The following is a 57,671-nucleotide window of genomic DNA, read 5'->3' on the forward strand; positions in this document are numbered from 1 at the left end:
TAAAAGTAAATCCGCCGGCACCACCGATGCCCAGCGCATCATTCCAGGTAAACAAAACAGAAAGTAGAATAGAGATCACGATGGTTATCTTTCCAACCCACACCATTTTTGCTTCGCCCGCATCTTTATTGATGTATTTTTTAAAGATATCCAATGTAAAGATCGTTGCGATACTATTGGCCTTTCCGGCCAATCCGGCCACAATAGCCGCTGTAAGCGCCGCCAGCGCAAGCCCTTTCATTCCATTGGGCAGATAGCCCAATATCGCTGAATATGCATTATCGGCGTGAAACACTCCTCCAGGAGCCATTTCGTGTTGTAACGCACCATTTTTGTATAGCACATAAGCGGCTATCCCTGGAAGCATAACGATAATTGGCATAAACAATTTTAGAAATCCCGCAAAAAGAATCCCTGTGCGTGCAGTCTTTAGATCGGCTCCCAAAGCGCGTTGTGTGATGTATTGATTACAACCCCAGTAATTTAGGTTGACAATCCAGATTCCGGCAAGGTACATTCCTATTCCAGGCAGCATCAGATACTTATTGATATCTTCCTGACTAGCTCCTGGCCCTGGTTTATCGACAAATAGGTTAAAATGCTCCGGCGAATCTTCCATCAATTTATTGAATCCAGCCAAGGCGTCTTGTCCCAAACCAAAATGTTCACTGACCAAGGTCAATGCCACATAGGTGGTCGCTATACCACCAATAATTAATACAACAACCTGAATAACATCTGTAAAACCAATAACACGCATTCCCCCCAGCGTAATGATGACGGCAAATACGGCTAAAGCAACTGTAATGGTGTGGAAGCTGTCGCCACCTCCGGCCATACTCGAAATGGCAATTGCACCGAGATACAGGATAGATGTCAGATTGACAAAAACATACAAAAACAACCAGAAGATTGCCATGATGAGACTCGTCGTTTCATTGTATCGGTTGTTCAAAAACTGAGGCATCGTGAAAATCTTGTTTTTCAGATAGACCGGAATAAACCAAACCGCAACAATAATTAACGCTACCGCAGCAATGAGCTCGTAAGCAGCTACAGCAATACCAACCTCAAATCCATTGCCGCTCATGCCAATAAACTGTTCAGCAGAAATATTCGATGCGATCAATGAAGAGCCTATGGCCCACCAGGTCAGTGATCCTTCTGCCAGAAAGTAGTCCTTGCTGCTGCTTAAACTATTCGTCTTTTTACGATAAATCCAATAGCCATAGCCGGCTACAATAAAGAAGTAAATTACGAAGATGATGTAATCTACCGTTGCAAATTTTTCCATATTTCCCAAATTGGTTATTATCAATAAGCCATTTATACCGCGAAGAACAGGTATAAATGGCTTAGGTTATTATTTACCCAGTAAATAATAGAGTTCATTCCATTTCAATTGGTCTTCGAGTCTTGCTACCGTAGTGTCCTCGTCGATCAATACATATTCTAAACCCGCCATACGTGCAAAATCTTCCAGGTATTCGGGTGTTAAGCTCAAACTGTAGGCAGTATGGTGCGCACCCCCAGCCACAATCCAGGCACTGCAACCTGTTTTCATATCGGGCAGCGGTTTCCATAACACCCGTGCGACAGGAAGTTTAGGGAGTTCTTCTTCTACAGCAACACCTTGTACTTTGTTCACGATCAAACGGAAACGCGTTCCCATATCGACCAAAGAAGCATTCAATGCATCACCACTTTGGCCATTAAAAACCAAGCGAGCAGGATCTGCCTTGCCGCCAATGCCTAGTGGATGCACTTCTATTCGTGGTTTTCCAATTGCCAATGCGGGGTCCACTTCCAACATGTGTGAGCCAAGTACCATGGGATTCTGCGGATCAAAATGATAGGTGTAGTCTTCCATAAATGCCGTCGTACCCGGTAATCCTGCTCCCATTACTTTGCAAGCACGCACCAAAGCCGGCGTCTTCCAATCCCCTTCACCGGCAAAACCATACCCCTCAGCCATTAAACGCTGTACCGCCAGGCCCGGAAGTTGTACCATGCCATGCAGATCCTCAAAAGTATCCGTAAAACCTTTAAAGTCTCCTTGTTCCAAAAACTTCCGTAGGCCAATTTCTATCTTAGCAGCTTCGATGAGGTTAGCACGATATTCACCGCCAGCTTTCACATTTTCGGCTAGCTCATAAGTTGCTTCGTACTCTGCTAATAATGCCGCGATTTCCGCTTCAGTGCTCGCATTAATCACCTCCACTAGATCCCCAATGGCATAGGTGTTTACAGCGAAACCAAATTGCGACTCTGCCTCCACTTTATCGCCATCTGTAACAGCCACATAACGCATATTGTCACCGAAGCGTGCAAATTTGGCTCCTTGCCAGTCATGCCAGCCTGCGGCTGCACGCGCCCAAACATTAATCCGTTCCAATACTTCCGCATCTTGCCAATGGCCAGTGACGACTTTACGCGCTATTTTTAAGCGGCTAACGATATGTCCAAATTCACGATCCCCATGCGCACTTTGGTTAAGGTTCATAAAATCCATATCGATACTATGCCACGGGATATCCTGGTTGTACTGCGTATGCAGATGCAACAATGGCTTTTGCAACGCTTTTAATCCTCGGATCCACATCTTTGCAGGTGAAAAGGTATGCATCCAAGTAATGACCCCAATACAATTTTTTTCACTATTGGCGGCTGCCAATGTTGCATAAATCTCGTCTGTATTTTTTACGATCGGTTTATATTTTACCGCTACCGGAATCACCGCTTGGGTATCTAAATAATGGGCTATTTCTTCAGCATGTAGGGCCACTTGTCGCAAGGTCTCTTCACCATAAAGGTCTTGGCTTCCCACGACAAACCAGACTTCAAGCTCTTTTAAATTGATATTCATGTAAATTGTAGTTTTTGCTATAGATTTTTTATTAAAATTATTGACCATAATAGGCATTGGCCCCATGCTTCCGCTCGTAATGCTTTTTGACCAGCGCAGACTTTAATCGAGGTGCATTCGGGTTGATCTGTTCTGTCAACCAAGCCATTTTCGCCACCTGTTCCAACACCGCACTGTTATAGACAGACTTTATTCCGGTTTTACCCCAAGCAAACGGCGCGTGGTTGCCAACCAGAATCATTTCCACTTCTTTATAGTCCAGCTTATTTTCGACAAAGTGATTGATAATTTGAAACCCCGTTTCATGTTCGTAGTTTCCGGCGATCATCTCATCGTGCATTGGTGGGGCACAAGGAATATCGACGGTCAAATGATCGGCATGTGTCGTTCCAAAAATGGGAATATCCCGCTGTGCCTGTGCCCATGCTGTCGCATAGGTGGAGTGTGTATGTGTTATACCGCCAATCTCTTTCCACTGTTTATACAATAGGGCATGGGTTTTCGTATCTGATGATGGCCGAAGATTACCCTCAACCACATGACCATCAAAATCTACAATCACCATATGTTCCGGTGTAAGCTCCTCATAAGGGACCCCACTGGGTTTAATGGCAAAAACTTCATGGTGACGGTCAACAACACTCACATTTCCAAATGTAAAAAGCACCAATCCCAGCTGGGGCAATTGCATATTGCAATGGTAGGCTTCTTCTTTAATTGAATTATACATGATTAAAATTTGAATGGTTAAACAGTAATGGCGAGCGATTCCTTTCCTTCGACAAAAGCACCCAGCGCTTTGTAATGTTCATAACGCTCGGCATAAATGGACACCCATTTTTCCTCAGGGATATAAGTCCGTTCAAAACCTTGCCCCATTGCCTTCATGGCATCCTCGACCCGGTTATATAAACCAGCTGCTGTTGCGGCAAACATGGCTGCGCCAATGGCACAAGTCTGTTCACTTTTATGAATACGAATAGGCATATTCATCACATTGGCCATCATTTGCATAATAAAAGGTGATTTTTTTGCAACTCCGCCTAAACCGATTAAGCCTTTTACAGGAATACCCTGCTCCACGAAACGGTCAACAATAGCCTTTGCACCGAAACAGGTCGCTTCGACAATCGCTCTGAAGATCCGCGGCGCATCTGTTCCGAGGTGTAAGCCTGTGATCGCCCCTTTCAAGGATTGATCCGCATCCGGAGTTCGGCGGCCATTGAGCCAATCTAAAGCTAATTCGGATGTTTCTGTTACGGGAAGTAATGCCGCCTGCTCACTTAGACTGACCAATAGTTTCTCTTCCAACGCTGCGATCAATTGTTCGCGCGTTCGTTCATCGATCTCTTCAACATCTTGTATCAAATTTTTCGTTGGCCATAGCAACACCTGTTTCAGCCAGGCGTAAGCATCTCCAAATGCCGACTGACCAGCTTCCATACCTATCATTCCTGGTATAATGGAACCGTCTACCTGACCACAGATTCCCCTGACCAACGTATGCTGTACCTCCTCTTTTGGAGCAACTAACATATCACAGGTTGATGTCCCCATCACCTTACTCAGATAATAGGGCTCAATTTGTCCTCCAACTGCACCCATGTGGCAGTCAAATGCACCTACACCAACAACAACTGATGTTGTAAGACCTAATCGTTGCGCCCATTCTTCCGAAAGCTGACCTGCAGATTGATCAGCAGTGTAGGTTTCTGAAAACAGGCGATCAACCAAACCATCCAACAATGGGTCAAGTGTTGAAAAGAAAGAATTTGGAGGTAGGCCGTCAAATTCTTCAGCCCAAAGTGATTTATGACCCGCTGAACAAACCCCACGCTTCATAGCAGATACCTGTGTTCCTCCAGTCAATAGAAAAGGAATATAATCACAATGCTCCACCCAGCTATAGGTGGCGGCACGGACCTTTTCATCAGCCCGAAATACATGGAGTAATTTGGCCCAGAACCATTCCGAAGAGTATACACCGCCTACATACTTCAGATAATCCACCGAACTATTTTGATTGTGCAGGTTAATTTCTTTGGCCTCTCTAACGGCTGTATGATCTTTCCATAAAACAAACATGGCATTGGGGTTGTCTTTAAACTCGTCCAACAACGCCAATGGAACCCCGGCTGCGTTTACGGCAACTGGAGTGGATCCCGTCGTATCCACGGAAATTGCTTTTACAGCTGCGCCAATATTGTCGATTTCCGATTTGAGCAAACAATCTTTTATTGTTGCTTCTAAGCCTTCGATATAATCCAAGGGGTGTTGCCTAAACTGACTTAAAGCAGCATCACAATACGCCCCTCTTTTCCAACGCGGGTAGTAAAATACGGAAGAAGCTATCTCCTCGCCATTGTTAGCATCAACCAATACCGAACGGACCGAATCACTTCCATAGTCCACCCCAATGACATACGATTTATTCATTTTTGTTGAATTTGGTTTATAACTTATAATTGTCTCTAACGCCTTATTTTTCAATCTCCCCCTTTCTGAAGTTCGCCTTGAAAAAACAATTAGTGTCAAATAAACATTTATTTTTTTAAATATGAAAGAAAATTTTCATATTTAAAAAATAGAGCTAACTTCATAGCAGCAAATTATGGTTAACCCGAATTCCTGATATAGGGGTATAAATGCCTTTTAAAGGGATGTATCAGACAATTATTATACTTATTTTTAGCTATTTACTTTTTTACATAGTTTTGCTCGTGGAATAAATGGGGTGGTGTCAGATAAAAAGATAAAACGATAGACGATGGAATATTATAAAAAAGATTCAGGGATCCTTTTGGCAGTAGACTGCATCATATTTGGATTTAACGGCGAATCCCTTGAAGTACTTTTAATTAAACGTGATTTCGAACCAGAAAGAAATAAATGGAGTCTGATGGGTGGTTTCGTTCAATCCGACGAAAGTCCGGAAGAGGCCGCGAGCCGAGTACTCAAACAGCTAACAGGACTTGAAAATGTATACATGGAGCAATGTAGTGTATTCGGCGAACCTAATCGGGAACCTAGCGACCGGGTTGTCAGTATCTGTTATTTTGCATTGATTGACACACAGCAATATAAACATATCCTAAGCGACGATTACGAAGCCCAATGGTTTCCATTGCGGGAGCACCCAACACTGATCTTCGATCATGATCAAATGATCGCTTCGGCACAACACCGGCTACGCATGAAAGCGGCTTTGTATCCGATATTATTTGAACTGCTGCCCGAGAAATTCACGATTCCCCAAATTGCAGCACTTTATGAGGGTGTTTACAATATTGAGTTGGACAAGCGGAATTTCAGCCGAAAACTGCTTTCCTCAGACCTCATCATCAAACTGGAGGAAAAGGATAAGGAAAATTCAAAAAAAGGAGCCTACTATTTCAAACTAAACACGGCGATCTATAAGGAAAAGATCATGTCCTTTTTACGGTATTTGCCAAGTTGGTCGATCGAATCATAATAAAGTGACGGAAAATCAGGTATGTATTGGAATATATTTCACTTAACATTTTCGTTTTTTCAATAATTCCTTATATTTATCACAGGTATATCCTGGTTTTGCAATTTGGATAGGCTGGATTAACGCATTTTATAAAATAAACAACATGAGCAAATTGAGATTAGCATTTATATTCTTTACAATTTTATTTATTTCATCACATACATTACTGGAGGCACAAACTCCTACTGCGGCTCCCGCCACTACAGCAGCACAACAGGATAATGCTTTCAAGTACAGTCCGGATGGATTAAAAAAAGGAAGTTTGGCAAATCAATTTGACCACCTGAATTATATTTCGAAAAACAACTATGATTTCAAGATGGTGCGAAAAACCAATCTGGATATTGTGAAACGAAATGTCATAGATACCGTAGCAAAACTCCACAAGGAAATCAGCTCTTTAAAATCATCTTCAAGCAACTATACATCCAATACCAAAACTTTGCAAGATTCTATTCAGGTTTTAAAAGATCAGCTGGCGCAGGAGAAGGAAAAAACAGAAAGTTTTTCTTTCTTGGGCATCAATACCTCTAAAACTTTTTACAATACAGTTGTTTGGACGATCATTGCGGTATTGGCCGTAGCAGCATTTATCTTTTTATTTTCTTATCGGAAAGCGAAAGTGGACACGGTGGAATTCCAAAAGACAGCGGAGCAATCGCAAGAAGAATTCGCTACGTTCCGTAAAAAATCCATGGAAAAGGAACAGCTGCTCAAGCGCCAGTTGCAGGACGAACTAAATAAAAAAATATAGTCCTGCTTCTCATAAAATAGCATATTTATTTTGATCGACCTGTAACGACTCCTTGAGGTACTCCGTTACAGGTCGATTTTATTTCATCAGGTACCATTCCTCAAAACAAACAAAAGATTCAACGAAGTAATGCAGTAAACTTCAAAAATACCTAGCCGAATAAAAGAGAAAAACTATATTTGCAGGTATAGAAATCGAAACATACAGAATTACAATAGATAACATTTTGACCTACATTAATAAAATTGTAATTTAATTGCAAATTCTATTTGTTTTTAAAAACGAATAACCTTATTTTTGCTGACCAAAAAAGAGGCCTTTTATGTCTCTTATATAAAATTGATTAATAAATATTTAGTCCCTATAATATGCCCAAGATTGGTAAAATAGCGCAGATTATCGGCCCAGTTGTTGACGTCAACTTCGCCGACAGTGAAAATCTACCTAAAATTTACGATGCATTGTACATTCAAAAAGAAAATGGACAACGTGTTGTATTAGAAGTTCAACAACACTTAGGTCAGGATCGTGTACGTACAATTGCCATGGACGCAACTGAAGGTTTAGTTCGCGGAATGGAAGTTGTCGATACTGGTGCTCCTATCAAAATGCCTGTTGGTGAAGAAATCAAAGGTCGTGTATTCAATGTAGTTGGTGATGCCATAGACGGGATCCAAAATTTGAATAAAGAGAATGGTCGTCCTATCCACAACGTACCTCCTAAATTCGAAGATTTGTCAACTGAATCCGAAGTACTTTTTACTGGTATCAAAGTTATTGACCTTTTAGAGCCATATGCTAAAGGTGGTAAAATTGGTTTATTCGGTGGTGCCGGTGTAGGTAAAACTGTATTAATCCAAGAATTAATCAACAATATCGCAAAAGGTCACGGTGGTCTTTCTGTATTCGCCGGTGTAGGTGAACGTACACGTGAGGGTAATGACTTATTGCGCGAGATGTTGGAGTCTGGTATCATCAAATATGGTGAGCACTTTATGGAAGGCATGGAAAAAGGCGAATGGCCTTTGGAAACTGTTGACCACGAACTGATGAAAGATTCAAAATGTACTTTCGTATTCGGTCAAATGAACGAGCCTCCTGGGGCACGTGCACGTGTTGCTTTATCAGGTTTGACAGTAGCGGAATACTTCCGTGACGGTGATGGCCAAGGTCAAGGCCGTGACGTATTATTCTTCATTGATAACATCTTCCGTTTTACACAAGCAGGTTCTGAAGTATCTGCCCTATTGGGTCGTATGCCTTCAGCCGTAGGTTACCAACCAACATTGGCAACTGAGATGGGTTTAATGCAAGAGCGCATCACTTCAACTAAAAACGGTTCAATCACTTCGGTTCAAGCCGTATACGTACCTGCCGATGACTTAACTGACCCTGCTCCAGCGACAACTTTCGCTCACTTGGATGCAACGACAGTATTGTCTCGTAAAATTGCTGAGTTAGGTATCTACCCTGCTGTGGATCCTTTGGATTCTACATCACGTATCCTTTCTCCTGCCGTTTTAGGTAACGAACACTATAATACTGCACAACGTGTAAAAGAAATTCTTCAACGTTATAAAGAATTACAAGATATCATCGCCATTTTAGGTATGGACGAATTATCGGAAGAAGATAAATTAACAGTACACCGCGCACGTCGTGTACAACGTTTCTTATCTCAACCTTTCCACGTTGCAGAACAATTTACAGGTTTAAAAGGTGTATTGGTAGACATCAAAGATACCATCAAAGGTTTCAATATGATCATTGACGGTGAAGTAGATGAGTACCCTGAAGCTGCCTTCAACTTAGTCGGTAACATTGATGATGCTATCGAAAAAGGTAAAAAATTATTAGCAGAAGCAGTTTAATCTAGATTATATCTAAGAATAATGAAGTTAACAATTATCACTCCAGACAAATTAGCATTCGAAGGCGAAGTAACTTCAGTTACTGTACCGGGCTCTGCGGGTTCTTTTCAAATTTTAAAAGATCACGCTGCCATTGTTTCTACTTTGGAAGATGGAAAAGTAATTATTCAACAAGGTAAAGGTGAACAGGAAGTGTTCATTAAAGGTGGTGTTGTGGAAGCAAAAAACAATGTCATTACCGTTCTTGCTGAAGGAATTATCGGAGATTAAATCAAATCGATTTTATAAAATCTAAAAAGCTTCCGATAGAAATATCGGAAGCTTTTTTTTTAAAGTTTTTTTGACATTTTCTTCATTTTAGGAAGAAAATCAACCATTGTAACAAAAAATAATTTTTCAACCGTGTAGACCAATTTTAAATATGGTATGCGACTAACAAAATATAAAACCGAATAAAAGGCATTATTAAAAAATAAAATTTCATAAAAACACACTTAATGAAATTTTATTCTAAATACAAAATTAGCACTTTACCTATTGCCAATTATTGTAATTCCTGCTACCTTGAGGAAATGAAAATCGAAAGTTTTTATAGAAGCTCGAGATAGCATGATTTACCACCAATATTACAACAAAGGGAACTACTATCATCAGGTAAATTTTGGGTTATGAAATATTACGATAAAAACACATTGATCTATTTAGATGGAGCTTTTGTAAAAGCTTCCGAGGCTGCATTGGATCCCTTTGCACAGTCATTGCATTATGGGTATGCGGTGTTCGATGGTTTACGTGCGTATAACACCCACAATGGACCACGTATCTTTAAAGCTGACAAGCATTTCGATCGCTTAAAGAGATCATGTGAAGCCGTTAATATCCCCTATCGCTGGAGCAACCGAGAGCTGATCGACATCTGTTATGAGCTCTTGGCCAACAACAACCTAAGAGAAGCTTATATACGTCCTTTGGTATTGACTGGTTCAAATATGCATCTCACCTCATCAACCGAAGCAACCATCATGATGGCAGCATGGGAATGGGGTCCATATCTTGGTCAAAACCTATTAAAGGTATGTATCTCTGATATCAAAAGACCCAATCCAAAATCCTTTAAAATTGACTCGAAGATCTCTGGGCAGTATGTTAACTCCATTCTTGCGACAACAGAAGCCATCAGGAAAGGCTACGACGAAGCTTTAATGCTCGACCACGAAGGCTACGTTGCCCAAGCATCCAGTGAAAATATTTTCATCGAAAAGGATTTCAAAATCTATACGCCGCCAGCGAAGAATATCTTTCCGGGCATTACACGCCAGACGGTAAAAAACATTTGTAAAAAATTAAACTTCGAAGTCATTGAAAAGCAATTGACGGTAGAGGATATTTACACTGCTGACAGCGCTTTCTTATGTGGAACTGCGGCAGAAATTATCGGAATCAAACAAGTCGATGATGTCATCTACAAAGAAGCCTGGGAACACAGCATAGGTGCATCAATCCAAAGAAGATATAAAAATTTAGTATTAGAGAACGAAAATTATGAAGTCATCATCTAACGGCGAAAACACAATGAACAAATACAGCCGTACATTTACACAAGACGAAACGCAACCTGCTGCAAAAGCAATGCTTTATGGTATCGGTCTTACAGATGCCGACATGGACAAAGCACAGGTCGGTATTGCCAGCATGGGATATGATGGTAATACGTGTAATATGCACTTAAATGATTTGGCACAAATCGTCAAGAAGGGCGTTTGGAACAATGAGTTAGTGGGTTTGACCTTTGGAACTATTGGCGTCAGTGACGGTATGAGCAATGGTACCGATGGAATGCGTTATTCGTTGGTAAGCCGTGATGTGATCGCTGATAGTATCGAAACGATCTGTGGCGGACAATATTATGATGGCTTGATCTCTATTCCTGGCTGTGACAAAAACATGCCTGGTGCTATTATGGCCATGGCCCGTTTGGACCGTCCTTCTCTAATGGTATATGGCGGTACCATCGCTCCAGGACACTATAAAGGTGAAGAATTAAACATTGTGTCTGCATTTGAAGCATTGGGACAACGCATCTGCGGAAATCTTTCCGATGAAGACTATGAAGGCATTATCAAACATACCTGCCCTGGTGCTGGTGCTTGTGGCGGAATGTATACCGCAAATACCATGGCTTCGGCAATTGAAGCCTTGGGAATGAGTTTACCCTACTCATCTTCCAATCCGGCGATCTCGGAAGAAAAGAAAAATGAATGTTTAGAAGCAGGTCGACATATCCGCACGCTGCTTGAGAAAGATATTAAACCCTCTGATATCATGACACGTAAAGCATTTGAGAACGCGCTACGTACCATTGTTATCTTGGGTGGGAGTACCAATGCTGTACTTCACTTTATTGCAATAGGCAAAGCCGTAGGCGTAGACATCACGCAAGACGACTTCCAACGCATGAGTGATGAAACCCCTGTATTAGCTGACTTTAAACCGTCGGGTAAATACTTGATGCAAGATCTTCAGCAATTTGGCGGAACACCTGCTGTCATGAAATATCTTTTAAATGAAGGTTTATTGCATGGTGACTGTATCACGGTAACAGGAAAAACGGTCGCTGAGAACTTGGCGGATGTTAAATCAATCATGGAATATGATCAACCGATTATCAAACCCTTGAGCGATCCAATCAAAGCTACAGGACACTTACAAATTCTTTACGGGAACTTAGCAGAGAAAGGTTCTGTTGCTAAGATCTCCGGCAAAGAAGGTGAAAAATTCACTGGTCCTGCACGCGTATTCGATGGAGAGCATGATTTAGTAGCGGGCATCGCATCTGGTAGAATCAAACCAGGAGATGTAGTGGTGATCAAAAATGAAGGTCCTGTTGGAGCGCCAGGCATGCCTGAAATGCTTAAACCAACCTCCTTGATTATTGGTGCTGGCCTTGGTAAATCTGTTGCTTTAATCACCGATGGCCGTTTCTCGGGTGGTACACATGGTTTTGTCGTCGGACATATCACACCAGAATCTTACAAAGGCGGATTGATCGGTCTTGTAAATGATGATGACATTATCGAGATCGATGCGGTAAATAACAGCATCAATGTGCTGCTTTCCGATGAAGAGATTGCGCAACGCCGTGCCGCTTGGGTACAACCAGCGTTAAAAGTTAGCAAAGGAGTTTTATACAAATACGCTAAAACTGTTGCCGATGCATCAGAAGGCTGTGTAACGGATCAGTAGAAAATAAAAAACAGAGACATTAAGCAAATACAGACCTAAACAATCGACGCTTAATGTCTCAGATCTAATATCTAAATACTAAAAGACTGAATAATCAACAATAAAAAAATCAACGTAATGAGTACACTGGAAATAACAGAAAATAAGGCCGCTACAGCGCAGCAAACTCCGACACAAATTTCGGGATCGAAAGCTGTATTGGAGGCCTTATTGAGCGAAGGAGTTGATACCGTATTTGGTTATCCTGGAGGCGCAATTATGCCGATCTATGATGCCCTTTATGATTATACGGATCGTCTGAAGCATATTTTAGTGCGCCATGAACAAGGTGGAATCCACGCGGCGCAAGGTTATGCAAGAACTTCAGGTCGTACAGGCGTCGTCTTTGCGACAAGTGGCCCTGGAGCAACAAACCTAGTTACTGGACTGGCTGATGCCATGATCGATAGTAACCCTATCGTCTGTGTCACAGGCCAGGTCTTTGCTTCACTTTTGGGAACGGATGCTTTTCAGGAAACAGATGTCATCAATATCACGGCACCTGTCACCAAATGGAACTACCAAGTCACCGACGCAACTGAAATTCCAGCCGCACTCGCAAAAGCATTTTATATTGCCAGCACAGGTCGTCCAGGACCGGTATTGATCGATATTACCAAAAATGCACAGCTACAATTGTTCGATTACTTCGGTTACGAAAAATGCAGCCATGTACGCAGTTACAGACCTGCACCACAAGTTCGTAAAGAATATGTTGAGCAAGCTGCAGCGTTAATCAACGATGCAAAAAAACCATTTGTTCTTTTTGGACAAGGCATCATTCTTGGAAAAGCAGAGGAAGAATTCAAAGCTTTTATCGAGAAAACTGGCATTCCTTCGGCATCGACTGTCATGGGGTTAAGTGCACTTCCAACGGATCATAAACTTCACGTCGGGATGCTAGGTATGCATGGCAACTATGCGCCAAATGTCATGACCAATGAATGTGATGTTTTAATAGCCATCGGCATGCGTTTCGATGACCGTGTGACAGGTCGTTTGGACAAATATGCCAAACAGGCAAAAGTAATCCATTTGGATATAGATCCCGCAGAGATTGACAAAAACGTACAAACAACCGTACCTGTATGGGGCGATTGTAAGGAATCACTTCCCATGCTGACGAAATTGGTAAATGCCGCAGATCACTCCGCTTGGTTGGAACAATTCCGTGAACTTGAAAAAGAAGAAATCAAGGAAGTCATCCAAAACGAACTTCACCCACAAACCGATATTATGACCATGGGTGAGGTCATCCATGTGTTGAATGAATTGACAGGCGGTGATGCGATCATTACAACGGACGTCGGTCAACATCAAATGGTCACTTGTCGCTATGCTAAGTTCAACAACAGCAAATCGAATGTAACCTCCGGGGGTTTAGGAACGATGGGCTTTGGTCTTCCGGCAGCAATCGGTGCCTGGTATGGCGCGCCAGAGAAAACTGTCGTAGCAATCATCGGTGATGGTGGTATACAAATGACGATCCAGGAGCTGGGAACAATTATGCAATTTGGTGCAAAAGTCAAAATCATGATCCTCAACAATGAGTTCTTGGGCATGGTACGCCAGTGGCAGCAATTGTTTCATGACAAACGTTATTCGTTCGTGAATATCACGAGTCCTGACTTTGTTGCTGTTGCGAAAGGCTATTACATCGACGGTCAGAAGATTTCGGAACGTAAAGACTTACGTAATGCACTGAAAACCATGATTGATCACGACGGAGCATATCTATTGGAAGTGATGGTAGGTAAGGAAAACAATGTATTTCCAATGGTTGCACAAGGAACATCGGTATCTGAGATACGTTTAAAGTAGAATTTGACATGGAAAAACAAGAATATACCATCACCCTATATACAGAGAATTCAATCGGTCTTATCGGTCGAATCTCAACCATTTTTTCAAGAAGAAAAATCAATATTGAAAGCTTGAATACTTCCCCTTCTGAAGTAGAAGGGATACATCGTTTTACCATCGTCATCACGGAGGCTGAAGATGTTCTGCGTAAGCTTTGTCGTCAACTGGAAAAACAGATTGATATCCTCAAGGCCTATTACAATACCAATGATGAAGTGATCTGGCAAGAACAGGCGCTCTATAAAGTGCCTGCGGATGTTGTGAATGAAAAGGTATACGTAGAACGTTTATTGCGTCAATATGGTGCCAATGTTGTTGTGATCCGCAACGACTATATCGTCTTTGAAACTGCAGGTCACCGTGAGGAGATCGATAAGTTGACAGAAGAATTGACCAAATATGGTTTGATCGAATTTGTCCGTGGCGCACGTATCGCCATCATTAAAGATAGCGCAGGTTTCCACTCCAAATTGGTTCAGTTTGAAGCCAAGGAACCATCGATAGAAATTGTAGAGAACGAGTATCTCGACAAAAGAGATGATGTATTTACAATGTAAGCTTTAAAAGTATTATGCAAGAGACATTTAAATTTATCTTAAAGTCACGTCAAAAATTCATTGAATTACTTGACGGTCTTTCCATTGAACAGCTTAACAAAATTCCCACGGGATTTAACAACAATATCATCTGGAATTTTGCCCACATTGTCGTCAGTACACAGACCTTAGTCTATGTCCGTACAGGTATTAAAGCCGACACGACCTGGGTAAAATATAATGAAGACTATAAAAAAGACACCAAGCCAACCCGCTTTGTTGAACAAGCAGAGGTTGATGAATTGAAAGAAATTGCAATCCGCAGTATTGAGCAAATTGCTGCTGACTATGAACACGGTGTTTTCGGAGAAATCACCTCCTTCTCAACAGCAACCTATGGCTATCCAATGGATACCATCGAAGAAGTTATTGCCCTGACATCAGGTCACGATAACGTTCATTTCGGTTACGCCATGGCGCAACGCAGATTAGTACAATAATTAAAATAAATAATCAACAACCCATAACAGAAAGAAAGTAAAACAATGGCAAATTATTTCAACACCTTACCGCTTAGAGAGCAGTTAGAACAATTAAGTCACGCTGAATTCATGGACAACACTGAATTCACAGATGGTGTAAATGCTTTAAAAGGTAAAAAAATCGTAATCGTAGGATGTGGTGCGCAAGGCTTGAACCAAGGTTTAAACCTAAGAGATAGCGGACTGGACGTTTCTTATGCTTTGCGTAAAGAAGCTATTGAACAAAAAAGAGATTCTTGGAAAAACGCTACGGACAACAACTTTAACGTAGGCACTTACGAGGAATTGATCCCATCTGCGGATTTAGTTATCAACTTGACTCCAGATAAACAACATACGTCAGTAATCAACGCTGTCATGCCGTTGATGAAAGAAGGCGCTACATTATCGTATTCACACGGTTTCAACATCGTTGAAGAAGGTATGCAAATCCGTAAAGATATTACTGTCATCATGGTTGCTCCAAAATGTCCAGGTTCTGAGGTTCGTGCAGAGTACCTTCGTGGTTTTGGTGTTCCTACCTTAATCGCTGTTCACCCAGAGAATGATCCGCAAGGAAAAGGCTGGGCTGAAGCAAAAGCATACTGCGTAGGAACAGGTGGACATAAAGCCGGTGTATTGAAATCTTCATTCGTAGCCGAGGTAAAATCAGATTTAATGGGTGAGCAAACGATTCTTTGTGGATTGTTGCAAACAGGTTCGATCTTATCTTTCGACAAAATGATCGAGAAAGGTATCGAAGCTGGTTACGCATCAAAATTGGTACAGTACGGTGTAGAAGTAATCACGGAAGCCTTGAAACATGGTGGTGTGAGCGGAATGATGGACCGTTTGAGCAATCCAGCAAAAGTAAAAGCCTTTGAGATCTCTGAAGAATTGAAGGATATTATGCGTCCTTTATTCCAAAAACACCAAGATGATATCATGTCAGGTCACTTTAGCAAGACCATGATGGAAGACTGGGCAAATGGTGATGCGAATTTATTGAAATGGAGAGCTGAAACAGGTGAAACTGCGTTCGAAAAAACACCTGCTGGTGATGTTAAAATCAACGAACAAGAATACTTCGACAACTATACACTGATGGTTGCTTTCATCCGTGCAGGTGTTGAATTGGCATTTGAAACAATGGTTGAAGCAGGTATCAAACCAGAATCAGCATATTATGAATCATTGCACGAAACACCATTGATCGCTAACACAATCGCTCGCAAGAAATTGTTCGAAATGAACCGTGTTATCTCTGATACAGCAGAATACGGTTGTTACCTATTCGACCAAGCTTGTAAACCTTTGTTGGCCGACTTCATGAAAACTGTTGATACTGATCTCGTAGGTAAAAACTTCAATGAAGGTAGAGATGCTGCAGTTGATAACGCACAATTAGTTGTCATCAATGAAATTCTACGCGATCACCCTGTAGAAATCGTCGGTCGCAAATTGCGCAAAGCGATGACTGCAATGAAAGCAATCAAAACTGTTTAAAAGTCCATACGAAATTATACATGCTCCAAAAATCATGAATATTTCGTAATTTAGTATATCGAAATCAAGGTGATATTGAGACATTTGCAATATCACCTTGGTTCATATAAAAATAACATAAGAGAGATTAAAAAATGTCAAAAACATTAGTAGAAAAGATTTGGGATGCGCACGTCGTCAAGCGTGAAGAAGGGTTTCCGGATATTATATATATCGACACCCACTTGATTCATGAAGTTACTTCACCTCAAGCTTTCGATGGCTTGCGTAAAAGAGGAATCCCAGTTTTTCGTCCAAAGCAAACGGTAGCTACTGCCGACCACAACGTACCGACACTCAATCAACATTTACCGATCAAAGAAGAGCTATCCCGTTATCAAGTTGATATGCTCACCAAAAATTGTGCTGAATTTGGTATTGAATTATATGGTTTAGGTCATCCATACCAAGGGATTGTACACGTTATTGGTCCGGAGCTGGGTATCACCCTACCAGGTAAAACGATGGTCTGTGGCGATAGTCATACCTCAACACATGGTGCTTTTGGAGCTATTGCTTTTGGTATTGGAACCTCTCAGGTTGAACAGGTCTTCGCAACACAATGTTTGTTGCAGTCGAAGCCAAAAACAATGAAAATTGAAGTCAACGGTACCCTTCAAAAAGGTGTTGGAGCAAAAGATATCATCCTATATATCATCTCTAAAATCTCTGCTGCGGGCGGTACAGGTTACTTTATTGAATATGCTGGTTCAGCAATCCGTTCTTTAAGCATGGAAGCACGTATGACCATTTGTAATATGAGTATAGAAATGGGTGCACGTGGAGGCTTAATTGCTCCAGATCAGATCACTTTCGACTACGTAGAAGGCCGTGAATTCGCACCGAAAGGTGAGGAATGGGATCAAGCCCTAGCATACTGGAAAACATTATATTCTGACGAAGATTCCATCTTTGATAAAGTGTTGACTTTTGATGCTGCAGATATTGCACCAATGATTACTTATGGCACCAACCCAGGCATGGGTATGGGTATCGCGGAACATATTCCAGCAACTAACGCACAACTAGAATCAGAACGGCCATCGTACCAAAAAGCATTGGATTACATGGGTTTTAAAGATGATTCAACAGTCTTAGGCAACCGTGTTGATTATGTGTTTATCGGAAGTTGTACCAATTCCCGTATTGAAGATTTACGTGAAGTAGCTTCATTCGTTAAAGGCAAGCAAAAAGCACAAGACGTTGAAGTATGGATTGTACCGGGCTCAAAACAAGTAGAAAAACAAGCGAAAGAAGAAGGCTTGGATAAAATATTTGAAGCGGCAGGATTCCAGCTACGTGAACCAGGATGTTCGGCATGTTTAGGGATGAACGAAGATAAAATCCCTGCTGGTAAATATTGTGTTTCGACTTCAAATAGAAATTTCGAAGGCCGTCAGGGACCGAATGCCCGCACCATGCTGGTATCTCCTTTGACAGCAGCAGCTGCGGCAGTAACAGGTAAAGTAACAGATGTAAGAGAGTTGATCTAAGCAGAAAAAAATGAAAAAATTTGAAACTTTAACGTCACAGGTAGTCCCACTACCTATCGAAAATATTGATACTGATCAAATTATTCCCGCACGCTTTCTAAAAGCGACCACGCGTGAAGGTTTTGGTGATAATTTATTCCGCGACTGGCGTTTTGACACAGACAATCAGCCTAAAACTGATTTTGTGTTGAACAACCCGACCTATACGGGAAAAATATTGGTTGCCGGTAAAAACTTTGGTTGTGGTTCAAGCCGCGAGCATGCCGCTTGGGCTATTCAAGACTATGGTTTTGATGTGGTCATCAGCTCATTCTTTGCCGATATATTCAAAGGAAATGCCCTTAACAACGGTGTATTACCGATTCAGGTACCTGAAGAGTTTTTGGCGAAAATTTTCGAATTGGTGCACCAAAATCCGTCAACGGCGATTATTGTTGATCTTGAAAAACAGACAGTCATGTTGACAGAGACAGGTGATCAATTTGAGTTTGAAATCAATCCATACAAAAAATCATGTTTGATCAATGGCTATGATGACATTGATTTTATCCTTAACCAAAAAGATTCAATCGAAGCATTTGAAGCAAACAGACAATGGTAGATCCTGTCGTCCATATTGCCAATTTAACCATTCAGTACGGTAAAGATACCGTACTGCAAGACTTAAATTGGCAAATTTTTCCTGGCGAGCAATGGATCTTAGGCGGTCCGAGCGGTACAGGAAAAACCACGCTGGCAAAAGCGATTGCCGGGCAATTGAAGTATGAAGGCCAGATTACATTCCATCTTGACCCAACGAGCCTATTGCCGGCAAAAATTCATTACGTTTCCAATTGGTTTCAGTTTACCAATCTTGAAGGCGATCGCAATTTCTATTACCAACAGCGCTACAATAAATTTGCAAAAAACGATACATTAACGGTTTTTGCCGAGTTGAAACATTTTGCAAAAGAAGAACAGCTTTCTTTTGAAAACGTACGTTCTTACCTGAACATTTTTGGATTCGAGAATTTCAAAGATCAGCAGTTGATTGAACTTTCGAGTGGCGAACACAAAAGACTGCAATTGATCAAGGCCTTGTGGCTTCAACCTCAGGTGCTCATTATCGACCAGCCTTATACAGGACTGGATGCACAGTCCAGAAAAGATCTCAATCAGATTTTCGATCAGCTTGCGGATAAAGGGGTCACCTTGTTGTTGATCAGTAATGATGACGAACAACCGGATTGTATCAATCGTTTTGCGGAAATTCAGGAAGGTAAAATCAGGATTCGCCAACGGAGTGAAGAGCTATCCAAAGGCTTGCCCCGAATAAGAAAGGCGCTGCCTTATTTTCTACAACAGGCACCTCAGGTATCTGCCCAGGTCATGGTAAAAATGAACAAAATCAATATTTCATACGGCGAAAAACAAGTCTTAAAGAATATTGACTGGGAAGTAAAAGCCGGTGAAAAATGGTTGCTACAAGGGCATAATGGTTCAGGAAAATCAACTTTGCTTAGTCTCATCAACGGCGATCATCCACAGGCTTACGCCAATGACATCCATCTTTTTGGCAAAAAAAGAGGATCTGGAGAAAGTATTTGGGATATCAAAGAACATTTGGGTATTATATCTCCGGAATTACATTGGTACTATGATATGAATGCCAACGTTGGGCAGACGATTGCTTCTGGATTTTTTGACTCCATGAGCCTATACCAACGCTTAGGATTTGAACAACAGCAAAAGCTCGAGCAAATTCTCTATTTTTTTGACCTCAAAGAGGTTAAACACAAAACATTGGGATCATTGCCTTTAGGTCAACAACGTTTGGTCCTATTGGCCCGCACGATCGTGAAACATCCAGAATTGCTGATTTTGGACGAACCTTGTCAGGGCTTAGATAAAGAGCAGACCCAGTATTTCAACGACGTCATCGATGACCTCAGTAAAAGTGGCCAGACGCTCATTTATGTAGGTCACTTCCAAACCCAGCTACCAACGTGCATTGACAATAAAATCGTGTTGGAAAAGGGAGAAGTAAAGGCTATATCCGAAGTTATCCACAAAAAAGAAACTTTATCAACATAAAAATTGTGGAAAACTTCAATTAATTCGAAAATAAGAACAAAAAATAAAAAGAGAATCAAGATATCGGAAAACACTGGAAATCAAAAGTCAAAAATAAAGATAACTCAATAGGTTTTAGGCCTATTTTCCAAAGTTTCATTAGACCTATCTCTGATAGCTCAATATTAAAAATACAATGAAGAAAAATATTTTAATCATACCTGGAGATGGCATCGGCCAAGAAGTAACAACTTGGGGTAAAAAAGTTTTAGAAAAAATAGGTGAAAATTATGGTCATGAGTTCAGCTTTGATGAAGCTATCATGGGCCATACTGCAATTGAAGCGACAGGCAACCCGCTTCCTGATGAGACATTATCTAAAGCAAAAGCTTCTGATGCGATCCTTTTCGGCGCCATTGGCCATATTAAGTATGATAATGATCCTTCTGCTAAGGTAAGACCTGAACAAGGCTTGTTGAAAATCCGTAAAGAACTAGGTCTTTACGCAAATCTTCGTCCAATCCTTTTATTCGATGAGTTATTGGATGCTTCGAGTTTAAAGCCCGAAATTCTTCAAGGTACAGATATTCTTTTCTTCCGTGAACTGACAGGTGATGTCTATTTTGGTGAGAAAAATCGCAATGAGGATAATACCTTTGCTTCAGACTTGATGAATTATCACCGTTACGAGGTTGAGCGTATCGCACGTAAAGCTTATGATGCAGCACGCACGCGTAACAAAAGACTATGCTCTGTTGATAAAGCCAATGTATTGGAAACATCCCGCCTGTGGAGAGAAGTTGTCCAGGAAATCGCAAAAGAATATCCGGATGTTGAAACCGAGCACATGTTTATCGATAATGCGGCCATGCAATTGGTGAAAAATCCAAAGAAATTCGATGTGGTATTGACAGCCAATCTTTTTGGTGATATCCTGACAGACGAAGCGTCACAGATCGCAGGCTCGATGGGTATGTTGGCTTCTGCTTCCGTAGGTGATGGCACAGGCTTCTTCGAACCTATCCACGGCTCTGCACACGATATCGCTGGTCAAAATAAAGCAAATCCATTGGCTTCAATTTTATCTGCTGCCTTGATGCTTGATATTAGCTTTGGTCTACAGGAGGAAGCTAAAGCGGTTACCAATGCTGTTGCAGAAACATTAAAAGCTGGTTGGAGAACCGGTGATATTGCCAACAGCAGCACAGAAGCTTCAAAAATCTTAGGTACTCAGGAAATGGGTGAAAAAGTATTGGAGTTTATTAAATAGTATACCCTTTTTAATTTGTAAATCTTTTGAATTAAGAAATTATGTTACACGATCCTAATCATCTTTACATTTTCGACACCACTTTACGTGATGGCGAACAGGTACCAGGCTGCCAATTAACTACTCCAGAGAAAATTGAGATTGCTAAAGACCTGGAAAAACTAGGGGTGGATATTATCGAAGCCGGTTTCCCAGTGTCTAGCCCTGGTGATTTTCAATCGGTCGTCGAATTATCTAAAGCGGTAAACGATGTCATTATATGTGCATTGACCCGTGCCAATCAAAACGATATTGACGTAGCTGCCGAGGCATTAAAATATGCCAAACGCCCACGTATCCATACGGGTATTGGTTCTTCGGACATGCATATCAAATATAAATTCAACAGCACAAGAGAAGAAATTTTAGAACGTGCCGTCGCGGCTGTAAAACATGCCAAATCCTATGTGGAAGATGTCGAGTTTTATGCAGAAGATGCGGGTCGCGCAGACTTGGCATTTCTAGCTAAAATGGTTGAATCGGTGATTGCTGCCGGTGCTACGGTAGTCAATATCCCCGATACAAACGGTTATTGTCTGCCAGACCAATATGGCTCAAAAATCAATTACCTCAAGGAGAATGTACGCAATATCGATCAGGCCATTATTTCGGCACATTGTCACAATGACTTGGGACTTGCAACAGCAAATTCTATCGCTGCGATTCAAAATGGAGCCCGTCAGGTGGAATGTACCATCAACGGTATCGGTGAGCGTGCCGGAAACACGTCACTTGAAGAAGTAGCCATGATCCTTAAAGTGCACAACCAGTCGTTTGGAAGCTTGACATCAAACATCGATAGCCGCATGTTTACGTACTTATCGCGCAAGGTAAGTGAAATGATGAACATGCCTGTACAACCGAATAAAGCGATCGTTGGTCGCAACGCCTTCGCACACAGCTCGGGGATTCACCAAGATGGTTTCCTAAAACACCGTGAGAACTATGAGATCATCAGACCAGAAGATGTTGGTTTGGTTGAAGCTGATATTATCTTAACTGCACGTTCAGGAAGACATGCCCTTAAGCACCATTTGGAGCGTTTAGGCTTCCATCTTGAAAAAGATGATTTAGCTGATTGCTATCAACGTTTCTTGGTTTTGGCCGACGAAAAGAAAAATATTTGTGATGATGACCTAAAAAGCCTCATCCAAGAAAAAATATAAAAAAAGGAAGGCTGCAGATGCAGCCTTTTTTTATCATAAATACATTTTTTTAAAAGGATCCAAATGATACGTTGCTAATTATTATTTTATCATACGTACAAACGATCTTCCATTTAAAATCAACTAAATTTAAATACTGTATAGGTAGAATCTCTCATATAACAGCGAATATCTGCGTTTTATTTGCTACCTTAACTAGGCAATCATCTAACAATGAATCTATCAACCTTAAACATCAATTCAGAAGCTACACTTGACCGCATCAAGTCTGTGGTCAACAGAACACCGCTTCAATATAATCGGCATCTATCCGAAAAATATGGCGCTGAAGTCTATCTCAAACGGGAAGATTTACAAGTCGTACGTTCCTATAAATTACGCGGTGCCTACAATAAAATTATTTCCTTAACAGCGGAAGAGCGACAACGTGGCGTTGTATGTGCCAGCGCAGGCAACCACGCTCAGGGCGTTGCTTTCTCCTGCAATAAACTCGACATCAAAGGCGTGATATTTATGCCGGGGCCGACACCACGCCAAAAGATTTCACAAACGGAAATGTGGGGTAACGGCAATGTAGAAATTATCTTGACCGGAGACACTTTTGATGACTGCCAAAAAGCAGCGCTGGCTTATACAGCAGAGCATGGCATGACTTTCATTCCGCCATTTGATGATCTCAAAGTTGTGGAAGGACAGGGTACTGTAGCCGTTGAAGCTTTACAAGATCTTCCCGATATGGACGCCATATTTATCCCAATTGGTGGCGGTGGACTTGCCGCGGGAGCGAGCTATTACCTAAAAAGTAAAAACAACGCAATCAAATGCTATGGTGTTGAACCCGAAGGAGCCCCCTCCATGCAAGCGGCCTTGACTCACGGCGCACCGATCGAGCTCGAGCATATCAACAAATTTGTTGATGGGGCAGCTGTTAAAAAAATCGGTGCAACGACATTTGAAATTGCCAAACAATTGTTGGATGATACACGCTCTATTCCCGAAGGAAAGATCTGTACCTGTATCCTAGAGCTGTACAATAAGGATGCAATTGTCGTTGAGCCTGCAGGCGCTCTATCCGTGGCCGCTCTTGAATTTCACAAAGATGAAATTAAAGGTAAGAAAGTCGTCTGCATCATATCCGGTGGAAACAACGATATCGACCGCATGAGTGAAATCAAAGAATTGTCTCTACTTTACGAAGGGTACAAGCATTATTTTATCGTTCGTTTCCCACAACGTCCAGGCGCCTTAAAACTCTTCGTTTCCGAAGTATTGGGGCCTAAGGATGATATTACCCGTTTTGAGTTTATCAAAAAAACAGAACGCGAAAGAGGTCCAGCGCTAGTCGGCATTGAGCTCAACAAGCCTGAGGATTACGAAACACTGATTGAACGCATGAAAGAATATAAGTTTGATGTCATTGAAATCAATAAAGACCAGACACTATTTGAATATCTTGTATAAATAATAGGTATAAACGAGAAAAGCCAGGATATGAATCACTGGCTTTTCTCGTTTATATAACCAAAATATCCCACTCAAAGCCTTCAAAAAAACGAACAATTCCATAACCTAAAAAATCGTATATTTCCGTTATTAAAAGATATTCAATAGCTTAGGAGAGAGCGATAAATTATTTTTATTTGACCAAAGGCATATTGCATATAAAAAGTAATTTATCTAAGTTTAATTGTTTAATCAATACTATACGAAAAATGAGAGTACTAATTTTAACGATTCTGACCTTAATAGGTCAACTTACTTTTGCTCAGACCGACAAAAGTAAACGCCCAAGTCCTCCAGACAACACTAAGGTAACCACCACCGATGGTGTCACGATTGACATTAATTATAGCCGCCCTTCATTGAAAGGTCGTCAGCTTGGTGTTGATATCGCCCCTATCGGTATTGTATGGCGTACTGGAGCAAATGAAGCGACCACCATCGAATTTAATAAAGATGTATTGGTTGAAGGCAAGAAATTAGCTGCTGGTAAATATGGCCTTTACAGCATCCCTGGGGAACACGAAACAACAATTATGTTTAATAAAGTGTGGAATCAGTGGGGAACAAAATATGATGCCAACGAAGATGCGCTCCGCGTTTCCGTAAGCAACGCTACTGCAAGTACCTCACAGGAACAATTTAAGATCAACGCTACTCCGCAAGGAACTATTTCTTTGGAGTGGGGACAGTATGTCGTTCCATTTACGGTTAAAGTGAGTAAATAGCAAAAAAACTTATTTATGATTACGCAAGTCTACCATTGTATAAATGGAAGCGCAAGGTTTATTCAGACCAATGAACTCGTTGCATTTCGCGATAAACCAAACGATTGATTCTATTGATACTTTAGTAAAAAAAACACAAATCAATAAAACAAATACTTCATTCAATATAAAAGGGGCAGTCCAAAGGGGGATAGCCCCTTTTATATGGAATTTTTACCGAATCCCTATACAGGTACTTTTCAAATATTCAATTCTCAGAGGGTTTGTTTTTACTTTTTAGACACCTTCTTTTACATTGAATCCTTGTACACCTTAACACTATTGCTTCTGGTTAATCGACCGGTTATTTTTTAAGGTATTTTTCCAAAAATTGATCCTGCTCCCAAAGTAAATGGAAGATATTTTCTTTGGCGACATATCCATGAGCTTCGCGTGGTAAAATGACCATACGCACGGGAGCTCCCAAATTTTTCAGGGCCTGGAAATAGCGTTCCGTCTGCAGGGTGAATGTTCCGGGATTATTATCGGCTCCGCCGTGAACCAACAAAAGTGGGGTTTTCATCCGATCAGCACTCACAAATGGAGACATGGTCATATACAAGGTTGGATCATCCCAGAAGTTTCGTTGTTCACTCTGAAAACCAAATGGTGTTAAGGTCCGATTGTATGCTCCAGAACGCGCAATTCCTGCGGCAAACAATTTTGAATTGGACAACAGATGTGCTGTCATAAACGCACCATAGGAATGCCCACCCACAGCAACTTTTTTCCGATCGATATAACCCAAATGATCTACCGCATCAATTGCAGCTTCGGCATTTGCCACAAGTTGCTCAATAAAGGTATCATTCGGTTCTTTTGTTCCCTCTCCAACAATAGGGAAGGCCGCATTATCCAATACAGCATAGCCCTTCGATACCCAGTAGATAAAAGAGCCATAACTTGGGAAGGTAAACTCCTTCGGATTGGCCGTGCTTTGTCCGGCTGTATTCTTGTCCTTATATTCCCGTGGATAAGCCCACATTAGCAGAGGCAACTTCTCTTTCTTCGTAAAATCATAACCGGCAGGTAAATATAATGTTCCAGAAAGTTCGACTCCATCCTTGCGCTTGTATTTTAAAATCTCTTTATGAACTTTTTCCAACGATTTAAACGGGTTTTCCAACGTGGTGAGCGTCACCTGTTTCCCCGATTTCATATTTTTCATGAAATAATTCGGATAAAACGATGCTGACTGAAGCGAAATCAACAGATCACCAGTTTTAGGGTTCACGAGTTGGGCGATACGTTCTTGCATTTCAGATGCTGGAGCAGTGTAGATGCGTTTTTTCTTCAATGAATGCAGATCAAGCTCATCCACAAAAGGAAACTCGCCATTTTTAGTAAAACCCTTACCTACAAACAACGCTTTATCCTTATCTATATACATCGAATAAGTGCCTAAACTATTTTTTTCCATATACACATCTCCCGGATCATTATAGACGTCCTGACTGTTCCGGTCATGCAATAGTTTAGATTCTCCCGAGGAAGGATTCACCACAAAAGTTTTTGCATTTCTCGTATCATACCATTGCGAATTGATCAATGCATATTTATCATTCCCCCATGTTACACCAGCATAACGGTCTTTGATTTTAAAAATAAGCTTTCCCGCACCATTGTAAGGGTAAGATAAAGTATATAAGGCATCACGAAACTCCGCAGGTTTGTTCGCATCCCCGCCATCCAAGGCTTCTACATAAGCCAACGTAGCTGGCTGATCACTCCGCCAATGCCAGGCCCGTTTTCCCGATCGTGTCGACGAAAAACCTTTCGGCATTACCTCTGTCAAGGGGGTCTCATTCACCAGCGCTATTTCCTTGCCCGACCGATCATAAATTCGAACCTGCTGTGGAAAAGACGAAACCGGAACTACGTAGGAATAAGGTTTTGTAATGGTCGTGACCATCACATATTCTCCATCCGGTGAGAAGCTGATCCCTGTATAAATGGCTTTATCTTTAAAGGAAGAAATCTTGCCGTCCAGATCTACAAGTTCAAGGTTGGATTGTACCAATGTTTCAAAATTCACTTCATCCTGCGGATTTTTAAGCAGGTCTTGGTATGTCCTCAATTGGGATACCTTCCCATCACTTGTTGAGACAATAGGTCCTGTCGGCAAATCTTTTGAAGGATCCAACAGTGCCGCCCTATCCTTTGGCAGACTTGTTATTATTAAACCGGAAGAATTTCTCAGCCACTGAAATGGTGCTGTCAATGTTCCGTTCAAATTGTAAGCAGTCAACTGTTTGACATTTCGCGTTGCAAGATCAATGACAAATAAGGCAGTTCCGCTTTCATTTGTATTGCTAAATGCCAAACGCTTATTGTCTGGAGAGAACACAAAATTGGCCATCGCCGCTTTTTCGGGCATTCCCGTGAAGTCGGAAAATTCCATATTTTGTCCTATTTTTTTCAAGGCAATCTTATCGAAAAAGATTGTCGAACTTTCCATGTTGGTCTTTGGATTAATCCGCAATCCCGCCAGTTTCATTTCTTCCTGGCCTAAGTCTGCCAGGCTTTTATACGTAGACCGGAACGTAAATAACATCCAATTTCTATCGCTAGAAATTTTTATCTGAGGGGGGCGCACATAATCGGCTAAGGCCAAAATTTCAGTAGAGGGTTTTTGAAAGGTAATGTTTTCCTGCGCTTGCGTCTGTAGCGACGTTAGAAGCAAGAGACCATAGAATAGTTTCTTCATAAATTTATTTTTCAAATTAGGGCAAAATAAGATAATAAAAATTTCATAAAAAAGCAAGTTTTGTAGCTTTTTTATGACAGTAAAATTAAACTTAAATCATTTGTAAAATAGTGGTAAAAATTACGAATTTAAAGTTATCCACATTTATAAAACACAGAAAAACAACAACTTACAAACACTAATCTGCAGCAAACGCATTCTCTGACAAACTTTTGCCCAAAATGTGGAAAAGTCAAACTACCGCATCGAAAGAAAATATAAGATATTTGTTAAGCTAATGAAAGAATTGGCAACTCAACGAAGTTTTTAAGTATCGAAACACAGACTTTTCTTTTTGACGAATTGTCTATTTTTAATGGCTAGATTAACCTTCAATCTGGTCTCCCCGATTAAAATTGATACCATTAACTTCGTACCGAGTTTTTCTATAAAGATTGGAATAAAAAAATAAACAAGTAAACATGGCAAGAATTATCAAATTTGAGAAAAACGATTGTGCTCCTTGTGCGCAAGTATCGGCTTATTTGGATCAAAAAGGTATCCAATATGAAACGGTTAATCCTTTTGATGAACCAGACTTGGCCGCAAGATTCAAAATCCGCACAGTTCCTACGGTAATTGTGTTGGAAAATGAAGAGATTCAACACCGTATCATTGGCTTTAAACCAGAGGAATTGGCTGCCATTGCACTTTAATAAATTCAGCGTATCATTAAAATTAAACAGTGACATGATACACATTTATTATGATTCCAGAACGGGGAACGTACAACGTTTTATGGATAAAGTAGCGCAGATAACGGGTTGGCAAATCCATAAGATCACCGCCGATTTAACGGTAAAAGCCCCTGGTCATTTGGTCACTTTCACCACAAATTTTGGACAAGTGCCCGAAAACACAAAAGAATTCATGAAACGCGAAGCTAAAAATATCTATTCTGTTACTTCCAGTGGCAACCGCAACTGGGGACCGAATTTTGGTCTAGCAGCTGATCGCATTTCACAGGATTTCGACATTCCACTGGCGTTCAAATTTGAACTGTCCGGAACAATGGAAGATATTAATCAATTTATTGACATCTTAAAGAACTTTTGCGATGGTAGCAAACGAAGTAGCAAAAAACTGGATATTGCTTAATAATGAAATCATGATTAAGCATGATGACGAATTCAGCTTACATAAAGATAAGGAAGCGGTTCGTGCATATTTCTTGGAATATGTAAATAAGAACACCGTGTTCTTTTATACATTAAAAGAAAAAATAGACTATTTGGTAGAAAACAACTATTATATTGACTTTTACCAATGGTTTACATTTGAAGAAATGGAAACGGTATTCAACTATGTCTATGCGAAAAAATTCCGTTTCGAATCTTTTATGGCGGCATTCAAATTCTTCCAGAGCTACGCTTTACGTGATGACTCTGGCGAGAAGTTTTTAGAGCGTTATGAAGACCGTGTAGTTGCTGTTTCCTTGTTCTTAGCAAGAGAAGAGGGTGTTCAAAAAGCAATTGAGTACGCAGAAATCATGATCAATCAAGAATATCAGCCAGCGACCCCTACATTCTTGAATGCAGGAAAGAAACGCTCGGGTGAATTGGTATCTTGTTTCTTGGATGAAATCGGCGACAACTTAAATGGTATCGGTTACGCTGTTGATTCCGCCATGAAGTTGTCTTCTATCGGCGGTGGTGTATCGTTCAATATCTCTAAAATCCGTGCTCGCGGAGAAGCTATCAAAGGTGTTGAAGGCCGTGCCGGCGGTGTACTTCCAATCATGAAGATTATGGAAGATACATTCTCATATGCTAACCAGTTGGGACAACGTCCGGGTGCTGGTGCAGTATACCTCAATATTTTCCACTCTGACATCGAAGAATTTTTAGATTGTAAAAAAATCAACGTTGACGAGAAAGTACGTATCAAATCATTGTCGATCGGTATCATCGTTCCCGATAAATTCATGGAATTGGCAGAAAAAGATGAACCATGCTATTTGATCTACCCACATACGGTGATGCAAGAGTATGGACAATTCTTGGATGAGATGGATATGGACAAAATGTACGACGAATTGATCACGAATCCAAACGTGAAAAAGAAAAAAATCAATGCTCGTCACCTTTTAGTTAAAATTGCTCAGACACAAAAAGAATCAGGATATCCTTATATTTTCTTCAAAGAGAACACCAACCGTGTCCATGCATTGAATGAAATCGGTCAAGTGAAATTCTCGAACTTGTGTACTGAAATCATGCAAGTATCTCAAGTATCCGATATTGAGATCTATGGCAAACAGGACACGATCCGTTATGGTATCTCCTGTAACTTAGGCTCCTTAAATATCGCGACTGTAATGGACAACAAACGTATCAAAGAGACCGTAAAAACGGCTATGCGCGCTTTGACTGTCGTTACAGACGTGACCAATATCGATATGGTTCCATCTATTGCAAAAGCAAACCGCGAGTTGCATTCTGTAGGGCTAGGTGCAATGAACCTCCATGGTTACCTTGCAAAAAGCTTCATCATGTATGAATCTAACGAAGCACTGGATTTTGCCAATACTTTCTTTATGATGATGAACTATTATTCATTGGAAGCATCGATGGAAATTGCCAAAGAACGTGGTAAAACATTTGTTGGATTTGAAAAATCAGCCTATGCCGATGGTACGTATTTCAACAATTACATAAACCGCGATTACATGCCTAAAACAGCTAAGGTAACGGAGTTATTTGAAGGAATACATATTCCAACAGTCGAAGATTGGTTGGAATTAAAAGCGAAAATCAAAGAACATGGTATTTATCATGCTTACCGCTTGGCTATTGCTCCAAATCAATCGACTTCGTATATCATGAATGCAACCGCATCAGTTATGCCAATCGTCGATATCATTGAGGTACGTGAGTATGGAGATAGTACAACTTACTATCCAATGCCATACTTGACAAACGATAATTATTTCTATTTCAAATCGGCTTATGATATGGATCAATTCAAGGTCTTAAAATTGATCTCGGTTATCCAACGCCATATTGATCAAGGTGTATCTACAATTTTGCATACAAACTCAAAGGATTCGACAAGAGATTTGTCTAGATATTATATCTATGCACATAAATTGGGGTTGAAATCCCTTTATTATACACGGACAAGAAAATCGACCATCGACGAATGTGTCTCTTGTTCAGCTTAATTTTGAGATTTTAGTATTTGGATATATAATGGGAGAAAGTCAAAAGTTGCCTACGCCATTGGCGGCTTTTGGCTTATCTAAAATCAACAATCCAAATACGTGATAATAAATGCCTAATACTTTAAACTAAAAATGAGTAAAACATATAAAGCTGTCAACTGGAATACCCCTGAGAACGATTATGTATTGATGTTCTGGGAACAAAATATCCGTCAATTCTGGATCGATACGGAATACATTCCTTCAAAAGATATCGATAGCTGGAAACGTATCAGCCCAGAAATGAAAGATGCGTATAAAAAAGCTTTAGGAGGATTAACCTTATTGGATACCCTTCAAAGCCACACAGGTATGCCTAAAATCATCGATCATATCGATACATTACAGAATAAAGCTGTATTGTCCTATATGTGTATGATGGAAGCTATCCACGCAAAATCGTATTCCACTATTTTCACGACAGTTTCTACAACCGCCGAAATAAACGACATTTTCGAATGGGTTCAACAAAATAAATATCTTCAATACAAAGCAGAAACGATTGATGGTTACTACCGCGCAATCGATAAAGAAGATGCTTCGGACGAGGAGATTTATATGGCGATGGCTGCATCTGTATTATTGGAGTCATTCTTATTTTATTCAGGATTCTTCTTGCCATTATGGTTATGTGGACAAGGTGAAATGGTTGCTTCTGCCGATATCATTAAGAAAATTATCGCAGACGAATCCATTCACGGTGTATTCGTTGGATTAATAGCCCAAGATCAATTCAAAAAATTAAAAAATCAAGATCAGGTAAAAGCTCGTTTCTTGGCCTTGCTTTACAATTTGTATGAAAATGAGCTGAAATATACAGAAGAGATCTATACTGAAGTTGGTTTGACAGCTGAAGTAAAAGAATATGTTCGCTATAATGCCAACAAAGCATTGATGAATTTGGGCTTTGATCCGATCTTCGAAGTAAAACAAGTCAACCCAATCGTATTGAATGGTTTGAATACTGAAACGACACAACATGACTTCTTCTCCAAGAAATCAACTAACTACGAAAAAGCAACGGAAATTGTCCATCTAAAAGATGACGACTTCAAAATGGATGTGGTCGTAGATATATAATATTGACGATTCGTCAAACAAAAAGCCCCAAAGNNCTTTGGGGCTTTTTGTTTGACGGGAAACAACTATTGTTGGAATGCTTTGATTGCCTGTCCGCGCCAAGCGGCATCAAGCGGTGCACCAAGCAACCAAGTTAACGTAGGCGCGATATCATAAATCATCAAAGTTTCCTTGATTTCTTTTCCTTTTGGCACACCTGGTCAGGTCATTACCCAAGAAATCTCCACCTCGGCCAGCGATTTACCACCGTGTCCTTTTCCGGTACCACCATGATCCGCAACAATAACAAAAATTGTTTCGTCTGCTATTCCCCCATCTTTTACAGCTTGCTGCAAGGTACCAATACGTCTGTCGACCTGTTTTAGTTCGGCATAGTATTCCGGTGTATTATGCCCGATATTATGGCCTACGCCATCAGGTTGGTCGAAATGCACAAAAGTAATCGTCGGTTTCTCCTTTTTTATGATATCCACGGTGGTGTTCAAATAGAAATTTTACAGCATCTATTATGTTAAGTAAACATTATTTAATCTCTCTAACCAATATGTTACAGAACAAAAAAAAGACGCTGAAAAATTATTTTCAGCGTCTTAACCTTATACCGTTTTACATCGATTTTAATACCCAGCTTTTGCCAACCGTGCGTACATTTCGACAAAAGCACACTGATCGAGCAGCCATTTCGATTTATGCTGATCCTTCAGGGTCCAGTCTGGACTGAAAAGCCCTGCTTGATCGCGCATATGCTGCCAGGCAAATTCAAGATTTTTCGCAAACACTGTGAGGTACTTTTGGTCGCCATTCACTACAGCGAGCTCGATGTAACCACGCATCATTACGGCATGAAACCACAAATTGCTATTTTTCAATTTTGGGAAATTCAATTTCGCATCCGTTTCGAAAAAATAGCCTAGACAGGCCTCAGCCAGCTGTTGTGCATCCTCAAGGTACCGTTTATTTTTCGTTAACTTATAAAGCAGGGCTGCTGCCTGCAACATTTGTCCGGCGTTGTACGAAAACTTAGCTTTTCCAATCTTTCCATTGAGCTGCATATTGTCCCAGTATAACTTATCTTCGGGATCCTGAAGATTTCTTTTTGTCCATTCATAAAGACGTTCCCCTTCTTGCAGATAGGACCTATCATTGGTTGCCATAAATAACTTAAGTGCAAATACACTTGCTGGTGCATTCGAACAGGTATTTTTAGATTCCTTTTTCTGTTCACACCAATAAATGCCACCGCCGAGTTTATCATCCTCCCCACTCTTTACAAAATTCCAGATCTCTTTGGCCGAAGACAGGTAGTTTATTTTTTTTGTATGGATATAGCTATCGGTAAAATCGATACCCAACCAGATATTATCGTCATAAAAACGATCCGAGGGAGGAGCTGTATTTAAATAAGAAGCATAACCAACCGGCGACCGACTTTCATCCCTATATTCCTGTAGCCCAACCAGGACTTTTTTGTCAAGTATGAACTGAAATGCCTTTTTTGTTTTTGGCAATTCCATCAAGGCATTTACAGCCGAGAAACTACCCGAGAAAGGCCATAGATAAGCATATTTCTTTTGCTGCGCTGCCTGTTGATTATTATCCAGATAATCAGCTTTAAAGTTTTCATCAAAGGGATATTTTTCAGCCAAGAGCTGATTCTTGGTATTTCCAAACTTGCTATAGATGCTATCTAAAGTTTGGATAGCATAGTTCTGAAAATTATTTTTCTGTGCAAATAAGGTTACACCAATAAAGTTCAAAAGAAACAACGTAAAATATCTTTTCATGTGTTTTAGGTAAAAGAATAGTAGATACCTATACGGCATCTACTATTCCTGAACATTAATAACCAGGGTTTTGTTTTAAATTGGGATTGATTGCCAATTGATCCATCGGTACCGCATATAGTTCTTTATTCTTATCGTTCGTAGCTTTATGATCCCACCAAGATCCGGATATATATTTTCCGAATCGGATTAGATCTGTCCGGCGCTTTCCTTCAAAAATAAATTCACGTCCCCGTTCCGCCAGTAATTCATCCAGCGTCAATGTAGCGACAGTATACTGCGCCATAGGCCAGTCAGCCTTACTAAATGCTCTTTTTCTGGATTCATTGACCAACTCCACAGCCTCACTACTGGCTTTTCCACCATTCTTACGCATAAGTGCTTCAGCTTTATCGAAATAGATCTCCGTTAAACGATAAATAATATAATCATTTTCCCAATAGTTGGCATCGTCCAAGGTACCTGATTTATATTTATTAAAACGAGCTCCAGAATTCTCCTCTCCTTTTGTCATACCACCTTCTGAAGTTTTATCACCTTCGCTTTCACGGCGTATCGAATTGACAAATACGAGCGGTTTGCCCGAATACTCCTCTGTGCCCAATACAGGTGTGGTCGTGCCGTATTTGTATTGTGGGCCAAACAAAAACCATTCTTTCTTTCGCAAATCATTTTCAGCATAGGCATTAAACGCAGTAGGGATAACGACAAATGCGTTCCATCCTCCGTAGCCAACTTTGAGCACTTCCTTCATATAGTCGTAGCTCATATAGAAGCCCGACCAGTCAAATGTAAAACCTGCCTGCCGGCTGTACTGAAACTGAAATAGCGATTCGGGATTCGCCGAATTGGTGTTACTGAACAATGCGTTCAAATCAGTGCTCAATTTAGGAGCTCCTCCGATACCGCCAGCTTGCCCGGAAATGATTTTGTCACAAGCAGCGATACATTCATCATTCATCGCTTTACCCGACCATTTCTCTGCATTAAGATAGAGTTCGGCCAGCATGGCATAACCAGCAGCCATAGACACTTGACCAATATTACTTGCTGAAGTTTTAGGTAATTTCCCAACATTTTCTTCCAGCTCCTTTTGTACAAATGCAAAGACCTCTGTTCTCGGTCTGGTTTCAGGGTTAATTGGATCGGCTACCTTTGTCACGATGGGAACGTTGCCCCAAAGATCCATTATCTTAATGTAGTGAAATGCCCGCATTACTTTTAATTGCACAAGTATTTGAGAGCGCTCTTCCTCCGTCAGATCAGCGATTTTAGTGATATCCAATTTCTCAATATCCTGAATAGCATTATTGACATAGCCAACGCCGCCCCACATCAACTCCCAGGCCCCACGCATTCGGCTTTCATTGCTTGTCCAGGTATGATAGTGCTGCCGGATATGGTCTCCACCGTCATATCCATGGCGTCCCTTTTGCGGCCAGGCCACCTGATCGGCACTTAATTCGGAATGATAATAAAAGCCATTTCCACCTGTAGGTGCAAGCCAGGCCTGCATATGTGTAAAAGGGCGGAGCGCAGCTTGCATAACCTCCCGTTTATTCTTATAAAAATTATCATCCTTGATCTTACTATACACTGTCTCATCCAACTTGGTGCAGGAACTAAAAGAGATACCTAAGGTAACAGTGCTCAGGATGGCGAATAAATATTTATTTGTTTTTTTCATAACCTTACTATTTTAAAATCCAACATTTAAACCAATTGTCCAAGATCTTGTTCTTGGATAGAAACTGCGCGAATCAATCCCTGCTTCAAAACCTGTATCCTGCAACTCTGGATCAATCCCCGTATATTTGGTCATGGTTGCGATATTTCTCCCTGTCGCATATACATATAGACTTTTGATATAATCAGTCTTTAGTTTAAAGTTATATCCCAATGTAATATTATCCAGTTTCACAAAACTTCCATTCTCAAGGTAGTAATCCGAATACTGTGGATCCTGTTTAAGGTCGGCATGTTTAGTAAAAGCACTTTCGAAAACATTATTAGGCAACCATTTTTGATTACCAAAGAACATATCCGCTGTATTTAAAATATCATACTTAAATTTCCCTCTGAAAAATACGGTCAGATCGAAGCCCTTATAGGCAAACCGGTTACCTAGCGACGCATTGAATTTGGGAACACCATTTCCAATATAGGCGCGATCATTATCATTTATATCCGCAATGGTAGCCTTGGAGCCGTCAGCTTTATAGAAGAGCCATTCTCCAGCATCATTCAGACCCGCATAACGTTTTCCATAGAAGGAACCAATTTCACCGCCTTCTTCAAGACGAATGGCATCTCCGAGATTACCTGGAGAGGGCAGACCGCCAAAAGTCATCCAATTACTCTTAAAGATATCATTGGACATGGTAACGAGTTTATTCTTTTGATAACTTCCCGCAAAATCCACCGTCCATTTAAAATCTTCTTTTTGAATTGGAACTCCAGACAATTGCAACTCAACACCTTTATTCGAAACCTCGCCTACATTGTACCAAATGTTTGTACTCACATAGGCTGGCTGTTGCGCCTTATATTGGTATAATAAATCTTTGGTTTTACGATTATAGACATCTAGAGACCCTGTTAGTCGGTTATTCCACAAACCAAAATCGAGCCCGATATTCAATTCGGCTTTTTGTTCCCATTTTAAGTCGGGATTGGGGTTCTGTGTCGGTCCATACGTTTGATAATAGATGCCATCCTGCGGATATACCCCACCTGTTCCCAACAAGATCAACGAATTGTAATTTGGGAAGCCCTGATTACCGGTTACCCCATACCCCACACGGAGCTTCAGATTGTTGACAAGGTCTTTATTGGAGAAAAAGTCTTCGTTTGTAATGGTCCATCCCGCAGAAATGGCAGGGAAATTACCCCATTTATGATTAGCACCAAATCGCGAAGATCCCTCTCGGCGAAGAATTGCACTCACAAAATACTTTTGGTCATAATTATAATTTACCCGTCCAAAAAAAGCAATCAATTTATTGTCTTCCTTAAATGAGCCCATCGATGGTCTTGGCAATTTGGTATTTGTCAGAGCCGTACCACTTCCCATGTCCCAATCTTGAAAAGCGTCTGTTGTAAAACCATTATTGGACATCTCAAACCGCTCATAACCATTATATTGAAAACTGTAACCGAGTAAACCCGTTATATTATGCTTGTCGTTGAATGTCTGGTTGTAATCAATTGTTGTTTCAAAGGTCTTGGACCAATTCAACTCATTTCTTTTCCAAGCATAGCCCATACCCTGATACTCAGAATTTTGGCGTTGGTCCCAATCTTTTATCGAACGAAATTGACGATCGTTCCAATTATTTCTAAGATAGGATCCGAAGGCTGAGATGCTCAATGGTTCTATAATCTTGAGTTTCATACGTGCGTCTCCCGAAAAAGTTTCCTGATTGCGTTGATCTACACGGTTGGCCATACGATCCAGCGGATTAAAATTATTATAACCCTGGGTTTGGTAAAAACTTCCATCGGGATTGTATAGTGGAGCAGTTGGATTACGCTGGATTGCCTGTTCGAAATATTCCGTTTTTCCACCCAAAAGATCTGCTTTATTGAAATTGGCAGCAATATTACCGGAGAAAGTCAATCGATCTTTTAATCCAGTTTGCGAAAAATTGACACGACCGCCAAATTGCTGACGTCCATTCTGTTTAGCAATGCCTTCGGCATTTTCATAGTTAATTGAAGCACGGTAGTTGGATTTATCGCCACCACCGCTGGCAACAAAATTATGGAATGTTGAGAAATTACCTTTATTGATCAATTCGTCATACAAATCTGTTGAAGCGCCAAGGTCAAGATCAGGTTTATTCTGTCCGTTGACCACATAATCTCTAAATTGCTGCGCACTCAGCATCGAAGGTTTCTTTGCGACAGACTCATGTTGACCATAGGTATAATATTCAAATCGTGGTTCTCCAGATTTGCCTTTTTTAGTGGTTACTAAAATTACACCACCATTACCCCGCGTCCCATAAATAGCCGCTGCAGATCCGTCCTTTAACACGTCTATGGATTCAATATCTCCTTGCTTGATCAAATCTAGATTTCCACCAGGAATGCCATCAATGACAATCAGCGGGGAGTTTCCGCCTTTCATGGAGGCCATACCCCGCAATTGGATATCTGAACCAGCATTTGGATTACTGCCCTGGGTTCTCGTCACGTTTAGCCCGGCAACTTTACCTTGCACCAGATCCATTGGGTTGCGCATACCACCTTGATTGAAATCCTTTTCTTTTACAGAGGCCACTGCTGAAGTCACTTCACTTTTCTTTTGCGTACCATAACCGACAACAATAACCTCCTCCAATTGGTCTTCTGTCGCGGATAGTCGAATATCAATCGGGGCATTTCCTATTACTTTGACTTCGTTTGTTCGATAACCAATGGACGACACGACCAGGACATCTCCTATCTTGGCTTGCAGGGCAAAATTACCTTGGCCATCCGATGTTGTACCTTTTGCTGATCCCTTGACGGTAACCGAAACACCGGAGATCCCTTCTCCAGTCTTTGCATCCTGTACCTTTCCTTTAATTAAACCCTGAAACTTAGCGACCTTATGGGTAAAGGTCTCTTTTGGATCTTCCCTCTTGGCGATGACATGCGCATTTGCCTGATGTATCGTCCCTGCGATAATAGCCAACGAAAAAAACAGCTTGGTATTTTTCGTTAAGCGGGCAAATGATTCTAAATCGATTCTGCTCATATAATTAGTGATTTTGGTTTATAAAACGTTTTAGCTTTGATAAGCTTAAACGGTCATGTTTAATTAGTATCATCTTCAATAATTAATACGAATACCTGATCCCCATCTCTATCGTAATAGATTAAATCTGGCAGTCTATTAATTATTTATAATAGTGATTTGGTTTATAAAAACGTTTTAGCAAAAAGATGCTTAGAACGCCTAGTTTAATTTAGTTTCCCTTAATTGATCGTTTTAAAATCGATCTGCTTTCTTAAAATTGCCTGCTATATTCCATTGCTTTCACTTAACAGAAAACGTCTGGGTTCAAATGTCTATGGTATTATTGCCGCATAGAATTTGCAATAAAGTCTGCTAAATCGCTTTTGCTTTTGTTGTAAAATTTTTTGGTTTCCCTATTTTGGTTTTTTAATTGCTTTTTTTTGATTACTTATTTGTTCATTAATTGTTTATTCGTTATTGTTTTCCTTTTTGGTTATTCTTTCTTGGTTTTAGCGTGCTATTCGGGTGGAAAGATAGCACTTTAATTTTACAGAGGAAAGATTTATTTTCAAAACCTTTCCCCTGTAAACTAAATATTTCCTTTCTTCATCTCGCTAATCGCATAATCGACAGATCGAGCCGAAAATGCCATATAGGTCAATGAAGGATTTTGTGTTGATGTGGAGGTCATACTTGCACCATCTGTGACAAAAACGTTTTTCACAGCATGCATCTGATTCCATTTATTCAATACCGAAGTTTTCGGATCGTGTCCCATACGTGCTCCGCCCATTTCATGGATATCCAAACCTGGAGCCTGCCAGTGTGTATCTGGCCGAATGTTTGTGAAACCAGCATCCGTAAACATCTCCGTCATGACGGCAATGTAATCCTTTTTCATTTTTTCATCGTTCTCATCATAATCGACAGCAATTTTTAACAACGGAATACCCCAGTCATCTTTCTTACTGCTATCCAATGAAACCATTCCCGATTCTTTTGGTATTGTTTCACCCATCATGTGAGATCCAACCTGCCAAACACCTAATTTAGGATTCAACAAATTGTTCTTCAGATCTAACCCTAAACCCGAACGATCAGATTCTTTACTACGTGAAGCACCGAAACCGGCGGCATAACCTCTTAAAAAGTCCGTTTCCTGTTTGTGCAAGTTTCTGAAGCGTGGAATATACCCTCCACCTGCGGGATTCCGTCCTTCGGCCGTAAAATCCAACATCCCTTCATACTCCGCGTAGATGCGTGCACTATAGTTGTGAAAGGCAACATATTTTCCTAACACACCACTATCATTGCCCAAACCATTTGGAAAACGGTTGGATTTAGAATTCAATAAGATTAAATTCGTATTGATTGCCGCCGCATTGACAAAAATCAACTTGGCATAAAAATCAATTTCCTCTTTTGTATTGGTATCAATAACACGTACACCCACTGCCTTTCCTTTTTGTTCATCATAGAGGATTGAATGAACAACCGAAAATGGACGTAAGGTCATATTCCCAGTCTTCGCAGCCCAAGGAATTGTCGTTGCATTGGAACTGAAATATCCACCAAAAGGACATCCTCGCTGACAAAGTACGCGATTCTGACACTGTACACGTCCTTGTTCGATGTGAATCTGATTTGGTTTGGATAAGTGGGCACAACGTGCTGAAATAACTTTCCGCTCCGGAAATTTCTTTTGGACGCTTTCTTTAAAATACTTCTCGACAATATTTAAGGGGTACCCTGGCAAAAACTCGCCGTCCGGCAATTCAGGAAGTCCATCGTGATTTCCTGCAATACCGGCAAATTTTTCGACATAAGCGTACCAAGGGGCTAAATCAGCATAACGGATGGGCCAATCTACTGCAAAACCATCTCTAGCCGGCCCTTCGAAATCAAAGTCAGACCAACGTTGCGTTTGTCTCGCCCATAATAACGACTTGCCGCCAACCTGATAGCCTCTGATCCAGTCAAAAGGTTTCTCCTGAATATAAGGATGTTCCTTGTCTTTTACAAAAAAATGGGCCGCATCCTCATGGAATGCATAACATTTGCTGACAATCGGATTCTCTTCTTTTACTTTGAAAGGCATTTCGTTCCGATGTTCAAACTCCCAAGGCATCATATTGGTGGTTGGGTAATCCTTGATATGTTGTACATCACGTCCACGTTCCAAAACCAATGTTTTCAATCCCTTCTCGCACAACTCTTTTGCGGACCAACCGCCACTAATTCCCGAACCGATCACGATTGCATCGTAGGTTCTGTTTTTTTCACTGTCAATATTTAGATTTGCCATGTGCTATTTATGCCTTAACTTTTACCGCACCATTGTACGGACCCGGAATAAGTTTATAGATCACCTTATTCTTCATCACGTATTCTGAGTTCATATACCCCTGAATTGCACGCGATTTGAAGGTCTCAAAAAAAGCCTTCTCGTCGGTTTTGTCTTTTAACCCCGCCAAAGTGGTCTCCGTCTCTTTGCTATTTTTTAAATTCAACTGTTTCCGCAACTTGTTGAAACCAGCGACAAATTTAGCCTGATTTTCTGGCGACTCACAGTCATCGACCATTTTAATGACGAAAAGATGTAAGTTCAGATCCTTCCCTCCTGGTGTATCCGATTTCGGAATCAGGATGTCAGCCAGATCGCCCAAAAATTGCTCATCTTCTGCCGAAATCTTCAGCTTATTCAATACAATTGATGCACCTCCATCATTCAGACAGGACGACAAAATTGTCAGTCCGCCAGCTATAATGAAAAATTGCTTTATTGCGGTTCTACGGTTCATAATTCAGAGTTCCCTTTACATTTCGGTAATATTACATATATACGAATAAAAATACAAATGCTAAAACGATTAAATTATTTTACAACCCTCAAATCCATTGCGCCAACAGGGCTTTCGCCTCGAATAAGTTTTCCACAATGTTCTCAACAGCTGTTAGTCTAGCACGTTCTACCTCTTGCTTCGTAACTGCAATCAACTGTAAGCCTGCTCCCAATGCCGATGTACTTCCTGTCGATGTATCCTCGATAGCCACACAGCGGTCAGCTGGTAGATCCAGATTTGTCAATGCCAAACGATAAGGTTCAGGATCGGGCTTTGGCAACTCCACACACTCACGCGTGACAAAAAACTCAAAATAATCCAAAAGCTCATGTTTGCCCAAAACAGTATCGACAGTGCTTCTATAACTTGAGGTCACCAGCCCAATACGGATATCTTCTGCTTTCAAAAAAGCTAAAATTTCTCGTGCTCCAGGCATCAATTCAATATCGCTCATGTTAGAATCGGCATAAGCCGCACGTGTACGCTTCCACATATGTTCTTCCGTCACGTCGTAGCCATAGTCCTCGGTAAGACGCTTGACATTATGTGCTAAAGTATGTCCAGCAAAATCGCGAATCCAATCTTCATAGCTGATCTGAAGGTTAAATTCCTGTTTTAATATAGGTGCCCAATTTTTGAAATAGAAATATTCCGAATCAATTAACGTACCGTCTAGATCGAACAATACCGCCTGTATTTTATTCATAGTGTTAAAGATACACAAGTAGGTGGAAAAATCCTATTAAATGACGCCACAATAGGTCGAATTTGAGAATGCACCATGATAGGTATCCCAAAACCCGATGTAGACATGATAATCAGCTTTCTGATTTAATTCAACTGGTACATTGACGAAACATTGACCATCCTTAGCAGATGCAACTGCTGGTTTTAAGGAACAGAAATCATTTAAGCTAACACATGCTAGATTTAACTTATAAATTTCATCATCATACGCTGGGTTTGGTATCCATTCCAAAAATATACGTCCTTCACTCACACTCACCTTAGTACCCTCAGGCGGTATTAAATCCCCCACAAACACGTTCAAATTTTCAAAATTCACGACGGGATTATAGTCAGTATCAAAAGCCAACACATCATTGAAAACATGCTTTTGCGCAAGCTGAAATGCACCATATTTAGATCCATTTTCTTTTTTTAACTCATAGCCAAAATCAAAGACAGCTTTGTTCTCTGCACAAAATTTTCCGACAGCCTTCATTTTTTGGCGATGTAATCGCTGAGCTTCAGTCGGAGGTTTACTACTTTTCCTCCTTGCACCCCGAATAATCCATTGCCCCATACGATTGTATCCATATATCGATCCAACTTTACCCCGGAAACCACCATTTGGACCATCTTCTAATATAGCCATATTTTAAGTTTTTTGTTTAATATCATCTTAATAACAACCTCCTAACAATTGATTTGGATTTATGTTTGAATTAAGTTAGGTATAACTTATTATTAGGTTAGATATAGTTTAGGTCTTAATTAGGTATAACCTATATTATACCTAACTAAAACCTAAACAAAACCTAACTAAAACCTATATAAATAGCAATCTTAATTTAAATTAAAATGGACTTGCTTCTCTTCATTTTTGGATAACCATCGGACATTTGCTAAGTTTGTTGTGGCAAGCGAAAACACAGGTTTACTGGGTATAAGTCCGCAACAAGCTTTAGGAAGATAGTCATATGATCTTCATGGAAGTTATATGTCTCCGCCACGTGTAAGACGCTCACATAAAAAGCGGAGCCATCTTTGGATCTGGCTTCAAACATACTCGCGATGAACGTCGAGCTAAAGCGCTTGCCAAGAAATCTGAAAGCTTCATTGCCTTAAAAATTTATATCATGAAAATAATTGCAATCGGTCGCAATTACATCGACCACGCGAAAGAACTCAATAATCCAGTCCCAGAAAATCCCATTATATTTTTAAAACCCGATACTGCGGTATTAAAGGATAACAAAGATTTCTATTACCCCGAATTCTCCAAAAACATTCAGTTCGAAACCGAAGTTGTCCTCCGGGTCTGTAAAGAAGGAAAGCATGTCACGCCCAAATTTGCGTCAACGTATTATGATGCCATTGGTCTGGGCATTGACTTCACCGCCAGAGATGTACAGCAGGAACTTAAAGCGAAAAGCCTTCCCTGGGAATTGGCAAAAGCATTTGACCATTCTGCAGTGATCAGCAACTTGATTCCTAAAGGAGAGCTTGCAGATGTGAACTCGATTGAGTTCTCCCTGCAGCAAAATGGACAAACAGTCCAGCAGGGAAATACCAAGGATATGATATTTTCCTACGAAGATCTGATTGTATATACCTCCAAATTTATTACCCTCCGCAAAGGTGACCTCATTTACACCGGAACTCCAGTTGGTGTCGGATCTGTAGCCATCGGCGATTTATTGGAAGGTTTCATCGGCGAACAGAAGATGTTTAGCTGTAAAATTAAATAAGCTCGGACATCTTATGACAACAAAAAGAATAGCATTACTGGCCTTCCTCACTTGTACGGCAGGCCTAAGCCAAGGGCAAGATATTATCAAAAGTCGCAATTATCCACAAAATTATTTTGTACGCCCCATGGATATTCCTCCACAGGCTTCGGGATCGTTTGGCGAATTGCGCGCGACGCATTTTCATGGCGGAGACGATTACCGCACACAACAACGCATCAATATTCCTGTGCATGCAGCGGCGGAAGGTTTTGTATCCCGCGTCAGGGTACAGATAGGTGGTGGTGGTAATTATGTTTACATTGATCACCCCAATGGTTACACCTCGGTATACATGCACTTAGAGAGTTTCAATTCAGATCTTGCTAAAATCATCAAAGATGAGCAGTACAAGCAGAAACGTTTTGATGTCGATGTATTCCTCAAACCAAATCAGGTCCCGGTGAAAAAAGGTGAGTTTATTGCAAATTCGGGCAATACCGGTGGTTCAGCTGGCCCACATCTTCATTTCGAAATCCGGGATACAAAAGCACAATTGCCGCTCAATCCGCAATTGTTTGGACTGTTGTTTCCAGACGGTGTCAAACCGATTATCCGCGGTATGACGGTCTACGATTTGGGTTCCGAAATATTCGACGAAAATACACCTCGAAGACATCAGACGATCAAGTCGGCTGGCAATGGTACCTATAGCTTAGCGAGTACCGCGCCGATACCTGTGAATGGTACCTTTGGATTGGGAATCAACACCGTTGATAAACGGAGAGGAATCTCTTTTACATATGGTGTATATTCGATTGAACTATTTTTAGACAATAAAAACATCAGCACGGTACTGTTCGAATCCATTCCTTTTGATCAGACCCGTGCGATCCAGTCTTACGTAGACTACCCTTATTTAAAAAAATCAGGGGTACGCGTGCAAAAGAGCTTCAAAGATCCTAACAATCCGATCAACATCTTCAAAAACTTGGATAACCTCGGTAAAATCACGTTGAAAGACAATGAGGTGCATGAGGTAAAATATGTGGTTAAGGATGTTCAAGGGAATACGAGTGAATTGAATTTTAAGGTGCAGAATAACCCTTCACTTTCCATCAGCCGCCCAAATGCGAAGGGGCTTAAAATGTTTCACTATGCCGATGAAAACAAATATGAAGCGGAGAATGCTCGGGTTTATATGAGCAAAAATATATTGTATGACGACCTTTACTTCAATTATTCGCAGGGAGCAAAACCTGCAAAAGGCTACTCGGCAATGCACTATATCCACAACGCTTATACACCGGTGTTCGGATTTTATAAGCTCATGATCAAACCAGACTACAGCTTGTCTGAAAATCTTTATGACAAAGCCTTGATTGTTTCTTCTGATGGCGGAGCACAAGGTGGTCAATATGAGAACGGCTGGGTGGTAGCCAACGTACGCGAATTTGGTGGTTTTTACATCGCTGTCGATACCATTGCACCAAATATCACTGCGCGTAACCTGACCGACGGCAAGAATGTTTCCAATCAACGCTCCATCGATTTTACCATCAGTGACAATCTATCGGGTATAGCTACTTTTGACGCTTATATTGACGGGAAATGGGCTTTAATGAAATATGACCCTAAAACAAGACATATCTGGCATGACTTCGAACCGGAACTCAGCAGTGGCAGACACGACTTTAAACTTGAAGTGAAAGACAACAAAGGGAATTTGAAGGTCTACGAGGCTTCATTCTCCACATCGCGTTAACAGCTAATTTCAAACTTACAACATTTCTCCGACCTGATCTGCTACATTAATTGCAATTTTCGATTTTTGGTTCAAACAAAAGGGAAATGATAAAATGAGTAAAGGAAAAGAGTCCTGGAATTGGCGAGGACTCTTTTCCTTTACTCAACAATAATCAATGTTACATTTTTAATTGTCACAGTACAATAAGCATGATGCATTCAATATACACGCTATAGAACGATTATCGTGTAGATTAAGATACCTTATTCTTTAATAATGATTGAATGATCTGTATTCCCTGTTGCATTTCTTTAGTTCCAAAACGATACGATGGGCCTGAAATACCAATTGCTGCCAATAATTTATTATTACTATAAATTGGTACCGCTACGCAATTCATCTCTTTTTCCAAACGTTCATAATCTTCAGCATAGCCTTTTTCTATTACATTATCGAGTTGCTTTTGCAATTTGATTTGTTCTGGCTCGATGAGATTAACCATTAATTGTTTGGTCAAACTCGGTGAATGTGCCATAAAAACATTGCCCAAAGCCGAATTCATTACATCCATTTCTTTACCTACTTCTAGACTTATACGTACAGAGCGTTTGGGATCGCTTTTTAGTTCGTGCCGCATATAGGATCCTAGCTGTATGGTTAGATAAGCGGTTTCACCGGTGAGTTCGGTTATTTTTTCTACGATAGGACGATAGTCTGTCTTCAGTGTAGCGGTAGAATATTCCGTTGGGATGAGGTGATGCATTTTGCCTGTGAGGTAATATCGGGTAGAAAGTTCCTCTTGATCTGCATAGCCCATCTGCACCAAGGTTTTAACAAAATTATGTACCGTAGATTTTTTCATATCCAAACCTGATGCAATATCTTGTATACGCACCCGATTACCGTTTTGTACCATATAATCCATAATGAGAAATAGCTTCTCGACCGACTGTATCATGTTATGTTCATTATTACGGAACAAATTTACATTTTAATGCTCAATAGTCGTTTATAATAAAATAAAAACAGAATTTTGCGATATATAAAATAGAAATATGCAAGATTTAAAAAATAAGAATGCCCTTATCACAGGTGCTGGTAAAGGGTTAGGTAAAGCGATGGCTTTGGAATTGGCAAAAGAAGGGGTCAATATCGCTCTGGCAGGTCGTACAGAAAAAGATTTGTTACGGGTAGCTGCTGAAATCAGCGCCATTAACAGCGATGTAAAAGTGCAAACTTATGCCTTGGATGTCTCAGATTATACAGGTGTACAAGACACGGTAAAAAGTATTTTGGAAACTTTTGAAACTATTGATATTCTTATCAATAGTGCCGGAGTTTTGGCTGTAGGAGGTATCAACGAATTGCCAGTTGAGCAATGGGAGCAATCTTTCAAAATAAATGTATTTGGAACGTATTATATGATCCACGAGGTATTCCCGGAAATGGTCAAAAACAATGGTGGTGATATCATTAACATAGCATCTACCTCAGGTTTGAAAGGTTCTGCAAAAATGAGTGCCTACGGAGCATCAAAAGCAGCGGTGATCAATCTTACCGAGAGTGTGATGCAAGAAGGCCGCAAGTCCAACATTCGTGTATCGACCATCAACCCGAGTACCATTGCCACAGATATGACGGTGAACGCCAACTTCACCGATGGAAACGAAGAAAAAGTATTACAGCCGGAAGATTTGGCGACCCTAGTCGTACACCATCTGAAATTGCCAAAACGTGCTTTTGTAAAAGAATTTAGTTTGTGGTCTACCAATCCATAAGGTTTTTTATTGTCAACGTTGTAAGAAGAGGCTAACTGAACTACGGTTAATTTAGCCTTTTTTATCATCATTATTTTGATAAACCTTTTTATCAGGAGTGTAGATGGTGATAAAGTGACTAATTATTTCCCGCCCCTAACCCTTGTCAGTGTTTTTCTTGAAATACCTAGGTAAGAAGCGATCATATAAAGCGGAATGCGATTGTAGATATTGGGGTAATTTGATACAAAATCTTCGTAGCGTTTCTGGGGTGAGTCTTTGAGTTGATGCATCAGCCGTTCCTTGTTAGTCAGCGTGTTTTTTGCGGTCAACTGTTCTACCAATTGGTGTAAGGTTGGCGGTTGCTGTAGCACTAAATTTAAATGCTCCATTTATCAAAAATACCAATCTATCTTCGATTACTTTGATGGTTTATTGATTGGGTTAACGGCTACACCCAAAAAAAATCTTGATAAAAATACGTATTCATTTTTTCAATTAGAGGATGATATACCCACTTTTGCCTACGAATTAGATACTGCCGTAAACGACGGCTTTTTAGTACCGCCACGCTCGTATGCTGTCCCTGTACAGATGGTAAGGGATGGCGTGAAATACAAAGATTTAAGCGATGAGGATAAGGCCGAATTAGAGGAAAAGTTGGGATTGACCGCGGTATCTGATGAAGCCCTTCAGGAATTTGAAGTTGGAGCGTCTCAGATTAATTCTTTTTTATTTAATGAACCTACAGTAGATCTTGTTTTGGATCACCTCATGAATAATGGGTTAAAAGTAGCTTCTGGCGATAAGGTCGGCAAAACGATTATTTTTGCCAGAAACCATCGTCATGCTGTTTTTATCGAAGAGCGATTTAACAAAAACTATCCCGAATATGGAGGCAACTTTTGCCGGGTCATTGACAATTACAATGACAAAGCGCAAGATTTACTTGAAAAGTTCTGTTATGACAAAGAAGAACTAGAACCTCAGATTGCTATTTCGGTCGATATGATGGATACAGGAGTCGATGCACCTAGCGTACTGAATCTCATATTTTTTAAACCGGTAAAATCATATGCTAAGTTTTGGCAAATGGTAGGAAGGGGTACTCGTTTACGTCGTGATTTATTTGGACCCCATGAGGATAAAAAATTCTTCCTACTATTTGACTACTGCCGAAACCTTGAGTTCTTTCAGGAGAATCCGGACGGTTATCAAACAAATACCCAAAGACCTTTAAGTCAACTGTTGTTTCTGGAACAATTACATGTTGCTAACCTTATTCAGGAGAATATGGATGCCAATAACCAAGATTTAGCTTTAGCAAAGGAATATATCAATCAACTACATGCCAAAGTAGCGCAGCTGGATACAGCTCGGTATGAGGTCAGAAAGCATCTCGCTGTAGTGCATCAATTTGCAGATAGAAGCAAGTGGGACAACCTCAATAAATCTGCTATCATTGCTATAGAAACGGAACTGTCTCATCTTATTCCTTACACTGAAGACATAGATGAAATGGCTAAACGATTCGATCTAAATAGTTATAAACTGCAAGGAGCAATGATTAATAAATCTCCGCGGCAGACCGTCCTTATCCAGAACTTTATGGATATAGGAAAGAGACTATTAAAAAAGCGAAATGTACCTGCTGTCGCTGCTAAAGAAATCGTCATAAGAGAGATGGCCTCCATAGATTTTTGGCAAGATGCATCAGTATCAAAAATTGAAAATCTACGAAAGGAAATTCGAGATCTAATACACTTGCTCAAAGAGGAGAATAACATTAAACCTATTTATACAAAGCTTGATGATAATCTTTTAAAGGAAGAAATTATCGGGTATGATATTATCGCAAATTTTAAAAATCTACAAAGTTATAAAGATCGAGTAACCGCCTTTATCAAAAAGAATAAGCATCATCTTGTGATCGACAAATTGCATAAAAATCAACCGATCAATGCTTTCGAATTACAGCAGTTAGAACAATACCTCGTAGCGGAGGCACTGGGGTCCAAGGAAGAGTTTATAAAAGAATTTGGTGATCAGCCGCTAGGAACTTTTATTCGGTCCATTATCGGCTTGGATCAAGAGGCTATACAGGCTCATTTCACAAATTTTATTGGCGAAGCTAACCTTTCGGCCAAGCAGATCAAGTTTATGGACACTGTAATACGTTATTTCGTAACCAACGGTTATCTAGAAACCGCCGATCTCATGGAACCTCCTTTTACGGAGCTAGATGACAGCGGGGTTATCGGATTATTTGACGAAAACAATGTTGTCAAACTCATGAGCTTAATCAAGCAAGTTAACCAAAATGCAGATATCGGGGCCTAGATGAACATGCATTCATCTACTCCCCCTGTGCATTGATTTTGTCCAGTATATTCGTTAATTCATCCATCATCGCAGGACGGTGCCTGTAGATCATTTTCCAGTGAAGCATTTGGGCCAAGAGTGTTTCCCTACCAGAAGGTATATCTTTAAATATAACGAATACGATGTCCATCAATCGTTGGTAGGCATTACGTTTATTGGCAGACTCAGCATGTTGATCCAATAGGGATGAGTACAATTTCATAAGTTCCGCAGGATGCAATTTATATAAATGCTCATGATAGTTTAGTATGGTTTCCAGATCGGTCTGCCGTTGCACCAGTGCAAGTAATTGGTCGAACATATTCTCTTCAATATAGATAGGACCTATTTCGTTCAAAAGCCAGTAGTCTTGGTGTTTCGAATAGGAACTCTTTTCTCCGGTTGATTTTGCGCGAATCGAGTTGATTTTGTCGTTAATGACACTTCTCCATTCTTCTGAGGTATAGGTGTTTTTCCACTGGTTGTAATAGTGGCTGCTAAAAGAGTAACCTATAGCGAATTTTTCTGTAAAAGAGCGCACCATTGGAATGTCATTTTGCAGAACGGCAATATGCAAAAGGGTTTCTTCCCAGTCCCTTATTACACGAGGATGCTGTGCTTCTTCCGCTAGTCGTATTCCTTCAACCAGCAATTCCTTGGCCTCTTCAAAGCGCTCGTTTTCAATAGCTTTTTCGACCTGAACCTTCCTCATTTGTGGCAAATGGATTTGTTGTTCTATCAATTGCTGTACCTCTTCTGTCCTGTTTCCTTTTTGAAGGATGGAGGCTTTAATCTGTATAAAAAAACTACTACGGTAATCATAACGGTCTAAACGAGCTTTATGAATAGCCACATCGGCAAAGTGCAGAAAATCATCTATTTTACTTAAATCCAGACATAGCTGCGCATAAAGATCTGTCATATCATATCCGAAATCGCCATAGTCAAAGTACAGATCCTGTTGCAGCTCTTTATTCAAATACACAGCAATCTTTTCTTTCAAATCGACGGGGGACTGCACCGCAATATCTGTCAATAAGGATATACCACTATCGATAGCATCTCCTATAGATCCATTGCTATCGTCGGCGTAAGTAATCACTGGCATAACTTCCTGTATATACGCCATGCATAACAAGCTACCGTTTAGGATGTTATTTTTGGATAGATAATATTGACCTTGCATCAGAATTTTTTGTAATTCCCGTGCTAGCTTACCACTTGAACCATAATCGATAAATTCGTGTTTGCTGTAGGTCTTGATCGCTTTCCTAATCTGATCCTTTATTTGCTTTTCTATGTCAAAGTTTTCATCTTTTTCTGCAAAGAATAGTTCCAAATCAGATTTAAAGCTACTGTCCTTTTTGCTGTACTGGACAATAAATGCTTTCAGCTCGTCGCTACTGATATTGTCCAGTAGTTTTTGAAAGGATAGTTTTGTTTTTTTCTTGGTAGTTTTAGGTACATCCTCAGGAGCAATCGCTTTTTCATCCCGTATAGCATACAAGACAGCAACCACGTGCTTGCACAAATCGCCATCGTAGGGACAGTCACATCCATAATCTCCTACTGATCCTTTTTTGCTAATTTCAATCTCTACAAAATAATCGTCCGACCCTGCTACCACTGCAACCCATACACCATCTTCTGTTTCTCCAAGAGATTCAACCTGTCCTTTTTGGTAGTAGACTTTACCTCGCTGTAAAATCGTACTATTGATCTGTTTTTCAAAAGATGATAGTTCCATTTCCATGTTTTTTTAAAAATAGTAATTTATGTGTCGATAGAAAAATTGATTTTCTAAAAAATTATCCTCACTGTACCAGCCGACAGATCTTTTATCAAATTACTTGGCGAGAACCAAGTTGTCGACTTCACGAGTAGCAGCAGGCACATTAACCAAAATGCTTAAGCATACCATCGGATAGATTTATTGTTATAATTTCGTATCTTAATCGACTAAATCGAAATACATATGGCAACACTAGAAATAGGACAACAAGCACCGGATTTTAGTGCAAAAAATCAACATGGTGAAACGGTACATCTTTCGGATTTCAAAGGGAAAAAAGTTATTTTATATTTTTATCCAAAAGACAATACACCAGGCTGCACCACGGAAGCCTGTAATTTCAGAGACAATTATCAGTCTTTGAAAAAAGATGGTTTTGAAATCATCGGCGTAAGTGTGGACAGCGAAGCATCGCACCAAAAATTCATCAGCAAACATGAGCTTCCTTTTCAGCTGCTTGTAGATGAAGACAAGAGCCTTGTAGAGGCCTATGGTGTATGGGTCGAAAAGAACATGTATGGCAAAAAGTATATGGGCACAGCACGTACCACTTTTGTGATTGATGCAGATGGCATTATCCAACATATCATCAAAAAAGTAGATAACAAAAATGCGTCCCAGCAGATCCGTGATTTAGGCATTTAAAGAATACCTCTTATCAAGAATCTTATATCTAAAATCTAAAACTAATATCTATATTTGCCACTTATGAGCAAACAGACAGACGACTTTTTCAAAAGTGTAGTATCACACGCGAAGGAATACGGTTTTGTATTTCAATCGAGCGAAATATATGACGGATTAAGTGCCGTCTACGATTACGGTCAATTAGGTTCGGAATTAAAAAACAACCTAAAGACTTATTGGTGGAAATCCATGGTGCAATTGCACGAAAACATTGTTGGTATTGATGCCGCAATTTTCATGCACCCAACAACATGGAAAGCCTCTGGTCACGTTGATGGTTTTAACGACCCAATGATCGACAATAAGGATTCAAAAAAACGTTACCGTGCCGATCAATTGATCGAAGATAAGATTGCACGTTATGAAGCAGATGGTAAGACAGCTGAAGCTGCTGCCCTATTAGACGCTTTGAATACCGCATTGAATGCAGACGATTTAGCTGGACTGAAAACCATCATTGAAGAACATAATATCGTATGTCCGGTTTCAGGTACCAAAAATTGGACTGAAGTACGTCAATTTAATTTGATGTTTGCAACCCAAATGGGTGCTATGGCAGATGGAGCTGATCAGGTTTACCTTCGTCCTGAAACTGCACAAGGTATTTTCGTCAACTTCCTGAACGTTCAAAAGACAGGACGTATGAAAATTCCTTTTGGTATTGCACAAATTGGTAAAGCTTTCCGTAACGAAGTAATTGCACGTCAGTTTATCATGCGTATGCGTGAATTCGAGCAAATGGAAATGCAATTTTTCTGCCGCCCGGGTACTGAATTGGAATGGTATAACAAATGGAAAGAAACACGTTTGAAATGGCATTTGGCATTGGGCTTCGATCCATCAAACTACCGTTACCACGACCACGATAAATTAGCGCATTACGCAAATGCTGCAGTTGATATTGAATTCAACTTCCCATTCGGATTCAAAGAAGTTGAAGGTATCCACTCCCGTACAGATTTTGACTTGAAACAACATCAGGAATTTTCTAAAAAGAAAATGCAATATTTTGATCCTGAAATCAATCAAAACTACATTCCATATGTCATTGAAACTTCAATTGGATTGGATCGCCTTTTCTTAACTGTATTATGTAACTCTTTGGTAACAGAAGATCTTTCTACAGCAGAAAAACAAGATTCGCGCGTTGTATTGAAATTTCCACCAGCATTGGCACCGGTAAAAGCTGCAATTTTACCATTGACCAAAAAAGATGGTTTACCAGAAAAAGCACGTGAGATCCTAAATACACTAAAATTGGATTACAACGTTCAATATGACGAAAAAGATGCCATTGGAAAACGTTACCGTCGTCAAGATGCAATCGGAACACCAATCTGTATCACAGTCGATTACGATTCATTGGAAGACAACACCGTAACCATCCGTCACCGTGATACGATGGCACAGGAACGTGTTGCCATTGCCGATCTTGAAAAAATATTGAATGACTTGGCTGGTTGGAATACCTTGCTAAAAAAATTGATATAGCCAATATGCTATCACAGAAAAGGTGTCCATTGCTGGACACCTTTTTGTTTTAATAGATGTAGGGCGGCTAGATGCTAAGTACAATAACTGTGCTAGTATTCTATCACAATATGATCGTCCCACTGTTCATTCTTCACGATCTGAAAACCCAAATTCCCATTGGCAGTCTCCAGCAATTTGCCCTTAAACTGTATTTGAACATTATTTCGGATTTCGCTTTCCAGTTCAAATGTACGCAGCAATTTACCTTCCTTGAAAACTTGGAACTGATATTTAATAGCGGTATTGTTGAGATAATAGCCCATAAATTGGTTGAACGAAAAACTTTGATCAGCTGCCGTAAAATGTGGGATAACCGTCAAAAGACTTTCATCAACCTGGTCGTTACTATGCGTCATAAAAGGATAATAATGAAACACAGGATGAAGCTGCTTCACCTGAATACTATCAATTGCGCTCAGATCTTCGCTGTCTGTAAAAGTCAACTTGACCTCACTGTAGATCCGACTTAAGTTTAGGACCCGTTCCATAGCCCCTTTAACCTCAAAGGTATCCCGGCTAGCAAATAACTCTGCAGATTGTTCTGAAAAAGCATTCGTCGCATAAAAGTGCTCAAAATCCACCGCCCCTGCCAGGATCAGCGGCAATGTCGAATTTTTAGCAATCAGACTTAGGTAATAGGTTCCGTTCGGCAATTCAACATCGAAAGCTTCCTGCGAATTAAGTACGCCCGATTTGATCATAGCCTTCGATTTTGCATCAAACACATGATAGTAAAATTTGCTGGGCAAAGCGGCCGGGTTGACTTGTCCGTAAACCATCAAGTTATCCATCTTGAATGTACCAGTCGTTGGGCTGTAACCCGCTCCTCCATCCCTGCTACCGGCAAATAATGAAATTTTCAACCAGAGCTCCTTGCTGTTGCCAAACGAAATATCTGCCAATGATGCACTCACAGGGATTTTGGCTGAAAGTGACACATTCGATGGATAATTGATTGTATCCGAGAGCATCAAAAAACTATTCCCCTTATCCAGGGAATAACTCAAAAGCAGTGCCCTTGGTCCTGTACTCGAACTATTGCAATCAAAGGTCCAGCTACCCAGCGAATGAATACCTGTGGCAGGGATTTTGACTAGGATCTCTTTACCACCTTTGAAACTAATGGCTTTTCCCGTTGCAGGCCAACCGCCTAAAAAATCATAGTCTGTCTTTCCATTGTTGTAATCGATCACAACGGCATCATCAAGTGCATTTTCGGGAACAACATCGCTGTTATCAAAGGTCCAATGATACAGCAATTCGTTTTCGGAAGAAGCTCTGCTCAGCGCAGCTCGTTTTGCCGTGGTTGATTGTTTTTTTAGAGGAGTAACAATCGCTTCAAAATCCTTGACTTTGAATTTTACCGCATGAATTGTTTCATCGTTTTCATCGGGAAGTTTTACATGCTTTTTGCACGAAGGCATTGCGGCTAAAACCAGGATGAATACACATGAAAGAATTCCCCAAGTTGACTTGGATTTTCTTTTCATAAATATAAATGATTTATAAGTTAATTAACCGGCAGATTAAAATTAACTTATAAATCATTTCACTCCAATAGTATAACTAAAAAGTTACAATCCTTTTTTCACTTTTGCCAGTGGTCTCTTTATCTATTTTTTGAACGTATATCTTTCCAGAAGAGGTTGTTAATTTCATTTTGAGCACATTATTCATCCCTGTTGGACGTACATACTCGCCATTAAATTCGTCCCATTCATAGATCGGATTACCTTCTTCATTCATCCAGATATAGCTATAACGCGCATCGACTTTATCCTTTACTGTCAATTGTTCTGTGTTTTTCTTCTTGTCGATTTTAACCTGAATATTCTTTGGCTAATCAATTTTGTCCAAATACCAACTCCGTCTTTTCCAAGCCAGCATTTCCAGTGGACCTGCTTTGCATCTGCCGATTGCGAGCGGTTTACAGACTCAATAGCATATGGATTACCAGTCCAATACTCATCGGAAAGCTGGGCAAAGGAATGTCCAATTTCGCGCATCGCGATGTCATTGCTCTTAAAATTAACAGTGACGAGTCTTTCTCCGATATTGTCAACAAAACCATTCTTCCGATTTCCGTGGAGGGGAGCCCACCAAAAATCAACGGTATGAGGATCCAGTTATAGCTCGGAAATCTCCATAGACTATTCCATTAAACGGCATAGTAACATCCGCCAAACAACCTAGTAGCGCATACGATGTTCCTGTACATATTCACTCGGCGACAGTTTGGTTATTTTCTTGAACACCCGATTGAAATTGACAACATTGTTAAATCCTGTTTTAAAAGCGATATTAGAAACACTTTCCGAAGATTCGTCAATCAACATTTTACAGGCACGTTCAATCCGGATTTCATTGAGGAAGGTAACATAGGTTTTCCGGGTATGTTTCTTAAAATACTTGCAAAATGCGTGTGGTGTCATGTGTGCTACCGCTGCTATATCTTCCAAGGAAATCTTGTCTCCAAAATGCTGGAAAGTATATTGGAATATTTCATTGATTCGCAATCCTTCGGCATCTGAGAACTTCTTTTGTGGAATACCTGTATACAGCGAAGTCCATTGATCTACTTTTTTACTTAAAAAATTAATCAGCTTCACAAACGAAAGGAGACGATCTATGCCCGCACTCACGTTAATCTGTACAAATTTTTCTTTCAACGCGACGGAATGCTCCGCATCCAATTTTTTACTGACGTTGATGTGTTCCAGGAAATACTTAACATCATCGAATTCAGGAAAATCCAGAAAGGGTTTAAAATGTTCGTAGTCGAAAAAAATATGGATGGCATGAATGCCATCCCTTATATCTTCCCCCGTTTTGAACATATGCGGTTCATCTGCATCAACGATATAGATCTCGTCCTCTTCAAAACTATGTGTAAAGTTGCCAATCATAAAGGTTCCCCGCCCTTTCAGGATATAGGTCAGCTGGATTTCCTTGTGTCGGTGATAGTTGCTGTAGAATGAAGGCAGAATGTCTTCCTGCACACAAATAGATCCTTGGTAAACAACCGGAACTGTAAATTGAACGACTTTCATTATGTATTGAAATAACAAATATTAAACAGTTAATTCAAAAGTAAGCTTTTTTAAGACAATAATCGTTAATTTTTAGCAAGAAATTCCTTTACCTTCCCTAAAAACTGTGGCATTGCTGGATCCTCACCACTCAAGGATAAAATTTGGAAGGTCTGCGGATTTATCCATAGATAACTTGGCGTACGATCTATACCAAAATCATTTTCCATCGTTGCCTGGTCATTATAATTCAAAAAGTAGCTCTGCTTCCCTAGCGCCAGCTCCTTACTTGATTTGATCCATTTATCCAGATCCTTATCCAGCGAAAAATAGATAACCCTTACCCCCATAGCGTTCAATTGAGATTCTTTTTTCCGTAACATCTCCATATCGGCCTTGCTATTGGTATTGGAAGTTCTCCAAAACGCGGCAATCAGCATTTTAGCCTTTGAAATATTCTTTAAATTCAAACTATCCCGTTCTACATTCATCGGGCTAATAGCAGGAAATACAGGCATATTTTCATAGAAGTCTTTCACCCTATCGACCTTTTCGCGGGCAAATTTAACATAAGGATGCTTCTGCAAATCCGTATTAAAACTCAGCAATGCGGCATCGAATTTTTTATAATTCGTCTGATCCAAGGAGATGTATTTAAAAAAATAAGGCAATACTAAGGATGAACGGTGGGTACTATCGAGAATAAAATCGGCGTATAGTGTGCGTGGATTAAATGCGGCATTACCACTTAAGCGCTGTATTTCATCGACTGTTTTCTCATAGGAACCATCATTTCTTGCAGCCATCGAAGGCAACTGACTCTCCAGCTGCCTTACCCGTTGGCTTTTATTTGCCGTTTTATTTTTTTCCTCCTCTTCACGCTGTTTATAGT

General features: G+C 40.4%; 48 protein-coding genes (2 of these 48 only partly in view). 28 read left to right on the forward strand and 20 right to left on the reverse strand.

The features are described from left to right. The 4 genes from B3297_RS13500 to B3297_RS13515 all read right to left on the reverse strand — a co-directional run. On the reverse strand, positions 1 to 1,294 hold the 5' portion of the coding sequence (locus B3297_RS13500; protein WP_070570138.1) for a sodium:solute symporter family transporter. It extends 407 nt beyond the left edge of the window; only the first 1,294 of its 1,701 coding nucleotides appear in the window; the start codon lies at positions 1,292 to 1,294; its stop codon lies off the left edge, out of view. 69 nt (positions 1,295 to 1,363) lie between these two features. Beyond that, positions 1,364 to 2,866: an L-arabinose isomerase gene (gene araA / locus B3297_RS13505; protein WP_070570341.1), complete on the reverse strand. Its 1,503-nt coding sequence runs from the start codon at positions 2,864 to 2,866 to the stop codon at positions 1,364 to 1,366. A 37-nt stretch (positions 2,867 to 2,903) separates the two neighbouring features. Beyond that, entirely contained in the window at positions 2,904 to 3,596 is a 693-nt protein-coding gene (locus B3297_RS13510; RefSeq protein ID WP_070570140.1) for an L-ribulose-5-phosphate 4-epimerase, read from the reverse strand. 17 nt (positions 3,597 to 3,613) lie between these two features. Then, the gene (locus tag B3297_RS13515; protein ID WP_286779033.1) at positions 3,614 to 5,302 is read right to left on the reverse strand and encodes a ribulokinase; all 1,689 of its coding nucleotides are present in this window, start codon (positions 5,300 to 5,302) and stop codon (positions 3,614 to 3,616) included. A gap of 331 nt (positions 5,303 to 5,633) precedes the next feature. Between B3297_RS13515 and B3297_RS13520 the strand changes: the two genes are divergently transcribed. The 17 genes from B3297_RS13520 (at position 5,634) to B3297_RS13600 (ending at position 25,000) form a co-directional block, all read left to right on the forward strand. Further along, positions 5,634 to 6,338, forward strand: coding sequence for an NUDIX hydrolase (locus tag B3297_RS13520; RefSeq protein WP_070570142.1), 705 nt, complete (start codon positions 5,634 to 5,636; stop codon positions 6,336 to 6,338). 145 nt (positions 6,339 to 6,483) lie between these two features. Next, complete coding sequence (locus B3297_RS13525; protein WP_070570144.1) at positions 6,484 to 7,134, forward strand: hypothetical protein; 651 nt, start codon at positions 6,484 to 6,486, stop codon at positions 7,132 to 7,134. A gap of 368 nt (positions 7,135 to 7,502) precedes the next feature. Next, positions 7,503 to 9,005 carry a F0F1 ATP synthase subunit beta gene (gene atpD, locus B3297_RS13530; RefSeq protein WP_286727394.1) on the forward strand — a complete coding sequence of 501 codons (1,503 nt, stop codon included), beginning with the start codon at positions 7,503 to 7,505 and terminating at the stop codon, positions 9,003 to 9,005. Between the two features lie 21 nt (positions 9,006 to 9,026). Then, complete coding sequence (atpC, locus tag B3297_RS13535; RefSeq protein ID WP_145327530.1) at positions 9,027 to 9,275, forward strand: ATP synthase F1 subunit epsilon; 249 nt, start codon at positions 9,027 to 9,029, stop codon at positions 9,273 to 9,275. Positions 9,276 to 9,673: 398 nt separating this feature from the next. Further along, positions 9,674 to 10,564 (forward strand): branched-chain amino acid transaminase, encoded by an 891-nt coding sequence (locus tag B3297_RS13540; RefSeq protein WP_286779034.1) that lies wholly within the window; start codon positions 9,674 to 9,676, stop codon positions 10,562 to 10,564. Further along, on the forward strand, positions 10,548 to 12,248 hold the full coding sequence (ilvD, locus tag B3297_RS13545; RefSeq protein ID WP_070570151.1) for a dihydroxy-acid dehydratase: 1,701 nt from the start codon (positions 10,548 to 10,550) through the stop codon (positions 12,246 to 12,248). Before B3297_RS13540 ends, ilvD begins: the two co-directional genes overlap by 17 nt. A gap of 117 nt (positions 12,249 to 12,365) precedes the next feature. Next, on the forward strand, positions 12,366 to 14,108 hold the full coding sequence (gene ilvB / locus B3297_RS13550; protein WP_286779035.1) for a biosynthetic-type acetolactate synthase large subunit: 1,743 nt from the start codon (positions 12,366 to 12,368) through the stop codon (positions 14,106 to 14,108). 8 nt (positions 14,109 to 14,116) lie between these two features. Next, positions 14,117 to 14,707: an acetolactate synthase small subunit gene (gene ilvN, locus B3297_RS13555; RefSeq protein WP_070570155.1), complete on the forward strand. Its 591-nt coding sequence runs from the start codon at positions 14,117 to 14,119 to the stop codon at positions 14,705 to 14,707. Between the two features lie 14 nt (positions 14,708 to 14,721). After that, complete coding sequence (locus B3297_RS13560) at positions 14,722 to 15,186, forward strand: DinB family protein (protein ID WP_236560296.1); 465 nt, start codon at positions 14,722 to 14,724, stop codon at positions 15,184 to 15,186. A gap of 45 nt (positions 15,187 to 15,231) precedes the next feature. Further along, a complete protein-coding gene (gene ilvC / locus B3297_RS13565; protein WP_075994367.1) occupies positions 15,232 to 16,713 on the forward strand; it encodes a ketol-acid reductoisomerase in 1,482 nt (493 codons plus the stop codon). A 134-nt stretch (positions 16,714 to 16,847) separates the two neighbouring features. Then, on the forward strand, positions 16,848 to 18,245 hold the full coding sequence (gene leuC, locus B3297_RS13570) for a 3-isopropylmalate dehydratase large subunit (RefSeq protein WP_286779036.1): 1,398 nt from the start codon (positions 16,848 to 16,850) through the stop codon (positions 18,243 to 18,245). A gap of 10 nt (positions 18,246 to 18,255) precedes the next feature. Then, positions 18,256 to 18,846 (forward strand): 3-isopropylmalate dehydratase small subunit, encoded by a 591-nt coding sequence (gene leuD, locus B3297_RS13575; RefSeq protein WP_070570164.1) that lies wholly within the window; start codon positions 18,256 to 18,258, stop codon positions 18,844 to 18,846. Further along, on the forward strand, positions 18,840 to 20,318 hold the full coding sequence (locus B3297_RS13580) for an ATP-binding cassette domain-containing protein (RefSeq protein WP_115046526.1): 1,479 nt from the start codon (positions 18,840 to 18,842) through the stop codon (positions 20,316 to 20,318). Before leuD ends, B3297_RS13580 begins: the two co-directional genes overlap by 7 nt. 175 nt (positions 20,319 to 20,493) lie before the next feature. Next, complete coding sequence (leuB, locus tag B3297_RS13585; RefSeq protein WP_115046524.1) at positions 20,494 to 21,567, forward strand: 3-isopropylmalate dehydrogenase; 1,074 nt, start codon at positions 20,494 to 20,496, stop codon at positions 21,565 to 21,567. Between the two features lie 41 nt (positions 21,568 to 21,608). Beyond that, positions 21,609 to 22,772, forward strand: coding sequence for a 2-isopropylmalate synthase (locus B3297_RS13590; RefSeq protein WP_083296124.1), 1,164 nt, complete (start codon positions 21,609 to 21,611; stop codon positions 22,770 to 22,772). 213 nt (positions 22,773 to 22,985) lie between these two features. After that, the gene (ilvA, locus tag B3297_RS13595) at positions 22,986 to 24,233 is read left to right on the forward strand and encodes a threonine ammonia-lyase IlvA (RefSeq protein WP_070570170.1); all 1,248 of its coding nucleotides are present in this window, start codon (positions 22,986 to 22,988) and stop codon (positions 24,231 to 24,233) included. 251 nt (positions 24,234 to 24,484) lie between these two features. Then, positions 24,485 to 25,000, forward strand: coding sequence for a DUF2911 domain-containing protein (locus tag B3297_RS13600; protein WP_070570172.1), 516 nt, complete (start codon positions 24,485 to 24,487; stop codon positions 24,998 to 25,000). Positions 25,001 to 25,343: 343 nt separating this feature from the next. Here B3297_RS13600 and B3297_RS13605 read toward each other — a convergent pair whose 3' ends face one another. Continuing rightward, positions 25,344 to 27,746, reverse strand: a complete 2,403-nt coding sequence (locus tag B3297_RS13605) for a S9 family peptidase (protein ID WP_070570176.1) — start codon at positions 27,744 to 27,746, stop codon at positions 25,344 to 25,346. Between the two features lie 461 nt (positions 27,747 to 28,207). Between B3297_RS13605 and B3297_RS13610 the strand changes: the two genes are divergently transcribed. From B3297_RS13610 to nrdF, 4 genes are all read left to right on the forward strand, one after another. Then, positions 28,208 to 28,441, forward strand: a complete 234-nt coding sequence (locus B3297_RS13610) for a thioredoxin family protein (protein WP_046673718.1) — start codon at positions 28,208 to 28,210, stop codon at positions 28,439 to 28,441. A gap of 34 nt (positions 28,442 to 28,475) precedes the next feature. Beyond that, positions 28,476 to 28,883 carry a class Ib ribonucleoside-diphosphate reductase assembly flavoprotein NrdI gene (nrdI, locus tag B3297_RS13615; protein ID WP_083296125.1) on the forward strand — a complete coding sequence of 136 codons (408 nt, stop codon included), beginning with the start codon at positions 28,476 to 28,478 and terminating at the stop codon, positions 28,881 to 28,883. A gap of 10 nt (positions 28,884 to 28,893) precedes the next feature. Continuing rightward, positions 28,894 to 30,948, forward strand: coding sequence for a class 1b ribonucleoside-diphosphate reductase subunit alpha (nrdE, locus tag B3297_RS13620; RefSeq protein WP_286776829.1), 2,055 nt, complete (start codon positions 28,894 to 28,896; stop codon positions 30,946 to 30,948). A 132-nt stretch (positions 30,949 to 31,080) separates the two neighbouring features. Beyond that, positions 31,081 to 32,067 carry a class 1b ribonucleoside-diphosphate reductase subunit beta gene (gene nrdF, locus B3297_RS13625; protein WP_070570180.1) on the forward strand — a complete coding sequence of 329 codons (987 nt, stop codon included), beginning with the start codon at positions 31,081 to 31,083 and terminating at the stop codon, positions 32,065 to 32,067. A 200-nt stretch (positions 32,068 to 32,267) separates the two neighbouring features. Here nrdF and B3297_RS13630 read toward each other — a convergent pair whose 3' ends face one another. The 8 genes from B3297_RS13630 to B3297_RS13665 form a co-directional block, all read right to left on the reverse strand. Further along, positions 32,268 to 32,540, reverse strand: a complete 273-nt coding sequence (locus tag B3297_RS13630) for an alkaline phosphatase (protein WP_070570183.1) — start codon at positions 32,538 to 32,540, stop codon at positions 32,268 to 32,270. 144 nt (positions 32,541 to 32,684) lie between these two features. Next, positions 32,685 to 33,851, reverse strand: a complete 1,167-nt coding sequence (locus B3297_RS13635; RefSeq protein ID WP_070570185.1) for a glycoside hydrolase family 76 protein — start codon at positions 33,849 to 33,851, stop codon at positions 32,685 to 32,687. Between the two features lie 55 nt (positions 33,852 to 33,906). Further along, positions 33,907 to 35,538, reverse strand: a complete 1,632-nt coding sequence (locus B3297_RS13640; protein ID WP_083296127.1) for a RagB/SusD family nutrient uptake outer membrane protein — start codon at positions 35,536 to 35,538, stop codon at positions 33,907 to 33,909. A 12-nt stretch (positions 35,539 to 35,550) separates the two neighbouring features. Further along, the gene (locus B3297_RS13645) at positions 35,551 to 38,595 is read right to left on the reverse strand and encodes a SusC/RagA family TonB-linked outer membrane protein (RefSeq protein ID WP_083296128.1); all 3,045 of its coding nucleotides are present in this window, start codon (positions 38,593 to 38,595) and stop codon (positions 35,551 to 35,553) included. 571 nt (positions 38,596 to 39,166) lie between these two features. Beyond that, positions 39,167 to 40,882 carry a GMC oxidoreductase gene (locus B3297_RS13650; protein ID WP_088163121.1) on the reverse strand — a complete coding sequence of 572 codons (1,716 nt, stop codon included), beginning with the start codon at positions 40,880 to 40,882 and terminating at the stop codon, positions 39,167 to 39,169. Positions 40,883 to 40,889: 7 nt separating this feature from the next. Further along, a complete protein-coding gene (locus B3297_RS13655) occupies positions 40,890 to 41,378 on the reverse strand; it encodes a gluconate 2-dehydrogenase subunit 3 family protein (protein ID WP_046673711.1) in 489 nt (162 codons plus the stop codon). A gap of 88 nt (positions 41,379 to 41,466) precedes the next feature. Then, entirely contained in the window at positions 41,467 to 42,126 is a 660-nt protein-coding gene (locus B3297_RS13660) for an HAD family hydrolase (RefSeq protein WP_286779037.1), read from the reverse strand. Positions 42,127 to 42,162: 36 nt separating this feature from the next. After that, a complete protein-coding gene (locus tag B3297_RS13665) occupies positions 42,163 to 42,798 on the reverse strand; it encodes a DUF6266 family protein (protein WP_286775156.1) in 636 nt (211 codons plus the stop codon). A gap of 484 nt (positions 42,799 to 43,282) precedes the next feature. Between B3297_RS13665 and B3297_RS13670 the strand changes: the two genes are divergently transcribed. Next, complete coding sequence (locus B3297_RS13670) at positions 43,283 to 43,894, forward strand: fumarylacetoacetate hydrolase family protein (protein ID WP_115046513.1); 612 nt, start codon at positions 43,283 to 43,285, stop codon at positions 43,892 to 43,894. A gap of 13 nt (positions 43,895 to 43,907) precedes the next feature. Then, positions 43,908 to 45,638, forward strand: coding sequence for a M23 family metallopeptidase (locus B3297_RS13675; protein ID WP_115046512.1), 1,731 nt, complete (start codon positions 43,908 to 43,910; stop codon positions 45,636 to 45,638). Between the two features lie 235 nt (positions 45,639 to 45,873). Here the strand turns inward: B3297_RS13675 and B3297_RS13680 are convergent, their stop codons facing one another. Further along, positions 45,874 to 46,578: an IclR family transcriptional regulator gene (locus tag B3297_RS13680; RefSeq protein ID WP_115046490.1), complete on the reverse strand. Its 705-nt coding sequence runs from the start codon at positions 46,576 to 46,578 to the stop codon at positions 45,874 to 45,876. 97 nt (positions 46,579 to 46,675) lie between these two features. Between B3297_RS13680 and B3297_RS13685 the strand changes: the two genes are divergently transcribed. Beyond that, positions 46,676 to 47,398 (forward strand): 3-ketoacyl-ACP reductase, encoded by a 723-nt coding sequence (locus B3297_RS13685; RefSeq protein ID WP_070570201.1) that lies wholly within the window; start codon positions 46,676 to 46,678, stop codon positions 47,396 to 47,398. A gap of 122 nt (positions 47,399 to 47,520) precedes the next feature. Here B3297_RS13685 and B3297_RS13690 read toward each other — a convergent pair whose 3' ends face one another. Next, positions 47,521 to 47,769 carry a hypothetical protein gene (locus B3297_RS13690; RefSeq protein ID WP_286775157.1) on the reverse strand — a complete coding sequence of 83 codons (249 nt, stop codon included), beginning with the start codon at positions 47,767 to 47,769 and terminating at the stop codon, positions 47,521 to 47,523. A 43-nt stretch (positions 47,770 to 47,812) separates the two neighbouring features. Here B3297_RS13690 and B3297_RS13695 point away from each other — a divergent pair, with 43 nt between their 5' ends. Continuing rightward, complete coding sequence (locus B3297_RS13695) at positions 47,813 to 49,717, forward strand: type I restriction-modification enzyme R subunit C-terminal domain-containing protein (RefSeq protein ID WP_286775158.1); 1,905 nt, start codon at positions 47,813 to 47,815, stop codon at positions 49,715 to 49,717. Positions 49,718 to 49,733: 16 nt separating this feature from the next. Here B3297_RS13695 and B3297_RS13700 read toward each other — a convergent pair whose 3' ends face one another. Beyond that, the gene (locus B3297_RS13700) at positions 49,734 to 51,491 is read right to left on the reverse strand and encodes an SWIM zinc finger family protein (protein WP_286779038.1); all 1,758 of its coding nucleotides are present in this window, start codon (positions 51,489 to 51,491) and stop codon (positions 49,734 to 49,736) included. Positions 51,492 to 51,713: 222 nt separating this feature from the next. On the opposite strand from B3297_RS13700, the gene bcp reads away from it, so the two are divergent. Both bcp and B3297_RS13710 read left to right on the forward strand, forming a co-directional pair. Continuing rightward, the gene (gene bcp, locus B3297_RS13705) at positions 51,714 to 52,175 is read left to right on the forward strand and encodes a thioredoxin-dependent thiol peroxidase (RefSeq protein WP_286779039.1); all 462 of its coding nucleotides are present in this window, start codon (positions 51,714 to 51,716) and stop codon (positions 52,173 to 52,175) included. A 63-nt stretch (positions 52,176 to 52,238) separates the two neighbouring features. Next, positions 52,239 to 53,708, forward strand: a complete 1,470-nt coding sequence (locus tag B3297_RS13710) for a glycine--tRNA ligase (RefSeq protein WP_075994392.1) — start codon at positions 52,239 to 52,241, stop codon at positions 53,706 to 53,708. Between the two features lie 92 nt (positions 53,709 to 53,800). On the opposite strand, the gene B3297_RS13715 is transcribed toward B3297_RS13710, so the two are convergent. Together B3297_RS13715 and B3297_RS13720 are read right to left on the reverse strand one after the other, a co-directional pair. Next, positions 53,801 to 55,240: a hypothetical protein gene (locus B3297_RS13715; RefSeq protein WP_286775162.1), complete on the reverse strand. Its 1,440-nt coding sequence runs from the start codon at positions 55,238 to 55,240 to the stop codon at positions 53,801 to 53,803. Between the two features lie 76 nt (positions 55,241 to 55,316). Continuing rightward, positions 55,317 to 55,541, reverse strand: a complete 225-nt coding sequence (locus tag B3297_RS13720) for a hypothetical protein (RefSeq protein WP_145327505.1) — start codon at positions 55,539 to 55,541, stop codon at positions 55,317 to 55,319. Between the two features lie 44 nt (positions 55,542 to 55,585). Here B3297_RS13720 and B3297_RS13725 point away from each other — a divergent pair, with 44 nt between their 5' ends. Beyond that, a complete protein-coding gene (locus tag B3297_RS13725) occupies positions 55,586 to 55,882 on the forward strand; it encodes a hypothetical protein (protein WP_158638811.1) in 297 nt (98 codons plus the stop codon). A gap of 57 nt (positions 55,883 to 55,939) precedes the next feature. Here B3297_RS13725 and B3297_RS13730 read toward each other — a convergent pair whose 3' ends face one another. Together B3297_RS13730 and B3297_RS13735 are read right to left on the reverse strand one after the other, a co-directional pair. After that, on the reverse strand, positions 55,940 to 56,800 hold the full coding sequence (locus B3297_RS13730; RefSeq protein WP_286727404.1) for a helix-turn-helix domain-containing protein: 861 nt from the start codon (positions 56,798 to 56,800) through the stop codon (positions 55,940 to 55,942). A gap of 65 nt (positions 56,801 to 56,865) precedes the next feature. Further along, on the reverse strand, positions 56,866 to 57,671 hold the 3' portion of the coding sequence (locus B3297_RS13735) for a DUF4369 domain-containing protein (RefSeq protein WP_286775163.1). Its footprint extends 397 nt past the window's final position; the window shows 806 of its 1,203 coding nt (coding positions 398-1,203); its start codon lies off the right edge, out of view — the gene reads right to left on this strand; the stop codon is at positions 56,866 to 56,868.

Origin of the sequence: Sphingobacterium sp. UBA3519, from assembly GCF_002377215.1 — a bacterium.
Taxonomy (GTDB): Bacteria; Bacteroidota; Bacteroidia; order Sphingobacteriales; family Sphingobacteriaceae; genus Sphingobacterium; species Sphingobacterium multivorum.

Excerpts from the sequence above, each read along its gene's own strand:
- araA (WP_070570341.1), bottom strand. The coding sequence starts at position 2,866 with ATGAATATCAATTTAAAAGAGCTTGAAGTCTGGTTTGTCGTGGGAAGC.
- B3297_RS13510 (WP_070570140.1), bottom strand. The coding sequence starts at position 3,596 with ATGTATAATTCAATTAAAGAAGAAGCCTACCATTGCAATATGCAATTG.
- B3297_RS13515 (WP_286779033.1), bottom strand. The coding sequence starts at position 5,302 with ATGAATAAATCGTATGTCATTGGGGTGGACTATGGAAGTGATTCGGTC.
- B3297_RS13520 (WP_070570142.1), top strand. The coding sequence starts at position 5,634 with ATGGAATATTATAAAAAAGATTCAGGGATCCTTTTGGCAGTAGACTGC.
- B3297_RS13525 (WP_070570144.1), top strand. The coding sequence starts at position 6,484 with ATGAGCAAATTGAGATTAGCATTTATATTCTTTACAATTTTATTTATT.
- atpD (WP_286727394.1), top strand. The coding sequence starts at position 7,503 with ATGCCCAAGATTGGTAAAATAGCGCAGATTATCGGCCCAGTTGTTGAC.
- atpC (WP_145327530.1), top strand. The coding sequence starts at position 9,027 with ATGAAGTTAACAATTATCACTCCAGACAAATTAGCATTCGAAGGCGAA.
- B3297_RS13540 (WP_286779034.1), top strand. The coding sequence starts at position 9,674 with ATGAAATATTACGATAAAAACACATTGATCTATTTAGATGGAGCTTTT.
- ilvD (WP_070570151.1), top strand. The coding sequence starts at position 10,548 with ATGAAGTCATCATCTAACGGCGAAAACACAATGAACAAATACAGCCGT.
- ilvB (WP_286779035.1), top strand. The coding sequence starts at position 12,366 with ATGAGTACACTGGAAATAACAGAAAATAAGGCCGCTACAGCGCAGCAA.
- ilvN (WP_070570155.1), top strand. The coding sequence starts at position 14,117 with ATGGAAAAACAAGAATATACCATCACCCTATATACAGAGAATTCAATC.
- B3297_RS13560 (WP_236560296.1), top strand. The coding sequence starts at position 14,722 with ATGCAAGAGACATTTAAATTTATCTTAAAGTCACGTCAAAAATTCATT.
- ilvC (WP_075994367.1), top strand. The coding sequence starts at position 15,232 with ATGGCAAATTATTTCAACACCTTACCGCTTAGAGAGCAGTTAGAACAA.
- leuC (WP_286779036.1), top strand. The coding sequence starts at position 16,848 with ATGTCAAAAACATTAGTAGAAAAGATTTGGGATGCGCACGTCGTCAAG.
- leuD (WP_070570164.1), top strand. The coding sequence starts at position 18,256 with ATGAAAAAATTTGAAACTTTAACGTCACAGGTAGTCCCACTACCTATC.
- B3297_RS13580 (WP_115046526.1), top strand. The coding sequence starts at position 18,840 with ATGGTAGATCCTGTCGTCCATATTGCCAATTTAACCATTCAGTACGGT.
- leuB (WP_115046524.1), top strand. The coding sequence starts at position 20,494 with ATGAAGAAAAATATTTTAATCATACCTGGAGATGGCATCGGCCAAGAA.
- B3297_RS13590 (WP_083296124.1), top strand. The coding sequence starts at position 21,609 with ATGTTACACGATCCTAATCATCTTTACATTTTCGACACCACTTTACGT.
- ilvA (WP_070570170.1), top strand. The coding sequence starts at position 22,986 with ATGAATCTATCAACCTTAAACATCAATTCAGAAGCTACACTTGACCGC.
- B3297_RS13600 (WP_070570172.1), top strand. The coding sequence starts at position 24,485 with ATGAGAGTACTAATTTTAACGATTCTGACCTTAATAGGTCAACTTACT.
- B3297_RS13605 (WP_070570176.1), bottom strand. The coding sequence starts at position 27,746 with ATGAAGAAACTATTCTATGGTCTCTTGCTTCTAACGTCGCTACAGACG.
- B3297_RS13610 (WP_046673718.1), top strand. The coding sequence starts at position 28,208 with ATGGCAAGAATTATCAAATTTGAGAAAAACGATTGTGCTCCTTGTGCG.
- nrdI (WP_083296125.1), top strand. The coding sequence starts at position 28,476 with ATGATACACATTTATTATGATTCCAGAACGGGGAACGTACAACGTTTT.
- nrdE (WP_286776829.1), top strand. The coding sequence starts at position 28,894 with ATGATTAAGCATGATGACGAATTCAGCTTACATAAAGATAAGGAAGCG.
- nrdF (WP_070570180.1), top strand. The coding sequence starts at position 31,081 with ATGAGTAAAACATATAAAGCTGTCAACTGGAATACCCCTGAGAACGAT.
- B3297_RS13635 (WP_070570185.1), bottom strand. The coding sequence starts at position 33,851 with ATGAAAAGATATTTTACGTTGTTTCTTTTGAACTTTATTGGTGTAACC.
- B3297_RS13640 (WP_083296127.1), bottom strand. The coding sequence starts at position 35,538 with ATGAAAAAAACAAATAAATATTTATTCGCCATCCTGAGCACTGTTACC.
- B3297_RS13645 (WP_083296128.1), bottom strand. The coding sequence starts at position 38,595 with ATGAGCAGAATCGATTTAGAATCATTTGCCCGCTTAACGAAAAATACC.
- B3297_RS13650 (WP_088163121.1), bottom strand. The coding sequence starts at position 40,882 with ATGGCAAATCTAAATATTGACAGTGAAAAAAACAGAACCTACGATGCA.
- B3297_RS13655 (WP_046673711.1), bottom strand. The coding sequence starts at position 41,378 with ATGAACCGTAGAACCGCAATAAAGCAATTTTTCATTATAGCTGGCGGA.
- B3297_RS13660 (WP_286779037.1), bottom strand. The coding sequence starts at position 42,126 with ATGAATAAAATACAGGCGGTATTGTTCGATCTAGACGGTACGTTAATT.
- B3297_RS13665 (WP_286775156.1), bottom strand. The coding sequence starts at position 42,798 with ATGGCTATATTAGAAGATGGTCCAAATGGTGGTTTCCGGGGTAAAGTT.
- B3297_RS13670 (WP_115046513.1), top strand. The coding sequence starts at position 43,283 with ATGAAAATAATTGCAATCGGTCGCAATTACATCGACCACGCGAAAGAA.
- B3297_RS13675 (WP_115046512.1), top strand. The coding sequence starts at position 43,908 with ATGACAACAAAAAGAATAGCATTACTGGCCTTCCTCACTTGTACGGCA.
- B3297_RS13680 (WP_115046490.1), bottom strand. The coding sequence starts at position 46,578 with ATGATACAGTCGGTCGAGAAGCTATTTCTCATTATGGATTATATGGTA.
- B3297_RS13685 (WP_070570201.1), top strand. The coding sequence starts at position 46,676 with ATGCAAGATTTAAAAAATAAGAATGCCCTTATCACAGGTGCTGGTAAA.
- B3297_RS13690 (WP_286775157.1), bottom strand. The coding sequence starts at position 47,769 with ATGGAGCATTTAAATTTAGTGCTACAGCAACCGCCAACCTTACACCAA.
- B3297_RS13700 (WP_286779038.1), bottom strand. The coding sequence starts at position 51,491 with ATGGAAATGGAACTATCATCTTTTGAAAAACAGATCAATAGTACGATT.
- bcp (WP_286779039.1), top strand. The coding sequence starts at position 51,714 with ATGGCAACACTAGAAATAGGACAACAAGCACCGGATTTTAGTGCAAAA.
- B3297_RS13710 (WP_075994392.1), top strand. The coding sequence starts at position 52,239 with ATGAGCAAACAGACAGACGACTTTTTCAAAAGTGTAGTATCACACGCG.
- B3297_RS13715 (WP_286775162.1), bottom strand. The coding sequence starts at position 55,240 with ATGAAAAGAAAATCCAAGTCAACTTGGGGAATTCTTTCATGTGTATTC.
- B3297_RS13730 (WP_286727404.1), bottom strand. The coding sequence starts at position 56,800 with ATGAAAGTCGTTCAATTTACAGTTCCGGTTGTTTACCAAGGATCTATT.